We start from the raw sequence: 57,671 nt of genomic DNA on the forward strand, positions 1-57,671 counted from the left end.
ACTTAACTAAAAACATTAAGCAGACATGTGCAACAAATATATATAACTTCTATGTGGTTTTCAGAGTACAAACTCTGACAGATTCAGTGGCGATGGCTATGAGGATCCACCTGTTCCCATCTCGAACACAGTAGTTAAGCTCATAAACGCCGAAAGTACTTGGCTGGAGACGGCCTGGGAGGATAGGAAGCCGCTGATTAACGAAAAGAAAAAGGTCTACCTAAAGGTAGGCCTTTTTCTTTTTGCTAGTCTTCGACTAGCTAAGCCTACTAGAGCCGTCTCCGGCCAAGGTTGTACAAGTATTATCTATGGATAGTAATCTATAGGACGGCGTGGGAAACCTAGGGCAATAGGGCGTAAAGGAGCGCAGCGACGCATACGTCCATTGCATCAGGTTCGACGAAGCCCTACCATTAGATCCGTGCATTAAAAGACTATTTTAAATACGATCATGGGCGAGTGTGATAGGAAGCCGCGGCTAGTGGTAGGAGGCAAATCATATCCATCCAGTAACGCGGTGCGAAGCACCAATGTTACTGAACCGTACAACTGTTGAGCTTCTTCAAATACTTGTAATTAACCGATACCGCGGTGCGCAGCACCTATGGTATCGCATCGTAAACTAGTTGAGTAACTTTAAATTTATGTAAATTAACTATAGCTAATCAATTTCGCGGCACACGTCACCAATGGTATTATGGAACCGTAAATTAGTTGAGTAGCTCGAAACTTATGTAAATTACTATTCTAATATCCCACTCTTGACATATCGAAAAAAATAGATATAATAGTGTTAAGATATATGAGTAACTATTCATATATAATACAACTATTATGAATCCTGTTCGATTAAGAGGTGATAGAATGAATCCTGTAAGAACAATTGAAAGAATTATTAAAGCTCCTGATATTCATTGGGTAGGCACTGGATTTAGAGTACGTCAGTACTTCCCTGATGGCGATGAGTCACCTATGCTTGATCGTATGTCTCCATTTTTATTACTTGACTATAACGAGCCATATTATTTCGAGGCCAGTCCTTTTGATACAGGTGACACTCCACATCCCCATAAAGGCTTTGAAACGGTAACATTTTCTTTTTCCGGCTCCATTGAACATAAAGATGCAGCTGGTAATAGTGGTGTTATTCATTCTGGTGATGTGCAATGGATGACTGCAGCTAGTGGTGTTTTGCACAAAGAATTTCATGAAAAAGAATATGCAAAGCGGGGACGTTTGTTCCATGCTTTACAATTATGGATAAATCTACCTGAACGTCATAAAAACGATACACCTGCATATCAATATATACCTGCTACCACAATGGGGCGGTATCAATCTCTTGATGAAACAATCGATGCCATCGTTTACACCGGTGCTTTCAGACATATAACAGGTCCTGCTAAATCCCATACACCGATGAATATTTACAAATTAAAACTTCAACCTAATTCATGGATCTCTATTTCTGAGAATATGACTTGGAATACAGGCTTTCTTGTGATTAATGGTACAGGTAGTGCCAATGGTGAAAGCATAGAATCTGGAGACTTTGTACTTTTCAACAATGATGGAGAGCGCTTTGAGGTAGAGTCTGGTGATGAAGGTCTTGAAATCTTCGTTCTCGCTGGAGAACCACTCAATGAACCCGTGGTAAAACAAGGGCCATATGTTATGACAAATAAAACAGAGCTTCTCCTCGCTTATGGGGAATACATAAACGGTAAATTTGGCCGCGAAGAAGCTATTATGTAATATAACACCCTGATGTATAATGGCGTACATCAGGGTGTTTCTTGTAAGTAATGTATCCTGAGACACATTGTTTTATATTGATTATGGTATAATTATTGCGTACAATGTTTTGACAGGAGGTTTTATGTCTAAAAAAATTGCGGTCCTCGTGAATGAGGATACAATGCAGCGCTGTTCTTGTGGCGGTTGTTTGAAAGCATTTATGAATAAAGCGGATTCCTTTGAGCGTTATGCAGATGAGGATATTGAGTTGGTAGGTTTCACCCATAGTGGTGGCGATCTAGCCAAGAAAATTGAGTCTTTCAAGAAAAAAGGTGTTACTACGGTACATCTTTCTACATGTACGCGTGGTAAGAATGAAAATTATGAAAGCATAGCCCAACAATGTGCAGAGGCTGGCTTTGATGTGGTTGGTTACACGCATGGTTCTGAAGTATCAAAAGAAGGTAAAGTTGCAATAGAATTGAATGCTAAAAATTAATTGCTTCTACTTCGATTGAGAGAGAATGAGAGGATACAATATGAATAAGAAATTTAAATCTACTATGTTAGCCGCTGTTATGGGGCTTTCACTAACGACAGCTACTGTTGTACCTGCAACAGTGGAGGCTGCAGGGGCCGTAGAAACATTGGCAGGTGGCGCTTTAGCTTTTGCGTATGTATCGACTGCGGTTAATAAAATGGATAATTCTGCGGAAGGGCAGGCTGAAAGTTTAGCTCGTGCTAAGTCTCAAACGGGGTATTTAGAGGATAGTGCGGCGCAAGCACGTGTTGAACGTATCATGAAAACCTTGGTGGCAACGCCTAGCGTAAAGCGTTCTTATGTGGTGTATGCAAACCCTAGTGACGAGTTTAATGCTTTTGCTACAATTGGTCGTGTTATGTCTGTCAATCAAGGGGCCTTAGAGCTTTTGGATGACGATGAATTAGCATACGTTATGGCCCATGAAATTGCGCATGGTGAGCACAAGGACATCGTTAATGGCCTTAAGAAACAAGTAAGTCTATCTACGGCTGTAAGCCTTGCTGGTAGTGGTGATGTAGGTATTTTATCTAATATTGCTGGCAATTACATGGCGAACCAAGTATTTACGATGAGCCAAGAGAAAAAAGCGGATGAATTGGGTTTTCAAATTCTCAGTGAATCCCCGTATAACGTAGGTGGTGCGGCTGCTTCTATGGCAGTTCTTCGCAACAAATATGGCGATTTGTATCGTGAAGGTTTGAATCAAGTATTTACCCCTAATAATCATCCTAAGACGAGCAGTCGTGTGAAGGACAATATTGATCGCATGTATACCTATTCCGGTAATCACGTAAACGTCGATAATGGAGCTGTGTTTGTAAATGATGTGAATATCTATAGCCCTGCCAATAGCGGTCGTTATACAGGTGAAGAACGGGCTTATTTCATGGCTGGTAAATTGGCTCGCTTGTATCATAATGGTCAAATTCAGCCGGGCAGTGCTTCTTACACAGGTCCTACTGTAACCGTAGCAGGTCAATCTATCGTGACCACACCGAATGCGGATGTGGCGCTCATGGTGGCGACAAATTTAAATAACTCGTTTGTGAAAGCCGCAGGCCCAGCGAAAGGGAAACAGGCAGCAAAACCAAGTAAGAAAAAATCTAGTAAAAAATAATTCGTATTTTTACTAAAGAATAATTTGTACTTTTATTAAATAATAATTTGTACTTTTACTAAGAAAATCGTATAAGTCGTAAGTGATATACGGAGAGAGACTACTTATGTTTAAAAAATGGGTTCTGTTACCTTATGTAGTGCTTGGAATTTGTCTTGCTATCGGCCTACTTATTGGGATGGCCCCAGATTTACTAGGTGATGTCATACCTAGGCATGGCGTGATAGGCCGTATGTTAGCCTCTGCTAATCAGCGGAAAATAGAGGATAGCCAACATACTGTGATGGTGGTACCCGATTACGTGCGCCGTGTTGTCACATTGGGGGCAGGGACTGTTGACTTGGTTAGTGTGGCCGGCGAACCTTATATTGTGGCCACCGATGGATCTCCTTATAGCTCTGGTGCTGTTATAAACGGCCGTGTGCAGCCTACAGTGGAATCTATACAATCTTATGAACCGGATGTAGTAGTGGCACCGGACACGACGCCGCCAGGCTTAGTGGCATCGTTGCGTGCTGCAGGTATTCCCGTGTTTATTTACACCATGAAAGATAGCCTGAAGGATATAAGCCTTAATACGAAGCAAGTGGCTAAGCTATTTAATAGTACAAGTGCAGAATCTTCGATTAATAGTTCTGTTATGAATGTCAAAAAACAGGTGGAGCCTCATAAAAATGATGTGAAACCGGTGATTGTATTATATAATCCGACGCATGGTTTGTATCGTTCAGGTGTACTTCGGGATATGATTGAAATGATTCATGGCATCGATGGTGCAGGAAACTTGAAAATCATAGAGCGTGGTAAGGATCCTAATGTTCTATCTGATGTTTGGGACTATCGGGCGAGCAGCCCTACTTTCAACATGCAAGAAAACATGGGGACAAAAGTTGATTTAATTCGCATCAATCCAGATGTTATTTTTGTACCAACGCGATATATTGATAAATTGCCTGACTATAAAGAAGATCTTAATGCGGTTATTAAGGATCCTGAGTTACAAAATGTGACGGCCATTAAAAAGGGGCATGTATATCCTATTCATGAAATGCATATAATGAGTTATTCGTCATGGATGTACTTTGGGATGCAACAAATGTCGAAATGGCTATATGGCGATTGGTCGTATGATAATTTTGTAAAATACCAAAGCGTGCCGGCGAATTAACGATATAAGTCATATGCCGCCGTTGATAGTTTATAGTGCATACATCATAACGGTGAGTAGAGCATTACAAAGAGTACATCATATCATTTTGAAAGCATAGGAGGAGAGCTTGTGCAACTACGACGTTTAATGATTTTTTTAACCATTTGTATTGTGGGCCTAGTGATAGCAGCACTTGGTATGTACCATTCTTGGCAGGATTTTAAGAGTGGTGGTATTTGGGGACTATTGACCTCAAAAGGTCATTACTCCATGGTGGATGGTACGAGTGAGACCGTCATGCTAGACCATAAGGCGGAGCGTATCGTTGCAGTAGGACCTAATGCTGCGGATTTGGTGAGTGAACTAGCCGGTGATTCCGTCGTGGCTAGCACAGAGGCGCCGTACCAAGTTACCAATACTGTTAAGCAACGGGTGGCACCTAATGTAAATGCCATTGCTGCATTAAAACCAGATATTGTTATCATTGAAGATGCGAATGAATCGACAGAACTAGTTCGGCCTTTGCGGGATAAGGGCATCAAGGTAGCCTTGCTTAGAGCGCCTGAGACTGTGAAAGACGTAGAAGACCAAACTCGAAATGTAGGGCGATTACTAGGTAGAAAAGATAAGGCTGAAAGCCTCATCGGTACAATGATGAACTACATTCGCGATACAGAATCACTTCGCTTTGCGCGTCGTGATGAACCGAAGAAGACCGTTGCTGTGTATAACCAAAATGGTTTGTATGGCAAATCAAAGATCTTAGTTGCCGATATGCTTAACTATGTAGTGGTAGACAATGCAGCCATTAAATCGGGTGTAAGATTAACTGACTATGGCACAAAGGCGGACCTCATCAAGGCGGATCCTGATGTTATTATCGTGCCGATGGATACACGGGCACCCGACTATAATCGAGATGCAGTTTATGCAAGCTATTATAATGATCCAGCGCTAGCAAATCTCAAGGCCATAAAGAATAAAAAGATTGCCATCGTATCTAATGAATCAATGCTAGCTAAGACCTACCATGTAGGTCGAGGCATCTATAGCATGGCTCAAGTGGTGTACGAGCGTTAAATGGGTGCGAATGTAAAATTGATATGAGCGTTACATTGGTACGTGCGTTATATTATGTAATGAGGACGAGTGATTCATCCTCTGTAAGCCTTGTTATATTTATGGAGATGAGTATAATCATGCTTGGTTTCATAAAGCTATAAAAAATATTCATAACTCAAAATGAAGAGAATAAATATGTATTTAGGCGCACTCCGATAACAATATATAATAAGCTTTGATAATACTGATAAATACTGGAAAAGCAGTCTGTAGGAATAAGTTCTATAGACTGCTTTTTTACATATTCACAAGGTTAATGAATGTAATTTTTTTGGAGTATAATTATTGTTTTTCTTGAATAGAAATATGTCTATATAGAATGGAAAAAATCGTTATATATACAATAAAATACATTCAATATAAATACCCATACAGGGTATAGGTTTATTGTATTAGCTATGGCTTTATGGAATAATAAACTAATTGAAGATTAATCGTAATTTATCGATTAATGATTAACTTATTGGTGTGTAACACTTGTTAGCGTATAAGTTATTACTGTAAATCTTAAAATGCATGGAGGTTATTATGGAGTATGCAATTCATCTTTTTAACGCCGGTGGCGTAGTCATGTATCCGCTAGTTTTATTTATGTTGGCAGCATGTACGATTTTATTTGAGCGAATTCGTATGTATCGTCGCATTGACAGTGAAATTCAACAATTGTCGTCTAGCATTGAAGCAGGTCGTAATGCGAATGATTGGATTGCATTAGAACAAGCGATTAAGAATAATGATGATGCACTTAGTCAATTTGTAACACCAATTGTAGATTCCGTATATAATTTTGAAGGCTTGGAAAACCGTCTTCATGATGTAGTTGGTTTCATGGATGAAAGACTAAAACGCGGCTTACACTGGCTTAGCATGATGGTTACAATGGCTCCTTTACTTGGCCTATTGGGTACAGTAGTGGGTATGATTCGTTCTTTTGCTGCCGTTGGTGGCGATATCGGGGCGCCTACAGTTATTACTGGTGGTGTATCTGAAGCATTGATTGCCACTGCTACAGGGCTTTCAGTAGCCATCGTAGCATTAGCCATCCACAGCTGGTGCACAGATAAGGTTAACTATGATATTGCAAAATTGGAGCAACGCTTAGGTTCTATTTTGGATTTATATATTAGGAGTCAACGATGAAACGTAGTTCAGTAGGGATACAAAAAGAACCTACCATCATGATTATACCTATGATAGATATCGTTTTTTTCTTGCTCGTATTTTTCATGATGAGTACGTTGTATATGAATACTGAGGAACAAATTCCTCTTAACTTACCAAAGGCATCTGCATCGACAGCAAAAACGATTGAGCCTATTACTATTTCTTTAACAGCTACCCATAAGATGTATCTGAATGAACGTGAAATCTCACCAGATCAATTGGGTGCTGAAATTCAAGGCATCGTTACGAAAGAGCCACAACAAGCTTTTATCGTCCGTGCATCTGAAGATATTGCGTATAAGGATGTTATTAGCATTTTGGATAATCTAAAGATGAGTGGTGCTCGATTTGTCAGCGTAGCGACAGAACGGAAGTGATTATATGGTGAGTAAACGATATGGCATTCCTTTTATAGCTGCATTGGTGGTCAATTTAGCATACTGGGGTGTTGTAGGCGATTGGTTCGGCCATTTAAAACCACCAGAAACGCCAAAGAAAGATTTGGTCATCAATCTTGACATGGTGCAACCAGAACCTCCTGAGCAGGAGAAGAAACAGCAAGAGAAAATTGTCTCTGATGATAAAGAAAATGCTGCGGGCGGTAAGTCGGGTAGTGTATTGCCTGATTTATCTGGTAAACCGACACCTGGTTTAAAAGACCTTAACCCCTACTTAGGCGGCAATGAAACAGCTAGTGTAAACCTAAAAGGGAATACGGATAACCCGTTAGGCATACCTGGTAGCGGTGATGTTAAGGGTCCAGGCGGTGGCCCTATTGGTAATGGTGGTACTGGTGAAGAAGGCGAGGGCACAAAAAGTGGAAACCCTGGCACTAGTGAAATAGAAGGTTCAGGCTATTTTGATGCTTCTGGGTATATTGCTAGTTTAGAGGCTAATAAAGTGATGCCACAACAGGCTGTACGTCGAGGTATTACAGGTGCAGTTCATCTTATGGTTCATTTTGATGGCGAAGGTAATTTTGTAGATGCTGAAATTACACAAAGTAGTGGCTCTAGTATCCTTGATAATGCAGCATATTCACTTGCGGCTAGTTCCGGTGGTGCGGTAAATACAACAGGGGAACCTAAATCAGAACCTGTTATTATAACCTATAACCTAGAATAAGTAAGAGAGATAAGTGTATATAAGTCTAACAAGTATTAGCTTTCAAAAAGTGTGTGTGAATTAATCATGTGTTTATAATCTATGGAAATTAGAGGTATCCGTAGTTTATATAGTTATACGTGTGTATGGAGGGAATATGAAACGTAGACATCTTTTATCTACAGCGATTGCTGTCACATTAGCGTTAGGTACGTATCAAGCGAATGCGTATGATGAGAATTTTAAGGGGTATGAAGTTCATAATGTTATTGTTACAGCAGATTCTGCAAAGGACGAGTATGGTAATACCATTACAGAGCAATCCTATTATCGTACAGGCGGTGATGTGAAAGTCATCACTCGTGAAGAAATTGAAAAACGTCATTACCGTGATGTAACAGAAGCGATTAAACGCGTACCAGGCGTTACATTCCAAAACCCAGGCTACCGTGGTGGCGAGTATGGTTACCAATTCTACAATAATGGTGTGTCCATCAATGGCGATTCCCGCGTTGTAGTACTTGTCGATGGTCGTCGTGTAGACAATATTACATCTGGCCGTTTGGGTGATAGCTCTGAAAGAGGGTCTAAGTCTACAGGCGTTAATATTGATGAAGTAACGAATATGGATGCCATTGATAAAATTGAGGTTATCAAAGGCCCTGGTGCTTCTCAATATGGATCCGATGCGACAGGCGGTGTTATTAATATCATTACACGCCGTGGTAAAGGCAATTTCAATGGCTCTGTTGATTTAGCAACAGGTAGCTGGAATAAGCACAGCTACAACTTAACAGTTCAAGGGACAGCTGGTAAAAATGCTTCTACTGGTTATTTTGTGACAGCTACGCGCAATATGTCTCAAGACACAAAATATAAAGACGGTGATACTGGTGAAGTAGCTACGCTTACTGGTTCTAAGTGGAAAGAAGAAGGCTTTAATGCTCGAATTGACCATGATTTTAATAAGAAGCAAAATTTGCAGTTCTCCGTAAACTATAAAAAAGGTTATGATGGATATCCTATTTCTACACCAAGCCGTAAATATTGGAACCAAGAAGATTGGCGTCGCATTATCTTTAATGCTGCTGTAGGTCAAGTTGATGCAAATCATCAATTAATAGCAGGTGCCCCTAAGCTATATGGAGACTCTAAAAATCCTGGATATCATAATCTATATGCTCTAGATGGTAATTATGGCTCCTATAGTAAGTTTAAAAACTTAGAGACAGATTTGAAATATACCTTTGATCGCCAAGGTCAATTGGAAAGCTTTGTAAGATTGTATCGCTTAGATCATCGTTATGAAGGCCGCGATAAATACGCTTGGACGCGAGGTACACCAGCTGCTGCACGTGCAGCTTATGAAGCTGCATTCCCAACGGGGACAACGGTTGAGCAATTTAATGCTTGGGTAGATGCTAATTTAGCTCCATTCCCAGATAATAAAGATGCACTCCGTCAATGGATTGCTGATACTGGTGGTATGGCTGGTAGCCCAACAAGCTGGTACAAAGAAACTAAGAATGGCATAGAGGTTCAATGGACACGTCAATTAGATAAACACGATATCATTGCTAACATCGATTATAGCCGTTCTCAATTTAACACTAAGTCTTTGCGTAATGGGGTTCTAAAATCTTATGATGTTCGTCGTAATACATTGTATGCATATTTGCAAGATAAGATTTACATTGGTAATAATGTAGAATTAACCCCAGCATTGCGCTATGTAAATTATGGTAGCTATCAAGGTTCTGGCAGTGGTACTTCCCAAGGTAAAGGTAGTATTAGCTCCTTAACACCTAGCTTACATGGTCAAATTAAATTTAATAAAAACACAAGCATGTATGCAGGTTGGACTCATATCATGAGACCATTAAAACAAGGTGATTACACATCTGTGGATGGTGTATTTAATACTCCATTGCAAGATGAAAAAGGCGATGCTTTCACATTCGGCGTACAACATAATTTTGGTAAAAATAATAACACTACAGTAGCTGTTCACTACGATTACACGCGTATGAGCAATGCCATTGCCACATTGCCAATCTTAAACAATGCAACAGGTGATTTTGAAGAAACAGCAGTTAATGCGAAAGAAAATAAACAATCTTTCAATATTACTGTAGACCACAAATTAAACAAACATATTACGATGAGTGCGTCCTATTCTCACATGAAGGACAAATGGCTATCTAAAGGTGGTTGGGTGCTTGATCCAAACTGGGGCTATAACAATAGTGATGATATCAACGTGGCTATCAATAGTTTGCGTCCGCAAAACCATTATTCCTTAAATGTGTCCTACGATAATAAAAAACTCTATTCTGGTTTATTGTTTAACTGGTACACAGGCAACAGTGATTATGCGTTCACTCATAGACAATTCCTCATCGTTGACTGGAATCTAAATTACAATGTTACGAAGGATTTAACTGCGTATATCGTAGTTAATAACGTACTTAACCGCGCTTATGAAACTAGTTATAGTGCTTATAATGGTCGTGGTAGTGCGGCTATGCCAGCGCGTTCCTTTATGATTGGGGCGAAATATAAATTCTAATGATTAGATTTAGCGTATTAATACTATGTCTATTATTGTGCGTAGGCTGTGGACCTCAGCAGGTAACTGTTGAGCGGGGGCAGTCTACGCCTCCTCATATCGAATTGCAGTCGCCTGTGACGATACAGTCTTATGTACGTCGTGGTGAACCTTTTGAAAGCACCTATACTGCGGTACCTGAGCGTGTTGTGGCTATGTGGCAAAATTCCATAGAAACTATCATTGCCCTTGGCGAAGGGGATCGTATTGTAGCCGGTATGGGGATTCCAAATCGCAAGTATGTGCGTCCAGAATATCGCGAAGCGTATGATAAAATTCCGTACAAGGATATGCAATATTTTAACTTGGAATCTGTATTGATGATGAAACCAGATTTGCTCGTAGGCTGGCGCTCAACCTTTACGAATAAAGGGTTGCGTCCTCCTTCATTTTGGCAGCCTCGCCAAGCTAATGTGTATATCGCCGAGTCCTCGTTAGGGGCACAGTCGGCACTAACTATGGATATGGAATACAAGTATATACGTGATTTGGGTCGTATCTTTCATCGTGATATAGAAGCAGAGCGTATTATCAGTGAAATGCAACAATCCGTCAATTTTACAGTGACACAAACAGCGCATGAAAAGTCGCCAAAAGCATTGTTTATCGAGGTGCAAGGCAAGCATTTTAGACTGTATGGGCATAAGACCTTGGCCGGTAATATAGGGGATTCTTTGCATGCAAATGTAATCGATACGGAAACGCCAACGATTAGTATGGAGGATGTGATTGAACAAAATCCAGACGTTATATTCTTAATCGTCTCTGACGGAGAGTATAGTCAAGCGGATGTAATCATGAACTATGTGTTAACGCAGCCAGGTTTACAAGGTGTTAATGCATTGCGCAATAATAGAGTTCATTTCTTGCCATTGCTTGCAGTGTATAGTCCGGGTATTCGCTTATCTGATGGAATCGATATTGTATCGCATGGGTTGTACCCTAACCTCTATCCAGAAGGGGTACCAGATTTAATTCATTAATAAAGGAGCAGTATGCTAAAACGTATTGGATATACTGCTGGCGGATTTGTCCTCATAGGGGTGCTAGCAGTAGCCATTCTATGGGGACTTTCTGTTGGTACAGTACAGTTTTCACTTTCTCAAATTTTTAATATTGTAATGGATCAATTTTCAAGTCCATTAGCTATTGATGATCCTCTGAATGGCCCAGAACAGACCATTATATGGCTACTTAGAATGCCTCGCTTGTTGATGGCTGCCATTATCGGAGCAGGCCTAGCCGTATCTGGGGTTATCATGCAAGCTATTGTCAAGAACCCCCTAGCGGATCCTTATATTTTGGGGATTTCCTCAGGTGCATCCCTCGGTGCTACGGTAGCCATTTTATTTGGTATAGGCGTGATGTTTGGGGAAAACTTCGTGGGCGTTATGGCCTTTATCGGGGCCATGGCGATTTCCTTCGGCGTCTTATTTATCTCCAACTTAGGAGGCCGTCCAAATTCGGTTAAATTGATTTTAGGTGGTCTTGCATTAAGTGCCGTTTGTAGTTCCTTTTCTAGTTTTGTAGTGTACTTAGCAGACGACAAGGAAGGCATCCAAACCATTACGTATTGGTTGATGGGTAGCTTTGCCGGTGCTAAATGGGATATGTTGCCTTTTATTGCCGTTGTTGTCCTCGTAAGTATTGTCTTTTTCTGGTCTCAAAGCAGAATTCTCAACATGATGCTTCTCGGTGATGAGGTGGCCATTACATTAGGTCGTGATTTACATACTTATCGCCAAGTGTATTTGATTATCAGCTCTCTCATCATTGGCTTTGTAGTATACGCGGCAGGGATGATAGGCTTTGTAGGTCTTTTGATTCCTCACCTCGTGCGCATGACCATCGGGACGAATCATTGGACGTTGATTCCGTTCAGTGCCTTAGGAGGCAGTATTTTCCTCGTTATCGCTGATGGCCTTTGTCGCTGCATCATTCCTCATGCAGAGTTACCAATCGGTATTCTCATTTCTCTCATCGGTGCACCAACCTTTGTGTATATGTTAGTGCGTAAGAATTATGGATTTGGAGGGGAATAATGAATATTCAAACAAATAATATCCAAGTCGCCTTTGGCTCAAAAGCTATTCTTCACGACATTTCACTAGATATACGAGACAAGGAGTTTGTGGGGATTATAGGCCCTAATGGCAGTGGTAAAAGTACATTTTTAAAGTGTTTATACCGCGTGTTACAACCTAATGGTGGCAAGATTTTCTTTGACGGCACAGAACTGAGTGATTTGAGTCATCGTGATACGGCCTTAAAAATGGCCGTTGTGGCACAACATAGTACGGTCAATTTTGATTTCTCTGTTCTTGAGATGGTCCTCATGGGCCGTTCCCCTTATAAGGGCTTGCTCGACCGAGATCAAATTGACGACTATGAAATCGCCCGCCATGCGTTGGCCCAAGTAGGTCTTAGTGATTTTGAAAGCCGAAATTTTAATACATTGTCGGGTGGTGAGCAACAGCGTGTCATCTTGGCAAGAGCACTGGCGCAACGCACAGAGTGCCTTGTTCTCGATGAACCCACAAATCATCTAGATATTAAGTATCAGCTTGAATTGATGACGATTGTCAAACGATTAGATGCGACAGTTGTGTCTGCCATTCATGATTTAAATTTAGCAGCTATTTATTGTGACCGCATTATTGCATTAAAAGATGGTCATATTGTATGTAGTGGCACACCTCAAGACGTTTTGTCGTCAGACACTATACGCCATATTTACGGTGTATCTGCCATGGTTCAGACCTTACCGGATGGACGATTGAACATTATATATAATATGGAATAACATACATATAGGGGGTATGGGTTATTGCATGCCTCCTATATGTATGTAACAATTAAAAGGACTTGCAGTTATATAGTTAGTTGTTAGATAGAGGTATAGGATGATGAAAAAAGTTAATAAACGTGTGTATATAGCTACATTGATGACATTGCTTAGTATAGCCGTTAATGGTTATGCAGCGAATGTAACAACGAATAACAATGAAGAAGATATTACCATCAATGTAACCGCCAATCGCACAGCCCTTCTAGATTTGGACACACCTGTAGCGATGAATGTAATTACACCTGAGGAGTTAAAAAATACTGGTGCTACCACTGCTTTTGATGCGGTGGCGACCGTACCAGGGGTAACAATAAATTCTTATGGTGCTGGCGGTGCCGATTTTGGTGGCATGGATAGCCGTACGAATATTCGAGGCCTTGACCGTGGTGCCCTTGTTCTTGTAAATGGCGTGCCTATGAACCTCAATGGCAAAGGTGGACTCGGCTCTATTCCTACGAGTGCCATAAAACGTATCGAAGTAGTGAAAGGAGCTGCTTCTACATTGTATGGTGCAGAGGCATTAGGTGGCGTTATTAACGTTATTACTAAGACTCCATCTACAGAGGATGGCTCTGCTACAGTTGCTGTAGGTAATCGTGGGTCTAAACGTTTTGATATGTCATACGGTACAGATAAATTCATCGTTGGTATCGATAGAAAATACTGGGGCACACAGGATCCATCCACACCGATTCGCTACGACTATGCAGGTACTAAACACTACGATTACTATAGTACTCGCAACAAGGGCAATTCATTGGGGTTCTTTATGAGTGGTAAGCTTTCAGATAAGGTAACATTGAATTTTAATCGTGCTGAAAGTAAATCGTCCTTTGGTCTAATCAGTACGGAAACAAATCCGGTCAATCAAGCAAGACATTCTACGACGTATCATTATAAGGATGATCGCAATAATGCTTCCTTAATTTATAAGGACAAGGGTACTACAGGAACCTTGTTTTATAATGACCGTACGATGCGTGGTACGAGCCGGGTGCACAATACGTCCCAAGCTAAGGCAACTGAAACAAGCTATCGCTCACGTCAATATGGATTTGATGTACAGCATGAATGGGATTTTAGAGATGGTAAGGACTATTTAATCGCAGGTGTTACAGGTAAACAAGAAATCTATCATGCAACGGCTGTTCCTGTGTACGTTCATCCTAAACGCAATAGTTATGCTGTGTATGGTAGTTATTCTTATGAAATTAACCCTAAATGGACATCTATTGTAGGTTTGCGTTACACCATAATCGATGACCCAATTAGGGATCAACATGTGTTGACGCCACAATTCCAATTGTTGCACTCTATCAATAAACAATCCTCCATGTATGTGAACATAGGGAAAGCTTTTACAATGCCTAGTTTGAGCGATACATTCCGTAGCGTTAGCCGTCGTTATACAGCGGTAAGCAGCAAAAATCTCAAACCAGAAGAGGGTTGGAACTATGAAATTGGGTACAAGCGGATTAACAAAAAGGATGATTGGAAGGTTGATGTGTTCTATATGGATTTCAAAAACTTCTTCCAATGGCAACCGGATACAAATGGTCGACCTTTGGTGCGAGTAAATGGCGGGAAATTCCGCAACGTGGGCATCGAAGCCGAATATGGTAGACGTTTATCCGACCGCCTCAAATGGAACGTGAGCGGATCTTACTCTAATCCAAGACAAAAGGAAATGAATGAAAATTACTGGAAACAAGCGGTCCCTAAATTGCAATTCACTACAGGCATTCGCTATGAAAGCCCAACGTGGGAAGCTGGCACATCCTTTAGCTTTGTTACAAAACGGTTGCGCAATCGAGATGGTGGCTTAAACCCTAATATTGCCCTTTGGAACGCTTATGTGGGCTATCATTTCAATAAGGATGCAACACTTCGTCTAGATGCACGCAATTTGTTAGACCGTCACAACGTTATCACCAATGGGGATTATGAATACTGGGGTGACCCATTCACATATGAATTGAGTTATACACAAAAGTTCTAATATTTATTTGTAGAGGTTTATATAAAATCCAGTACTGATAGGGGGTATGGGTTTTGTGCGGTTTCTTTAAATGTGTAATAATACAAATATGTACTTTTTATGAATAATTCGTGTGTGTTATGAGGGGTTTGTTATGAATAAACAAATGAAACGACGTACGTCTCTACTTATTTGTATGGCTTTGATGGGTTTAACTGTGAATGCTTATGCAGCAGATGTAACTGCTACATCATCTGACACAGAAACACATGTTATCAATGTTACTGCAAATCGTATGGCGCTTATGGATTTAGATACGCCAGCAGCGATGGATGTCATCACTGAGCAAGATATCATGAATAGTGGTGCTAAAAATGCTTTTGATGCGGTTAATATGGTGCCAGGTATTACGTCCTTCTCCTATGGTGCATCGGGGCTCGAATACGGTGCTATGGATAGCCGTGTGAATATCCGTGGCCTCGAACGGGGGTCTTTGATTCTCGTAAATGGCGTTCCCATGAACCTTAATGGTAAGGGTGGTCTTAGCTCTATTCCGACGGACTCTATTGCTCGTATTGAAGTATTGAAGGGGGCTGCATCTGCTCTCTATGGTTCTGATGCAATGAGTGGCGTTGTAAATGTTATCACTAAGACACCTAATAAAGAAGGCGGTTCTGCTACCGTTGCAGTTGGTAATAGAGGCAGTCACTCCTATCGCGTAAATTATGGTACGCCTCGTTTCTTGATTGGTGTAGAACGGGGCTTCTTTGGTGAACAAGATCCTTCCACACCAGTTCGTACAGACTCAGTCGTTCGCCCTCGTGGCTATGAGTATTATACGGCTCGTGAAAAAGGTAATTCCTTGGGCCTATTTATGAGTGGTAAGGTGAACGACAAGGTGACATTCAACTTTAGCCGCTTTGAAGGTAAATCTGCTTATGCACAGGTGAGTACTGAAAGTAACGTAACAAACCGCAATCGTCACTCTACTACATATGCCTATGATGATACGAAAAATAATGCATCCTTGATTTTCAAGGATGATAATACAACAGCAACTCTTTTCTACAATGATAGAGATTTGAAGGGTAAAAACCGGAAACATAATCTTTCATCCTACACATCTAATGATAGTAACTATATTGCTCGCCAATATGGTTTTGATGTGCAACACGAATGGGATTTCCGAGGTGGAAAGGACTATTTAATTGCAGGTGTGCTCGGTAAGAGAGAAACGTACCGCACTACATCAGGTCCCGTCTATGCAAGTCCTCATCGTCATAGCCTTGCTCTATACGGTAGCTATTCCTATCAAATCAATCCAAAATGGACTACTGTTCTAGGCCTACGTTATACGGATATCAAGGATCCTGTGAAGAATCAACAAGTGTTGACGCCACAATTCCAGTTAAATCATACAATCAATAAGGAATCATCCCTGTATATGAACGTAGGTAAGGCTTTCACCATGCCTAACCTCAGCGATACATTTAAAACTGTAAATCGACAATATCAATCGGTTAGCGGTCGTAATTTAAAGCCTGAAGAAGGTTGGAATTATGAATTGGGCTATAAGCATATTACAAAGAAGGATAGTTGGAAGGTTGCCGCATTCTATATGGATTTCAAAAATTTCTTCTCTTGGAAACCAGATAGCAATGGTAAAATGACGATTCGCGTTAATGGTGGCCGTTTTAGAAATGTTGGCGTTGAGGCGCAATATGGCCGTAAATTAACAGATCGCTTGAAAGTAACTGTGGGTGCAGCGTATATGAATCCTAAACAACGGGAAATCGATAAGACCTACTGGGAACAAGCAAATCCTAAGTTGCAATTTACAGGGGGCATTCATTACAACAGCCCAACATGGACTGCTGGTTCAAGCCTTAATTTTGTAACGAAACGCTTGAAAAACCGCGATGGCGGCATCAATCCTAACCTCGTGGCTTGGAATGCCTATGTAGGCTATCAATTCAATGAACATTCATCCTTGCGAATCGATGCACGGAACTTGCTCAATCGTCACAATGTTATCTCCAATGGTGATTGGGAATACTGGGATGAGCCATTTAACTACAAGGTTAGCTACACATATAAATTCTAGAGTAATAGATTGGCTTTAAATTAGGATAATTATTTAGACTAATCATTTACAGTCGGTTATAACTATACAAGGAGTATCATCATGAATAAGAACATCAGGTTTCTCATATGTTTGATGATACTCTTTTGTGTATGTATAACAGGTTGTGGACCACTTGTGTCCTATAATGAGAGTTCCCATACGCCTCATACGCGGTATGTTGACAGTTACGATGGGGTTCGTGTAGCAGTACCTGAAAATCCAAAGCGCATTTTAGCATTGTCCTCTGCATTTGATACGATTTTATTAGGTCTTGTAGAACCAGACCGCTTGGTTGGTATCAATAAATTGTCCACCTATGAGGATTACTCTTTAGAAGCGAAACGGGCCAAGCAGGTTAAGCCTGTTATGAGTTCCTATCCTCTAGAGAAGATAATTGCTTTGAAACCAGATCTTGTTATAGCCCCAGATTATACATCTGCTGATGTTATTTCTGGCTTGCGCCATATGGGCATTGCAACAGTTGTTGTATCATCGGACTCTACAGTAGAAGGGGTTATTAAAAATATAAAGGATGTTGCGTATATCGTAGGAGAAGAGGAAAAGGGGCAGTTTTACGATCAAAAGATACATCGTGAGTTAGATGAAATGAAACGTCTAGGCGCATCCATACCTCTAGAGCAGCGCAAGACAGTTCTTTTTGTATCCTCTATGGATGGTTACACGGGAACGGGCAGTCTCTTTGATGATATGTGTAAATACATGAGTATTTATAATGCACCTAATAAGATTGGCTTACCGCCACGGATACCCTTTGGGGAGGAACGGGTGTTAGTTATGAATCCAGATTTTATCTTTATTCCGTCCTATAAGGGGATGGATAAGGGGTTAGCAGATAGATATTTAGCAAATCCAGCCTTTCAAAATCTGCCAGCTATAAAAGAACATCGCGTTAAGCCTTTACCGGCAGCATACTTATATACTATGAATCAGCATATCGGCGAAGCGATGCTTGCTATTATGCATACTGTGTATCCTCAGTTAGAAAGGAGTTCTCATGAGTAAACAGAAAAAACGAATCATGGCGATAACTCTGATTGGGGTATTACTATGTGTTGTAAGCCTCTTGGCACTACATGTAGGAACGATTATGATTCCTATTGGCGGGGGCATTCAAAGCATTTTAAATGGTATGGGTATACCAGTGAACTTTACAGAGCCTATTACGGCTGAACAAGAGGCGGTACTATGGTTTATCCGCATGCCACGCCTTATCATTGGCCTTCTCGTAGGTGGTGCCTTGGCACTCGCTGGTGCGGTTATGCAAGGCGTTTTCTCGAACCCCTTAGCAGACCCTGGTATCATGGGCGTATCTGCAGGGGCATCCCTAGGTGCCGTTATCGCTATTGCACTGGGTGTAACATCTCTCGGCATGTTTTACATGCCCGCCTTTGCCTTTGTAGGGGCCTTTGTATCTGTTGGGATTACTATTCTTTTGACCTTGCGCAATAACAAGTTAGACACGACAACCTTATTGCTAGCAGGTGTAGCCGTTAGTATGCTCCTCGGTGCTTTTACATCGGGCATTTTGACGATGATTAACGAATACCGGTTGCGTGAATTCCTATTCTGGATGGTCGGTGGCCTTGATTTCCGTCGTTGGGATCATGTGGCACTAGCTGTAGGGCCTATCGTGACGGGCAGCGTTATTCTGATGCTGCTCGGGCGGCATCTGAACGTACTCGTTCTTGGTGATACCGAGGCTCGTGCCTTAGGTTTGCCTGTTATGGTGTACCGTATGTTATTCCTATTCCTTGCGTCCGTAGTTACCGCTACTGCCGTATGTGTTAGCGGTTCCATTGGTTTCGTAGGACTCGTGGTACCTCATATTGTGCGTTTATTAGTGGGGCCGGATCATCGAATTCTACTGCCGATGGCCGGTGTTGGGGGTGCATTATTCCTCGTATTCTGTGATACCTTAGGTCGCATCATAGCACAACCAGTTGAGATTCGCGTAGGTATCATGACGGCTCTCTTAGGGGCACCATACTTTTTATATTTGCTTCACCGCTTGCGCAGTAAAGGAGGGGCCTAATGAAATTAGATGTTCAATCACTATCCGTTACATTAGGGGAAAACCACATTCTAAAGGATGCGTCCTTCTCTATTGATAGCGGTGAATTTGTCGGCATTATCGGCCCTAATGGTTCTGGTAAAACGACGTTGTTAAAAACCTTGCGTGGACTCTATCCTATTTCTGGAGGCCAGGTTTTGTGGGATGGTAAAAGCATCGCCTCTTTGAGCGACAAGGAAATTGCTCATCATGTGGCATACATGCAACAATCCGTTAATGTATCCTTTGATTATGAAGCCATCGATATCGTGATGACAGCCCGTTATCCGTATCTGAAATGGTGGCAACAAGAGGGACCAGAGGATAAAGCAATCGTAGAAAAGGCCATGAAAGAAGTGGGCGTGTACCATCTGCGTAATCGGTCTGTACAATTCCTCAGTGGCGGCGAGCGTCAACGGGTGTTTCTGGCAAAGGCCTTGGCACAACAAACAGAGGTACTCTTACTAGATGAACCGACGGCGGCGCTTGATTTGGTGTACGCTGATGATATCTTTCACGAAGGTCGTAGATTATGTGACGAAGGCAAAACGATTCTAATCGTCGTCCATGATTTAGAATTGGCTGCCAAATATTGTACTAAGCTCGTCTTGGTTAGTGATGGTCATATAGTCGATGTAGGAACGCCTCGTGAAGTGCTGACTGCAGAGAATCTACGAAACGCATTCCATCTATCGGCAGCGGTCTACGATGATCCATACTTTAAACAACAACGTATCTTTGTATTTCCAAAAGGGACTACGGATATCAAAGCGTATAAACAGACTAATGCTAGTACTGACATGTCTATCGATCCAGACCTGCAATAAGTATCTTGGGTTAGATAGTTAGTTATTTTTATATATTACTAATTTTATTTTTGGCTACATCCTTGTATTGCGATTCCGAATGAGGTCAGACTTATGTTATATCCATTTACTGCTATTGTTGGTCAAGATGAAATGAAGTTGGCCCTGTTACTCAATGCCATAAATCCATCTATCGGTGGTGTGTTAATCGAGGGGGAAAAGGGCACTGCTAAATCTACGGCGGTTCGTGCTTTGGCGAACCTATTACCCCCTATGGAGACAGGGGCTACGGCCATGACCGTTGTGGAACTTCCTATTAATGCTACAGAGGACCGTGTTGTAGGGTCTATCAATTTAGAAAAAGCACTACAGGACGGTGTGAAAGCTTTTGAGCCAGGCATTTTGCACGCAGCACATCAAAACATTCTCTATGTAGATGAGGTTAATCTATTAGATGACCATATTGTAGATATTTTACTTGACGTAGCAGCTATGGGTGTCAATACGGTAGAGCGTGAAGGGGTGAGCCACTCTCATCCATCCCGCTTTATCCTCGTAGGAACAATGAATCCCGAAGAGGGCGACCTTAGACCTCAGCTGCTAGATCGTTTCGGTTTATCCGTCATGGTCTATGGTGAGCATGATCCAGCACAACGGATGGAGGTTATCAAGCGCCGTCTTGCCTTTGGCGACGACCCGGTAAGTTTCGTAGCGTCTTATGCGGAATCGGAACAAGCATTACACGAACGCTTATTACAAGCTCGTGAATTATTGCCAAGCATCATTCCCACCGATGAGATATTGTTGAAAATTGCAAGCATTAGTATTGGTGTTGGCGTTGATGGTCATCGTCCAGATATTACGATGATGCACACCGCTCGTGCACACGCAGCCTTTCACGGTCGCCATCAAATCACAGAGAGCGACCTCAAGATAGCAGCACGATTAGCATTGAAGCACCGTTTACGTCGTTTACCATTTGAGGAGCAAGGTCATGATGAAGACCGCATTGATACAGTGGTAACGGCTGTGCTTGAGGGCTAGCTATGGAAACATCTGTACGAGAGGCCCTCAAAATAGGCCTTGTAAACAATCAGATTCATACTCTCGTTATTTCTGGTGGTACTGGTGTGGGTAAAAGTTATGTCCTTCGCCAGTGCCTCGAGGCGTGGCATATTCCCTATCGTTTGATACCCATTTATGTAGAAAATTCACAATTACAAGAGACTATCGATTTTGAAGCGTCCCTAGAGCAGGGCCAGATGATTATGTCCGCAGGTCTTTTAGATGACACTAGTACTCGATGTTGGGTTGTCGATGATGGGCACGTTCTGGTACCTGAGGTTCGTCATGCCTTATTAGTAGAGGCGAAGCGACGTCAAATACTGCTCATCATGACTATCAATCATGAAGATAGAACACTAGATGATGCGGAGTGGGAACTCGTCGATGTGCATGTATCTATGGCTGCATCTACACTAGAGTCTCGAGTTGCTATTTTGCAACAAAATCGAGAAGAAATCCTATGTGGTGAAGCATCTATAGCAGGGGATAATCAATCAGACTTGGACGATGCCTTATGTGAGGAGAAAACTAGCTCAATAGATGTTATTTCAGCTGAGGATATGTTATCTCTCATAGCTACTAAACGAGTTCAGAATATTGCTGTTTCGGATGCTATGCTTTCACTAGCCATATCCTATGCACTACAAGCACGCACTGTAGGGCATGGTGCAGAATACGTATTGCTGCAAGTTATGAAATCTCTTGCAGTTCTTGATGGCAGCTCGTACTGCAAGCCAATCCATGCAGACCGAGCCGCTTTATATGTTTTGCCCCATCGTATGAAGCGAGATGAAGCATCAGAATCTCAATCATCACAAGGGGATAATGGAAGTAGTACAAACGACCAAAATCAGTTGCAGAAGAATACTGAAATAGTAGAGGACTCTGATGTAGATAACTCGAGTAATTCGGGTGGAGAAGATTCTAATGGTGATGAATCCAATCCCAATGAATCAGATAATTCCAATAATGATATAAGTGGTAACGAAGATGGAGCGTCTAATCAAGACGTATCCGGCAACGCTAATCAAGAAGAAACGAGCGACACTAATGACGCTAACCCTAAGGAACCTGATAGTTCTGATTCAAGAAGCACTGATGCTGATGTATCTAACGGGCTATCTTCTGTATCTTTGCCTGATACTGTTGCCCGTATAGCTAACCAGATGTTTCATTGGAAATTACAGTCTTATAAGACTGTAGACCGTCAGTATCGCAAGGGCTCAGGTCGTCGTCTCATGACCAAAACAAAGGATACGAGAGGGCGCATGATTCGAGCCTATCAAGATGAACATGCTCTTGAGGACTTGGCCTTAGTCGATACATTGCGAGCGGCAGCACCCTACCAACGGTTGCGATCTGCTGTTAAGGTGGAACAAGAAATACAATCTACGCAGTCTCTGCCATTAGAACAGCAAGAATCTAAGGGATTATCTATAGTGATAAAACCACAGGACTATCGCCGTAAAGCTCGAGAAAAACGTATTGGTGCATACCAGCTCTTTGTGGTGGATGCGAGCGGTTCTATGGCGGCACGTCATCGCATGGAGGCCACGAAATCCGCTATTTTGAGCCTCTTGCGTGATTCCTATATTCACCGTGACTCAGTAGGGCTCATTGCTTTTCGCAAGGAATCGGCAGAGGTGTTATTGCCGTTCACCCGTAGCGTAGAGCGCGCAGAGCGACTATTAGCCTCTATGCCTACAGGTGGTAAAACGCCATTAGTTTATGGTTTACGCATGGCCTATACCATGTGCGATAGATTGTTGCGTGCCCATCGGGCAGAACGCATTCAGATTATATGTATCACCGATGGACGTGCTACGTCGGGGGACTTAGAGGATCCCGTAGCAGAGGCCAAACAATGGGCTCGTATTCTTGGGACCTTGCCTGTAGACTGTATCGTTATTGATACGGAAACGGGCTTTATCAAGCTAGGCCTTACTAAGGAATTATGTAAATTAATGAATGGCAGTTATTACGCCATGGATACTATTACGGCGGATGATATTTTACGAGTATCGCGGAGGTAGATCATGAGTCGTCTCATGTATATTTCTAATTTAGGAAAACAAATCCAATATATAGAACAGGCTGTTGCCACCTATCCTGAATTAATACAGGGTGAGGTGGACATCTGTAATATGAAAAAACAGCCCCTTTGGGATGAGGATTTTGAAAGCCGCCTACGTGCTGCAGATGTCGTTCTCGTAACGAATATGGGGGTTGGCTTAGATTCGCCATTTTTAGAGCGTCTAGAGCGTTGGCTGTATGCACATCATCCTAAGTATTGGATTGATGTGGTAGAGCCTAAGAAAACAGATATTCTCTATCGCAATATAGACGAAAATCAACGGAGATTTCTTGAAAGCTATCGCCGCACCAGTGGCGTCATGAACTATGTGCGCCTTATTAACGGTGCTTTCAGTACAAAACCAATCTCCGAATGGGAGGAACCTGACCACATTCCGTGGCAAGCCATCATGGGCCGCGATGGAAATATCTACGAAACCTATGATGAGTTTATGGATGCCGAAGGACATCGGGATTGGCCGTCTATCGCGGTGTATTTCTATCGCGACGAATGGATTATGGGGGATATTGAGTATCAACAGGCCTTATTCGAAGAAATTTATAAACATCAGTACAATCCGATTATCTTTTATGGGCAGTATGGCTCGAATCCTCGTGTAGGCATTCCTAATATGAAACTGTCCATGAATCATCTCTTTGGTAAGGATGTATTCCCCTTTGATGTGCTCATAAATACTTGTAAATTCTCCTATCAGTCCTTAGGGGCGCAAACTTTGGAGGAATTAAAGTTACAGGATGTGCCTATCATTCAGGGCTATACCATATACATGGATGAGAAAACCTGGGCTGCAAATCCGCAAGGCGTGACGCCTTTGGACGTGAATTTATCTATATCACAACCTGAGCTCGATGGCGTCATTCAAGGTGGCGTCGTGGCGTGTCAAACCTTTGATGAGCGTGGTCACTATGTGTATCTACCTGTAAAAGAACGCATTGCTGCTATTGTAGAGCGGGCCATTAAATGGTCTAAATTACGACATATTCCAGTATCGGAGCGAAAGGTAGCTATTATCCTGCATAACTATCCGCCTAAAAATTCCAATATTGGGTCCGCTGCAGGACTTGATACGCCTGAATCGGTACGACGACTATTACAGGTCATGCAAGACGAAGGCTATACCGTAGATACTGTGCCAGAAACGAGTGCAGAGTTGATGGATATAGTCACATCTCATATGACGAATGACAGGTCTATGCTCACTGATGAGCTCTTAGCTTCTGCAGAAGGGCGTTTGAGTAGTGATGATTACAAAGCGTATTTTGAAACGCTGCCAGCAGACACGCAAAAGTCTATGATCGAGTCTTGGGGTGCGGCGCCTGGAGATGTATTCGTCTACGATGATGAGGTTATTATCCCGGGTTTCTCCAATGGCAATCTATGGATTACAGTGCAGCCACCTCGTGGTTTTGGGGAAAATGTATCTGCTATTTATCATGCCCCCTGTTTGCCACCGCCACATCAATACTTGGCGTTCTACCATTGGGTTCGGAACGTCTTCGAAGCGGATGCAGTCATTCATGTAGGTACTCATGGTTCCTTAGAATGGCTCCCAGGTAAGGGAGCAGGTCTCAGTGCTAGTTGCTATCCTGAAATTGGTATATCCTCGTTACCTAATATTTACCCGTACTGGACGACTATTATTGGTGAAGGTATCCAGGCTAAGCGGCGTAGCTCCGCTTGTTTAGTAGGGCATCTGTCGCCACCGATGACGACGGCTGGTCTATATGATGAGTTTGAAGAACTAGAAGCCTTACTCGATGAGCATAGTCATTTTGAGCAAGAGCATCCTGAGAGTGTATCGGATATAGAGAACGTGATTCGAGAGAAAGCCATGGCGTGTCATCTCATCGATGAAGAACAAGGCGCTGCAATGGAGATGGACGATCTTATTACAGCTGTCCATGAAAAGTTAAGCGACCTAAAGCATATGCAGATGAGAAATGGCTTGCACATTTTAGGGCAGGGACCTGAAGGTGTGGAGCTAGAGGAATTTATTACCGCCATTGTACGGACGCCACAAGGGGATATTGCATCGGGTCTTGAAATCTTAGCCGAAGAATTAGGTTATGATTGGTCCTATATAGAGCAACATGCAGGTGACGTAAATGACGAGGGGATTCGTTACAGTCACATCATTGATCAAATTTGGAGCGAACTGCGTGCGTTTGTAAGGTATGTGGTGAATACACCAGATTATACAGTGCCAGAACGGCTAGCGCCTTTGGCCGCAGTCATTGTGCGCGAGTATATACCTAAATTAGGGCAAACAAAGAATGAGATTACATCCATTTCGCAGGGCTTACAGGGAAAATATGTTGAACCCGGCCCTGGTGGGGCTCCTTCCAGCGGTCAAGTTGATGTATTGCCTACGGGGCGTAACTTCTATGGCCTCGATGAACGGGCACTACCCACAAAGATTGCTTATCAGCTAGGGATAGACTTGGCAGACCAAGTCATTGCTGACTATATCTTAAACGAGCAACGGTATCCTGAAACGGTAGGCATCATTCTCTGGGCTAGTAGCAACTCTAGAAGTCACGGCCAGTGTTTAGGTGAGTTTCTCTACATGTTGGGCGTTCGCCCTAAATGGCAGTCCAATGGTCGCATTTCAGGCCTAGAGGTGATTCCTTTAGAAGAATTACAACGACCTCGTATTGACGTAATGGGTCGCATCAGTGGCCTCATTCGAGATATGATGCCTACTGCCATTAGTTGGCTTGATAAGGCCGTGGAAATGGTGTCAGAACTAGATGAGTCCCCAGATGATAACTATGTGAAAAAGCATATTCACGATGATGTAGATTGGCTCGTGGAGCAAGGTGAGGATCCTTTGTTGGCTACTAAAAAGGCGCGACTCCGTATCTTCGGTGACCCGCCACAGGCCTATGGCACCGGTGTAGGCGCCATGATAGAAGGCAAAAACTGGCAGTCCGTAGAAGATATTGCTCAAGTGTATAGCAAGTGGAGTAGCTTTCACATACACAAGGATATTCCTCAGGATATGAGGCTATTTCAGCGTCGATTAACGACCATGGATGTGACCATTAAAAATGAAGATAATCGAGAAACGCATATTTTGAGTGCTGACGATTATTATAGCTATCATGGTGGTCTCATTGCGGCGGTGCGAACTGCAAAGGGCAGTGCGCCTCGCGCCTATGTGGGGGATAGTACCGACCGTAGTCGCGTTGTGATGCGGTCATTGTCGGATGAGCTGCGCCGCGTTGTGCAAGGGGAAACGCAGAACCCTAAATTTATCGAAGCCATGATGAATCATGGTTACAAAGGTGCATCGGATATGTCCAATGTGGTATCCCATAGCTTTGGCTGGGATGCGACGAGCGATATCGTACCCGACTGGGTCTATGAAGGTTATGCTAACAAGTATGCCTTAGATACAACGGTGCAAGACTGGATGCGTGATGTAAATCCGTGGGCCTTGCAGCGCATTGCGGAAATTTTGTTAGAAGCCGCTCAACGTGGCTACTGGGATGCATCTCCAACGATGCTAGAGGATTTGCAGTCCTTATATATTTCCATAGAAGGTGTTATAGAAGGTCGTTAGTATGAAACAAAGAATACCTATTATATGTACCATAGTAATGATGGTACTTCTGCTGTTCGGCTGTGGTCCTAAACAGATGGGAACTACGGGCGCCACACATCAGGTGACGGATGGTACAGGCACTGTTGTTACGGTGCCGACTGAACCTAAGCGCATCGTTCCTGTCGCTGCTAGCACAGAGGATATAGTCCTATCCTTGGTTGATCCAAGCCGCGTAGCCGCTGTTGGTACGGTACCTAATAATGTACCCGACGCGTCGGCTAAGGTAGAGAAACATGTGAAAGCATCTGCTGAGTCCATGCTCTCTGTACAGCCAGATTTAGTATTAGTACCTAATTGGATGTCTCCCGATGCGATTGGGGAAATGCGCAATATGCAGATTCCTGTTTATGTATATAAAACGCCTACTACGGTAAAAGAAGCAAAAGCTACTATTCATGAGATTGCCGGGCTATTACATGCATCTGATGAATCCATGATAGCCAGCATGGATGCAGATTTGAAAACTGTAGAAGAATTGACCAATAAGCATAGTGGAGAACGTCCTTTGGTGGCGTTTTATTCCCAATTTGGTTTAACAGGCGGCAAGGGTTCAACCTTCGATGATATGTGTAACTACTTGAAGGTAAACAATGCGGCCGCTCAAATAGGGTTAGGCCCTTTTGATAATGGGACGAGAGAGGATTTAATAAAATCTAACCCTGATATTATTTTTATTCCTTCTGTGGCCTATACATCAGATGGCACTACGCCAGCAACGGCAGAACAGCTTTACTCTGATCCTGCTTTGCAGGGCGTTAAGGCCATCGCCAATCGTCGTGTGTATCTTGTAGATTCCTCGCAGGTCATGAGTTATTCTCAATTTATGACCCGTGCAATGGTATCTATGGCACAAAATATTTATAGTATGTAATTTATAGTTTGATGTGTGTGGAGGTTTTTATGAAAGTATCAAAGAAACAACGTTTATCTCTATATGTGGGATTAGCTCTTGTATTTGGTAGCACAATTAGTGCACCTAGCGTATTAGCTGCTGATGCACAAGATTCTCATACCATTGTCGTTACTGCAACGCGCAGTGAACAACAACTTTCACAAGTACCAGCTAGTGTATCCGTATTGACTGGTGACGATGTGCGTGAACGTCATGCCACAAACATGAACGAAGCAATGCGTGTCGTTCCTGGTGTTGACGTTAATACGTATGGCGGCGGCGTAGGGTATACGAACTCTAATGCATTCCGCATTAATGGTTCTGAACAGGTATTGTATTTAGTAGACGGCATCAATATGGGGGCCGCTGGTGTGAATCCGCCAATGACGATTTTGAAAGATATGTCTAGCATTGACCGCATCGAAGTACAACGCGGTGCCGGGTCTACATTGTACGGTTCTGGTGCTATCGGTGGTGTTGTGAACGTAATCACTGCAAAACCTGAGGAAGGTGTTCAAACTAAACTTCGCATGATGGGCGGCAGCAATGATTTAGAACAATACGCTCTCTTGAACGAAGGTAGCAAAAAGGATTGGTACTGGCGTGTAGGTTACCAAAAGGATATCATCGGTTCCTATAAAGATGGTCATGGCAAACGCATTCCGCAACATGGCAATAGCCATACTGGTTCCTTCATGGTAGGCAACAAAATCAATGACAAAAATGATGTGAAGGTATTCTATGATACCTATCGCGGCGATGTGATGTATTCTGACCATATGGGGCGCCTTAATCACATTCGTTACGGTACAGAAGCAAGTGATTCCTTCCGTGCTGTTTGGAATAATAACATCAATAAACGTTGGAGCCATCAATTGTACGTATTAGATAATCATTATAAAACTAAATATGATGGTTATTTAACAGATATTAAGACTCGTGCGTTTGGTGACCAAGTGACGTATAAAGCAAAAGATCATACCGTAGTTGGCGGTATTGATTGGCGCCAAGATAAGGTGCTTAATATGGGTGGTGTAAAACTTACGAACACATCTTACTTCGTACAAGATGAGTGGAAGGTTGCTCCAAAATGGACTGTCATACCAGGTGTTCGCGTTGACCATCATTCTGCATTTGGTACACATACATCTCCATCCATTAGCGTTGGCTACGATGTGAATGCTAAAACGAATGTATATGCAGCGTACAAAGAATACTTCTTGGCTCCTACACCATATCAACTCTTTGATGGCACAAATGGTAACCGCAATTTGAAACCTGAAACTGGTCATGAATGGAGCGTAGGTGTTCATCATAAATTCGGTAAAACTTGGAACAGCAATCTCAGCTTCTTTAGTCGCAGCACAAAAGATAAAATTGGTTGGGTAATGACAAACCCTGCAGCGTTCTCAGGTGAATACCATAATTTTGATACAGAAAAGGCGCATGGTATCAATGCAGATGTACGCAAACAATTAACGAAACATGTATCTGCCCGACTCGGTTATACGTATACTCATATTGATGCTACACCAACTCGCAAAGCAAATCGTGATGGCTATATTCCTAAACATGCGGTTAATGCAGGTCTCGATTACAACGATGTTAAATGGGATGCTCATTTAGATATTCGCGGTGTCATCGACCGTCCAGGTCCTGCGGCTAACATCTTCCCTCGTACAACATATTGGATTACTGATATTAGTGCTAACTATCGCGTGCGTGAAAATGTGACTGTATTTGGTCGCATCAATAACCTATTTGATACATACTATGCAGAACAATCTAGCGTTCGTTGGGGCCACGCTGGTGATTGGTGGCCAGGTCAAGGTCGCAACTTCCGCTTTGGTGTAGAGGTTACAATCTAAGAATTGTATAAAAAATAAGAAAATTGATAAGACTATTAGTTAATATGATAAAACTATAGATTTTCTATAGTAAAACCTCTATAATAGGATGTATCTATATATATCCATGTATATGTATCATTTTTAGTAAGAGGAGTTGGATTCTGTATGGAACTACCGGTTTTATCCCCGTATATGATGGCTCGCAAGCCGTCCGGGATCCGCATGGGGCAAATTAAATTTTTGGAACGAAAGGACCCACCTGTTTTGGTAAATGGTTCAATTGGCAATGTTATGCGTCCTATGCATCCCGCCATGCAGCGCCGACTATTTACATTAGGAAGTACTAATAGTCCTTTCAGTACAGGCATCGTGCCATATGTGCCTACGACGGGAACCGATGAATGTCGCGAAGCATTTTTGCATATTTTGCGCAGTCAAGGCTTTGATACAACGGGCCTTAATGTACTCGTTACAGATGGTGCGTCCATGGCGATGGAAATCATCATGCTCGGTGTTTGTGGCGGTGCAGGGGAAGAGGAACGTCCTCTCTTGATGTTCAACCCTTCCTACACGAACTACGATGCTGTAGGTCAACGTATTGGCCGTAAAACAGTGGCTGTAGAACGTAGCCTTAATGAAAATGGCGAGTTCGAATTGCCATCCATTGAAACCGTGGAAAAACGCATTATGGAAACAAAACCAGGTGCACTCTTGATTATCCCTTACGATAATCCGACGGGTCAGTTATTCAGCAAGGAAACCTTGATTGAATATGCAACATTGTGTGTAAAACACAATTTATGGATTATTTCCGACGAAGCATATCGTGAATTGGCATATCAAAAAGGTAAGGAAACATCTAGTATTTGGACCTTGACCAACAAGGATGTGCCTGGCATCGAAGGTCGTCGTATTAGCCTTGAAACGGCTTCGAAGGTGTGGAATGCTTGTGGTCTGCGCATTGGTGCTATCATTACGGATAATGCATTGTGCTATGAAAAATCCGTTGCTGAATATACAGCCAATCTTAGTGCTAATACGCTTGGTCAATATATCTTTGGTGCTTTGGCTCATGAAAGTCATGCTGATCTTCATAACTGGTATGAACAACAACGTGATTACTACCGCCAAATGATCTTTGAACTTCACAAAGGCTTTAAAGATGAAGAACCTGAGTTCATTATTTCCAATCCAGAAGCGTCCATCTATTTCGTTATCGATGTGCGCAATGTGGCAAAACCTGGCTTTGATGGCGTAGAATTTGCTGCCTGGTGTGCAGAACATGGCCGCGTAACCTTGGACGATGGCAATGACTATACATTGCTCATGGCTCCGCTTAACGGTTTCTATAGCGGCTTAAATGGCGACAATAACCCTGGTAAAACACAACTTCGCGTATCTTTCTGCGAAAACCCAGAATTATTAAAACTAGCGCCAAAATTGCTATCTAAACTATTTAGAGCATACGAAGCGCAACGATAAAATAAAGGAGCTATATTGCTGAGGTTAGCCTCTAGCACTATAGCTCCTTTTTGATCCCTATAAAGCAATGATAGGGAGTTGTGTTTAGGTATTATCTTTTTCATAGTCTAGTCCCTTAGTAGATATTCCTATGCTTTGTTGTTGATTTAGCATAGAACTATCCTCTGTTGATGGATAGGATGTATCGTCTAAGGTTACTGTTTCCAATAATTTGTCGATATTATCGGCTTGGATGGATACTTCTTTGTTGTACCAGTCGCCAAACTCGCGGATAACTTTTTCATTGCGTCTGTAGTAGGTGTATTGGTCAATTTTGCGCGATTCCACAAGGTCTGCACGTTCTAGCATAGTCATAAATGTGGATACAGACGATTGCGATACACCACAGCGCTTTTGAATACTTTTAACGCTGACGCTGTTTGAAAAGTCGATAAGAGTATTAGTGTGTACTTGAACACCGAATTCTTGCTCGGGGTGCTTCAACCACAATATAATATCTAACCGATGGGGATTTGATAATGCCTTTAGAATTCTTTGCGGATCCATATGGCCTCCTTTTTTAGGTACATACTAAATATTGAGTGCCTTACTTTGACCGTGGTCTTGCATTATGCGGTCGTATTATACGTGTCTTGCTCCGTATATATATACTTTCTTAATATTATCATACGCCAATTTTTGTGTGAAAGCTAGAAAAATTTATAATTTTTTTTGAGGGCGGCTGTAGGGGGATTCTAAAAGCCTCCACCGGCCAGGTCTGTTCCTTCGGAACAGGGCCAAAGTCGTTTATAGAATCCCCCTACAGCCTTTCTAAAAACTTTATGTGGGAAAGGGGAAGGGCTACGCAGGCCCTTTTTAATTTTCTTATAAAATTTTCATGTACATGTGGTATGTTAAAAAGGTATTTTCAATCTGTATCGTGAATATATAATATATAAACTTATGTAAGTTAGGCTTTCATAAAAAGGAGCTGAGTATATGGCAATAGATCGAAATGAAACATTTGATGTCATCGTCGTTGGTGCAGGGCCGGCAGGTGCTGCAGCGGCGTTGCGGTTGGCGGAGCAGCGTGTAAAGGTGTTGCTCATCGAGCGTGGTATGGCGCCAGGTGCAAAGAATATGATGGGTGGTCGTATTTATACGCATTCGTTAGAGAAATTGGTGCCTGATTTTAGGGACCGTGCGCCTCTTGAAAGAAAGGTGACGAAGGAACGTATTTCCATCGGTGCTGGCAATGAGATGACAACCATTGAATATAGTTGCCAAGATGTGAAAGAAAATGAAGAGTCCTATGTTGTGTTGCGCGCTAAATTTGATAAATGGCTCGCTGAAGAGGCTGAGAAAAAAGGGGCTTTGCTCGTTTCCAATGTACAGGTAACGGAGCTTATCACGGAAGGTGAAGGCAAGAATCGACGCGTTGTCGGTGTTCGTTGTCACGATGATGAGGTGTATGCTAAGCTTGTTATCATCGCAGAAGGTGCTAATACAGTGCTCTTAGAAGAGGCTGGTTTAACTGGCCCGACCGATCCTAAGACGATGGCAGTCGGTGTAAAAGAGGTGTATAAACTTAAAAAAGAGGACCTCGAAAATCGCCTTATGTTATCTGGTGACGAAGGAATGGCTTGGCTCACCTTGGGGGACATGACAGATGGTCTCCTTGGTGGTGGCTTTATTTATACCAATAAAGCTAGTCTATCTGTAGGTATGGTTGTAGGTCTTGAAGACATCGGTTCTGCGGGCAAATCCGTAGACGAAATGCTAGAGGCTTTCACTAGTCATCCTAGAATTGCACCGCTCTTGAAAAATGGTCAATTAAAGGAGCACAGTGCACATCTCGTGCCTGAAGGTGGCTATAAAGCGATGCCGAAATTGGGCGGTAATGGTTACATCATCGTGGGCGATGCGGCGCGTATGTGTATGAATCTCGGTTATACAATTCGTGGCATGGACCTTGCCATTGAGTCCGGTATATGCGCGGCGGATGCAGTTAATGTGGCGTTGCGCGATGAAAATATGGACCGTGTACCAAAATTATATGAAAAACAAATCAAGGCGTCTTGGTTGCGTCATGATTTAAAATTGTATAAACATGTACCGAAATTCTTGGGCACAAATCCTCGTATTTTCAATGAATACCCAACATTTGTTAACAATTTGATGCGCGACGTATTCACTGTAAACGGTGATGGTGCAGTTCCAATGATGAAAAAAATTATGCGCCGTGTCGGAGATATTGGCCTATTTACCTTGATTCGTGATGCTTGGAAAGGGGTGCGTTCCCTATGAAATTAGAAGAGCGTTTGGGCGCCAATAAATACTATGTAGACGAAACGTGTCCTCACATCATTATTGATGGTGAAAGCGTAAGCCGAGAAGAGGCGATGAAACTCGTTAATGGTTGTCCCGCAGGACTATATACATTACAAGAAGATGGCAAGCTAGCCTTTGATTTTGCGGGCTGCCTCGAATGTGGCACATGTCGCGTATTATGTGGACACAGTGTTGTTAAGACTTGGAAATATCCTCGTAACGCCAAGGGCGTAGAGTTTAGACAGGGGTGAGTGCATGGAATTATTAGTCTGTATAAAACAAGTTCCGGATACATCGGAAATCAAGCTAGATCCGGAAACAAATAATCTCATCCGCACAGGCCTGCCTAGCATTGTAAACCCTGACGATATGCATGCGTTAGAGGCGGCTCTTGCGGTGAAAGACCAATATGAAGGTAGTCGTGTAACCGTTCTATCCATGGGCCCTCCACAGGCTGAGGCAGCTCTTCGTGAGTGTTTATCCCTCGGTGCCGATGATGCAGTACTCGTGACAGACCGCGCGTTCGGTGGTGCCGATACATTGGCTACTAGCTATACCATTGCGTCTGCTATCCGTCATATTCAACGGACTATGAACCGTCAATTCCAAATTATCTTCTGCGGTAAGCAGGCTATCGATGGCGATACGGCACAAGTAGGCCCTCAAATTGCAGAGGAACTCGGTATGGCACAAGCTACCTATGCCTGTGAACTATCCGTTGATCAAGCTGCACAAAAAGCAGTTGTGAAACGGCAACATGAAAATGGCTATGAAATCGTAGAGGTTCCGTTGCCATTGCTTGTAACAGCTACAGCTGAACTCAATGAACCACGTCAACCAGGTCTTTGGAGCTCTATTTATGCAAAACGTTATACCATCTCTCATATTACATTGCGTGATATGCCTCATATTGATGAAAGCCGCATTGGCCTTACAGGCTCTCCTACGCGTGTGCGTAAGGTGTACCAACCACCACTTCGTGGCAAGGTAGAAATGCTTTCATCTATCGATGAAGGCGCAAAAAAGGTGCTTGAATTGGCATACCACATCAAGCCTGAAAAATTCGCCCATCTCTTGGTGCCTAATGATGTACCTGTTGTAGATTCTACAGAGGATGAAGGGGTTGATGTAAAAGACCCTGTGCAACGTGCTGCATCTGTTGAAAGCGTAGTGCCTAGCGAAGCAAAGGTAGAAGAGATAAAACCAAATACATTTGCCGCAGAGGCTGCTAAAAGTGCTGATGTTTCCAAAGGAGGTGACCGATAATGGCCGTTACTAATTTTGATGAATATAGAGATGTCTATGTAGTAGCGGATACCATCGATGACGTTGTGCATCCCGTTACGTACGAATTGATCGGTCAGGCTCGCCGCATTGCTAAGGAATTGGGCCAGCTCGTTCAAGTTATGCTCCTTGGTGAGAATGTGCAAACCGAAGCAGAGGAACTGGTAGCACATGGCGCCGATATTGTTCACGTTTTTGAAAGTCCCCTCTTGAAATACTATACAACGGATGGCTACACTAAGGTGTTAACCGACTTCTTTGAAGACCATAAACCTAATATCCTATTGATTGGTGCAACCAATAATGGTCGAGACTTAGCACCGCGCATGTCTGGTCGCATGCAAAATGGCGTTGTAGCAGATTGCACTATCCTAACGGTAGATACAGAAGAAGGCCTAGTTGAATGGACTCGTCCTGCTTTGGGCGGCAATATCTTAGCGGAAATTATTTCGCCAAACCATCGTCCACAAATGGGCTCTGTTCGTCCTAATGTATTTAAGAAACCTGAGCGCATTGCGGACAGTTGGGGCCGTATCCAACTTGAACAATTTGACCTCAAGCCCGAAGACATTCGCACCAAACGGCTAGACTTTATTCCATTCAGCAAGTCTGGTTATAATATCCAAGAAGCGGATATCATCGTAGCTGGCGGTCGTGGTATGGGTTCAAAGGAAAACTTTGATAAACTCTACGAACTCGCCGATGCTATCGGCGGCGTTGTAGGCGCTACACGTCCACTCGTTGAAAAAGGCTGGATTGAATTGCCATATCAAGTAGGTCAAACCGGTAAAACCGTAAGCCCTAAACTATACTTGGCATTTGGTATCTCTGGCGCAATCCAACACGTAAGCGGTATCTCTGGTGCCGATACAATCGTGGCCATTAACAACGATCCGAAGGCGGAAATATTCCAACACGCGAACTATGGGATTGTTGGGGATTGCATGGAAGTTCTCAACGATATGTTGGCGCATCTGAAATAAAACTATATAAATGATTACAAAGGATTACCGTCCCGAAAGGCTCCATAGTGACCTAAGTCGCTTCCGGAACGGTAATCCTTTTTCATCTCTATACGATTTCCTTTCAGATGCGTCAATATGTCATTTGGGGAAGGGCGGAATGGGAGGTGTAGCGCCCAAGGCGGCTTCGGATAGGTATCTCTATTTATTTTCTAGCTGTAGTAGGGCTCAATTATTACCTGCATCAACTTATGTATACACTGTTTTTATAGATTATAGGGGGTAGGGTAGCGTTTTTTTATTTTCATAATGGTATAATGAACTTGATAGAATAAAACGGATTGATGATGAGGAGGCTTTTATGGCTCGTAATGTTTTTGTCACTGGTGCAACGTCTGGTATTGGTCTTTGTATTGCTGAGGCTTATGCAAAGCATGGCGATAATGTATTGATTTCTGGTCGTCGTGTTGAGTTATTGGGCGAGGTACAGGCTCGTTTATCTAAGGAGCATGGCGTGCGTGTTGCGACTTTAGTTCTTGATGTGCGTAGTCGCGAGGATGTTGAAAGCAAGGTTCCTGCTGCTATCGAAGCTTTTGGTGGCATTGATGTACTTGTAAATAATGCAGGTCTGGCACAGGGACTCGATCCATTCCAAGATAGTACCGTAGAAGATGCAGTCACAATGATTAATACGAATGTATTAGGACTTCTTTATGTAACAAAGGCAGTACTTCCTTTCATGATTGATAAAAATGAAGGTCATATCGTAAATATGGGCTCTACAGCTGGGATTTATGCATACCCAGGTGGTGCCGTTTACTGTGCAACAAAGGCGGCTGTTAAGATGCTAGCTGATGGTATTCGCATGGATACTATTGCTACAGATATTAAGGTTACTACCATTCAACCAGGCATCGTAGAAACTCCATTCAGCGAAGTACGATTCCACGGTGATGCGGAACGAGCTAAATCTGTGTACACTGGTATTGAGGCTGTTCAACCAGAGGATGTGGCCGATGTTGTACTATATGTAACAAACCAACCTAAACGCTTGCAAATCTCTGATGTAACCATCATGGCGAACCAACAAGCGGCAGGCTTTATGGTACATAAGAAATAACAGGCTAAATACCTAGCTTATTAAATGATATAGGTAGCATTTATTACTTGAAATCCTATATCATTTAGGATATACTTATTAAGCGTATTTTGATAAATATAATTTTACAAAATGTATTTTGTGGAGTATATTATTATGACCTCAATACTAAAGAAATCTTTGTTGATGGCGTTAGCTTGCGTCTGTATAGGTACTTATGGAGTTGTTGAGGCTCAAGGTACTACGGATGCACAAACTAAAGTTTCTGGACCCTTAGAAATGTTTGTTGAAGCAGCTGTTCCTGGCGTTGTTATGCCAAGTCCTGTACATGTGTTTACCACTGTAGACGCAGCGTCTGAATATATAGGGTTTAGACCTCAGATGCCAAAGCTATTGCCTGTAGGATTTAATATTCAATCTGTCATTACTATTGAGAAAGATATTTTACAAGTTGTGTACGTGTATGAACCCGGTATAGATTCGTACGTAAATAAAGCCGGTGGTGCTCTTATTTTTTATCGTACATCTACTAAATTAAAAGGTGATATCAGCGATGACCATAAGATTCATAAGGTTATAGAAACTGAAAGTGTAGATGGTACAAAGGTTACTTTCAAAGGTGGTAAGAAAATGGTCTATCTTGCATCGTGGATGAAAGATGGACAAAATCACTCTTTAGAATTTCAGCGTCCCGTTACACGAGATATGGCGAAGGCTATTATCCATAATATTGTTGAGGAAAAATCACATACAAAATAAATGTGTTTTTAATAATTTTTATGTTACGCGAAGGGAGATTATACCCATGGTAAAAAAATTTGTATTAATGGCAATTGCATGTGCTTGTGTAGGTTCTTACACTGTTGCTGGTGCGCAAGGCACTTTTGATGTAAAACCAGATCCAGCTAAACCTAGGGTAGCAGAACAGGCAGCGCCTATAGTTAGTATGCCAAGCCCATTTCATGAGTTTGCTACTGTGGCTGAGGCTGCAAAATACATGAACATTACACCTCAAATGCCTAAAGTATTGCCTGTAGGCTATAATATTGAGTCTGTAAGTACAATCAATAAAGATGTTTTGCAAGTTGTGTATGTTTACCAAGCTGGTGAAGATGCAACGCGAAACCAAGCGGCAGGTAAGCGTATCATTTATCGCGTAGGTACTACAAAAGGTGATATCAGTGGTAATCATAAGGATTATCGCGTTACAGCTACAGAAAAGGTAAACGGTACAAAGGTTACTTTCAAAGGTGGCGAAAAAATGGTATACCTCGCTGGTTGGACAAAAGATGGTCAAAACCATGCGATGTACTTTGAACGCCCTGTAAATCGCGACATGGCAAAAGCGATTATTGCTAACACTGTAGCACCTACAGCACATACAAAATAATATAACAGTCCAGCCTAGTGGGATAGGCATGCGAGCTGTGGTGAAGCACTCGCATGGACACTGTAAGGGTTATATAAGAAGCGGCTCCTCATATGAGGGGCCGTTTTTGTTGGTATGCAAAACTTTCATAATGATAACGATTCTAAATACCCGTATGGGTATATCTATCTAAGTATTACATTGATAGAATATAAATATAGCTATTTTGTGATAAAGAAGGCAGGTGATGTATTGTATCGATTAATACTACAGCGTTTGGCGAGTATTGTAGGTATTTTATTGGTAGTTACTATCGGTACATTTGTATTGATAAAATTATCTCCTATCGACCCCGTGTCGATGAAGTTTAATCTCGTAGGGGCTACACCAGATCCAGTTGTAGTTGCACAGATACGAGAGCAGTTAGGGCTCAATGACCCTTGGTGGCAACAATACCTACGTTGGTTAGGTCAAATTGTACAAGGGGACTTTGGTGAGTCTATTCTGTATGCTTTACCAGTAGCGACCATTCTTGGTGGCGCCTTGCCTAATACCTTGGGGCTAGTATCCTTAGCTCTTGTTATGGGGATAGTGGTGACCATACCGCTCGGTATGTTATCTGCAAAGTATCAAGACTCATGGATTGATCATGGAGTTCGTCTCGTTACATTCCTAGCATTAGCAATCCCTGGGTTCTGGGTCGGTTTATTATTACTGTACTTATTCGGTGTTAAATTACAGCTAGTGTCGGTAACGAATACCAATGGCTTTTCTGCCTATGTATTGCCCGCGGTAACCCTTGCTTTATGGATATGTGGCCTCTATATTCGTCGATTGCGCAATGCTATTTTAGAAGTGTCGCGACAGCCCTTTGTACAGGGGGCGCGAGCATTAGGATTGCCAGAATGGATGGTCTACACCCGTTACATATTCCCTCATGTGGGACTTATGTTGTTGCCTATGATGGGGGTAACTATGGGCGCTATGCTAGGTGGCTCTGCCGTTATTGAAACGGTATTCTCCATAAAAGGTATTGGTTACATGATGGTACAAGGCATTATGGCTCGCGATTATATATTGATGCAAGGTTATATCATCTGGATTACCTTGGTGTTCATCGTAATTAATATCATCATTGATGTATTGAGTGTTTGGCTGAATCCGAAGCGAAGAGCCGCCATAAAAGGAGGCTCTTATGAATAGACAAAAGCCCTATACTTTATACGTTATGTTGGTATTAGCAGCTCTGTGGATCGCATTTTTCTTATGCGCTCCCTATATAGCACCCTTTGATCCTGAAACGACGAGTATCGCGGACCGCTTACAAGACATTAGTAGTACCCATCTATTAGGTACGGACCAACTCGGTCGTGATGTGTGGTCTCGTATTCTGTACGGTGGTAAAGCCTCTTTAGGGATTGCTTTCACCATCATTGGCATTAGTGGGGCCATCGGTATCGCTATTGGTGGATTAGCAGGATTTTCTACGCCTCGTATTGACCGCTGGCTATCTCGTTTGATTGATTTGGTACTAGGGTTCCCGAACATGGTGATTGCCATTGCTTTCATCGGTATTATGGGACCTAGCATAACGAATGTAATCATTTCCTTGTGCATTACGAAATGGGCGGAATATGCCCGTATCACTAGAGGCCTCGTACAGATTGAACGCCACGCGGAGTATATTACCTTTGCTCGTATGTCAGGTGCTTCAAATCTACGAATTCTGTGGCGCTATATTCTGCCGAATGTATTGCCACCGTTGGTGATCGTTATTATTCAACATTTAGGGGACGCCATCATTTTGGTAGCCAGTTTTTCGCTCATCGGCATCGGTGTACAACCACCGGATCCGGAGTGGGGCGCGATCCTGTTGAGTTCCCGAGATTTTCTACAAACGGCGCCGTGGCTGCTAATTTACCCGGGGCTCGCTATTTTTATTACTGTTGTTTTATTTAACTATATTGGTGATGCGTTGCGCGATGCCCTCGATGTATCTCGTTAACCGTGCTGTGTATAGATTTTTTATGGTGAAAGCCTCGACGAGGCAATGTATTTTAAAGGAGATATTATGAAACGTTGGTTATTAGCATGTTTGTCCATGCTATGCATGGTAGCTCTCTTAGTTGGTTGTGGCAATGATACTGCTAAAGACGACAAACAAGGGAAGCATATGAATGTTGGTTTGTATTGGTTTGGTGAAACATTAGACCCAACTCACGAATGGGATGCGTGGACATTGACGCGTATCGGCGCTGGTGAAACATTGGCAACGGTAACACCAGATATGAAATTTACTCCACAATTAGCAGACTCCTGGGAAAATGTGGACCCTACAACATGGAAATTCCACATCCGTGAAAATGTTAAATTCCACAATGGCACTCCAATGACGCCACAAAAGGTAAAAGAGTCCATCGAGTACACAATGAAACAAAGTGCTCGTTCTGCAAAAGCTGTTAAGATTGAATCTATCGCAGTAGATGGTCAAAACTTGATTATTAAAACAACAGAACCTAATGGTTCCTTGTTATCTAGCTTGACTGAACCAGCTTTCGTTATCATGGACACTGCAGATCTTAAAGACGTAGCATCTAAACCAGTTCTTACAGGTCCTTACAAAATCACTTCTTTCAAGAAAGGTGAAACAATTGAACTTGCAGCCTTCGCAGATTACTGGGGCGGCAAACCAGGTCTTGATTCTGTAACTGTAAAAGATATCGAAGACAACAATAAACGCGCGATGGCGTTGCAATCTAAAGACGTAGACGTAATTCAAAAAGTGGACTCTGCTAACCGTAGCTTGTTCAAAGACGGTTTCAATATTCAAGACGTTGCTGGCGTTCGTGTGTTTATGTTGAAAGCAAACAATACAGAAGCATCTCCATTACATGATAAAGCTGTGCGTTCCGCTATTGCTCATATCATTAACTATGATTCCATGGCTAAAATCATTGGTAATGGCTCTACACCAGGGGCGGCACCATTCCCTCCATCTGCCAACTTAGGCTATGATGCGATTGCTAATAAACCGATGACAGATGTAGCAAAAGCTGACCAAATCTTGACTCAAGCTGGTTACGCTAAGAATGCAAACGGCATGTATGCAAAAGATGGCAAAGAATTAGCGATTACTATTGCTATTTGGGGTAAAGACACAAGCTTATACGAAGAAATTCAACAAGAATTGAAACAAGCGGGAATCAATGTAACACTAAAAAAACTACAAAGTCCTGATGAAGTAGATACACTTGGTACAGATGGTTTCGATTTAGTAGAGCGCAATGTAGTGACTATGTCTACAAACGATCCTTACTGGTTCCTCAGCTTATTCTACAAATCCGGTGCAAAAGCAAACGTTGGTGGCTACTCTAACCCTCAAGTAGATGCGTTAATCGACCAATTGTCAGTAACATTTGATCAAAACGAACGCTCTAATATTGCAAAACAAGCACAACAAATCTTAGTTGATGACGTAGCAGATATCTATTTGTTGTATCCAAGTGCAACAGTTGTATCCACTACAAAAGTTAAAAATGTACCAGTACATCCAATCGATTACTACTTATTAACAAAGGATTCTACTATTGAATAAATCTGATTGTATCGTATTTGATAAGGTTACAATTTCATATGGTGCGGAAGAGGCGGTGCGTAATGTATCCTTCTCCGTACCTAATGGCGAGGTCTTTGCCATTGTTGGTGAAAGTGGCTCTGGTAAATCTACCTTGGTTCGTGCCGCCTTCGGCATGTTAAAACAAGCTAGCATTAGCGGTCAAATTTTGTTAAACGGCACCGATGTTTCCACTTTAAGTGATGGCGATTGGCGACAACTACGGGGCACAAAGATTTCCATGATTTTTCAAAATCCCAGCGCCTATCTAAACCCAAATCGAACTGTGGAAAATCACTTCAAAGATTTATTCCGTGCCCATGGTGAAAGCTACGATGTAAGCCTCGTTATAGATATGCTTAATCTCGTTCACTTAACTGACGGAGAGCGTATCTTGCAGTCCTATCCATTCCAATTGAGCGGTGGCATGCAGCAGCGATTGGCAATAGCTTTGAGCCTCATCTTGAAGCCGAGCATCGTATTTGCCGATGAACCGACTAGTGCTCTGGATATGCTCGTGCAAGCCTCTGTGCTAGACCTTTTAAAAGAGGTAACACAGGCTCTTGGAGCAACAGTTATTATCGTAACCCATAATATCAAGGCGGCCGCACGCATTGCTAATAGCATTGGCGTTATGAATAAGGGACAACTCGTTGAAGTAGGCTCTACCGAAGAGGTTATGGCATGCCCAAAAGATGAGTATACTCGTATTTTGTTAGATTCCGTAATGAAAGTGGTGTAGTATGATTCAACTTGAGAATATCTGTAAACAATATATAAACCACAATCATACGGTCCACGCCGTTGATAACGTATCCTTTTCCGTGGCTCCCAATGAACGTGTAGGTATTGCTGGTGGTAGTGGTTCCGGTAAAAGTACGCTGCTTAGGCTGATTGCCTTATTGGAAAAGCCTACCTCTGGTAATCTGTGGCTCTTTGGTAAAGACGTAACATCCATTCAAAACTATACAGACATATACCGATCCATGCAGATGATGTTCCAAAATCCCTTGGCGGTGATTCCACCGAGGATGAACTTAGAAGCATTTCTCTTAGAGCCGTATATCAACTATGGGCTCATGGATATAGCCGCTGCAAAGGAAGATATCCGCCAATGGATTCAACATGTTGACCTACCTGAAACGATCGTTAACAAATACCCTCATGAGGTCAGCGGCGGTCAACTACAACGTGTTGTATTAGCACGAATTATGCTGATGAACCCAAAGCTAGTACTCTTTGATGAACCTACATCAGCCCTTGATGCGGTGAACCAAAAACTAGTGCTAGACCTCTTACAAAAACTACATAGGGAACAACCCTTCGGCTATGTGTTCGTCAGCCATGACATCGGACTCTTACAAGCCGTAACAGACCGAATCATCGTTATGAAAGATGGGCAAATCGTAGAAACCATCGAATCAAAACGACTTAAAGAAGCGGTACACCCATATACAAAAGCACTTGTGGAAGCAAGTTTATAAAGAAAAGCCCCTGTTTGGATATGCTATTTTTACTGGAGAACCAGTAAAGGTAGTACATATCAATCAGACAGGGGCTTTTTTGTATGGAAAAGTGGTTATCTACAATGTGTAGATAACCACTCAATAGGTAATATTCTGTTTATAGTATTATACAATTTCTGCTTTCAAATCGATAATATTTTTAGCTGCTACGCAACCAGGGCAGTCGCAGAATTCTGCGCCTTCTGCTTTGATGTCTTTAGCGTGTTGTAATAGGTTGGCGGCGCCTTCTTCGCCAAGGATTTGTGTAGCAAGTTCAGAGCCTGCAAAGCCGATTGTTTCATCGATAAGTGCAATGTTTTGTTCTGCTACGGATACGAGTTGTTTGGTAAGTTCTTCTTGTTTAGGTGTACCTTCTGCATTAATCCAAGATTGAGCGAATTCCTTTACTGTTTCATTGCTTGTAGGTGCATCTAATAAAGCTTGTACGAGTTGTGTTAATTGTGTATGTGTCATGATTATTTCCTCCATATAATTACTAACTATAGTTTTGGAATAGTGCATTTAGTATCATATGAGCACCCATTCCTTTTGTTGAGTTCATTATAACACCTACAATAATTTTGAATAGTAGAATGATTTGCGATAGATACTATCAAATAAGATAGATTTATGATGATAACTGGTTTAAATTTTTTGGGGAATAGAAAAGAGGAATGCTTTCACATTCCTCTTAAGCTTAGTTAGAATAAATCTGAGTGGCTACCCGTACGAGTTAAAGATAATACTATCTACTGCTAAGCACTAATCTCAACATAACTGATTACTCCGATCCTAAATCCTCAATCATTTCTTTTACATTAGCATATGATTTTGCTTTTATTTTTCCTGCTAATATATCTTTCGTTTCTTGAATAGCAGCTTCTGTTTCTGGATTATAACGAGGTTGTTTAGGTTGAAATGGAAATCCGCCTTCCATTAGTGATGTGTGGAGAAAAATATTAATCGCATCAGTTACGGATATGCCAAAGCTAGCATATAGTGCTTCTAATTGTGCTTTTACAGCTGGCTCGATACGCAAACTGATAGAGGCCGTTTTAGCCATAGTATCACCTCCTGTTACTTATATTGTAATGCAAATGCTATATAATTGCAATCTTATAAGTGCGAATTGCAAGCATAATACATATCTTTTTCTGGACGAAAAATATTTCTGAATATAAGAATATTAGCTTTTTAGGTGATATAATTAACTTACTATATATAGTTTGTTTGCAGGGGATTGTATCATGAAAAAGGTTGTATGTGTGTTAGCTACGTTAGCTTTTATAGGTTCCATCAATGTTGTGTCCGCAGATGATTTGATGAGATTCCGTCTTAATGGTAATTCTATTTATGATCAGCCTTATGGTGATCGAAATGAGTTCCCATGTCCCGATGGACTTGGTAGTTGTACTATAACTGATAGCGACTATAAAGGTATTCGTAAAGGTCAATCACTAGAGGTGTTTGATACTGTATTTGAGGCTAAGCAACATTTGAACTTTAAACCGCAGTTGTCAAGTGGTTTAGAGGGATTACGTTCCGTACATGTATCCATTGTGGATCACGATGTATTACAAGTTGTGTATGCCTATCATGAGCTTTTAAAAGGAACATATTTTGACCGTGTAGACGATATGCCAAAGTATATTAAGTATCGTGTATCGACTCTATCTGGTAATATCGCAGGTGATTATAAGGATTATTTACCTCAGAAAACCGATGTTATCAATGGTATGACGGTAACCTATCGAATGGTGGATGACGCCGTTTACTTAGCATCTTGGGAATATAAGGGGCAGAACCATGTGTTTTTATTTAATGAGCCTATTTCTGTTGAGCGGGCAAGAGAAATGATTAACAGTGTAGGTACTAATTAAGTTTATTACTGTACTATCTTTTTAAGCCTGATTAGCTTATAATATACATATAAAGAGAGCCCATTAACGTGATTAGGGCGTTAGGCTCATCTAAAACTGAACAAAATTATGATGACGCCTAGCGTGTTAGAGGACTGCACTCCTCTATATGTTAGGCGTTTATTGTTGTACTACTTAACTAGTGCAATGATAGTGACTACTGATAACAGAACTATGATAATTACATAGGTAACTTCATGTTTTGTCATAGTCTCATATGAACGAAAAATAGCAGGGTGGTAGCCCTGCTATTTTTATTGAAAAACTATTTTAAGTGTAGTATATTCTAGATAGGCAATTGATAGTTGTGCAATTAACTACAAAATTCCCCGGAGCGGCAACTCCGAGGGATTTTTTACATTATATATGTAAATAAAGTTATTCATAGTGACAATATTTTACTTTTTATGGTAAAATATCGATAGAGCAAAGTGTTGATTAAATGCACTAAAGAAGCCCTTGCAAAGGATGCCGGTCCTAGCAAGGGCTTTTTTGTCAGATCGTGGTGACAAACCAAGGTTAGTTACCAATAATCGATAGTAGCCAATCTAACCATTTGCAAATATAATAACTTATTACATTTGCCATGATAGCTACAAGAATCGTTGAGAGCGTGTTGATTTAAATGCACCTCCTTTCCGTTACCTGATTTGGAAAGGAATTGGTAACACCTATAGTATAGCAAAATACTCTTTACACAAATAGCGATATACAGTCCTCTTTGTTGTGATTTATATTAAAAATAATGGAGCTTATATGAACGCAGATAATTATAAGATTTCAATGTTGCCATATATAGAAAATGCTAGCAATGAGATAATGGAAAAGTACAATATAAAAGCGCAATATGAAACGGAACCGCCTCATGGAGATGCTATATATTCTATTTCTATAAAGGGGAAAGTATTGCCGTTTTGGATTTATGGTAGGGATGTTACTTTCATAGGTAATAGCATGGTTATGGTCGAGTCTGTAAGATGCAAAACTTGGGATCCCATAGAAACCATCATTATTGATTTAGAGAATGAAGTGTACGCGGGTTTAAAGGAATGGTATACAGATATTTCATTTATTAATGGTCTAATAGAGCTATCTAATCAAGTGGTAAAAATGGATAAACGAATTTTATATAATTTTGAGAATTTAGAGTGGATAAGCTTTTAAGATTGATTGCGTAGAGGGTACATTGACTATACTATAGTGAAGCGTTATTCTATATATGACAAGGGATGTCAATATGTGACATAGTCTCATATGAACGAAAAATAGCAGGGCGGCCACCCTGCTATTTTTATTGTGCTAGTTAGTAAGAAGAACGCTAGATGCATAATATTCATTTTATTTTAATTGACATAACTCTATAGAATACAGTACAATACCCTTATATCTTAAATACAAGCTATGAATGGGTATAAAGGTTTACAGATCCTACTTTCAGAGAGTTGCCGGTTGGTGCGAGGCAATAGAGGTTGTACGCTGACACTCTCCCGTGAGCTTTGGTGGCGAATGCAGCAGTAGTCATCGACGGTGGTTCCGTTATACCCGCAACGAGTCCCAATTAGGGTGGTACCGTGTTATGAATATAACGCCCCTTTGAGCAACGACAGTTGTTCTGAGGGGCTTTTTTTTATGAAAGTTTAGTCAACCATACTACGTGACCGAATTAAAGTGGTGCTCTGACGCTCCAGCTAGCTTAACGGTCCTCGGCCTAGGGCCTCGACCTACTAAAGTCGCTTGCGAGCACGCACTTTAGTTCTAGGTTTATACTTTACTTTAAGTTAGGAGTTTACTAAACTTTTACAATAGATAGATATAATACAGCGTTATGTTTTATTAGTATAGAAAAGGTGAAGATTATGGATCAAAATCGCGTATATTTCTTCGATACAACCCTTCGTGATGGGGAACAAACACCAGGTGTGTCTTTACAAACTCCTGAAAAAATTGAAATTGCGAAAGGCCTAGTACGCCTCGGCATCGATGTAATCGAGGCTGGTTTCCCAGCAGCATCCCCTGGAGATTTTGAAGCAGTACAAACGATTGCACGCGAAGTGAAAGGCGCAACAATTTGTGCGTTGGCACGTGCTAATGAAAAGGACGTACAAAAAGCGATTGATGCATTGAAAGATGCGGAACGTAGCCGTTTGCATGTATTCATTGCTATTTCTGAACTTCATATGGAATATAAATTAAAAATGACTCGCCAAGAGGTATTGGATAAGGTTAAATCCGTATTGGCATATGCAAAAGGTAAGGTTGATGAAATCGAGTTCTCTGGTGAAGATGCGGCACGCTCTGATTTAGATTTCGCATGCCAAGTATTTGGTGTTGCCATTGCTGGTGGTGCAACAATTATTAATGTACCAGATACAGTAGGTTACATGAACCCTAATGAGTTCGGTGATAAAATCCGCTACATTAAAGAACATACACCAGGTATTGAAAATGCAATTATCTCTGTTCACTGCCATGACGACTTAGGTCTTGCCAATGCGAATACGTTAGCTGCTATTAAAGCAGGTGCACGCCAAGTAGAAGGCACAATTAATGGACTAGGCGAACGGGCTGGTAACGTAGCGATTGAAGAAGTTGTAATGGCTCTTAAAACACGCCATGATTACTTCGGCGGCCTTCAAGTGAACATCGATACAAAACAATTTACGAAAGTATCTAAACTTGTGAGTCGTTTAACAGGTGTTGTAGTTCCTCCAAATAAACCAATCGTTGGCTCTAATGCCTTTGCTCATGAGTCTGGTATTCACCAACATGGTATGATGAGCAACCCTGAAACGTATGAAATCATGACTCCTGAGTCCGTAGGGGCTGAAAAAACAGACCTCGTATTGGGTAAACACTCTGGCCGTCATGCCTTTGCTGATCATTTGGCAAAACTTGGTTTCCAATCTTTCACAGAAGAGAAAATCAATGACCTCTTCGCTAAATTCAAAGAATTGGCAGACCGTAAAAAACAAGTATACGACGATGACATCGTCGCTCTTGTAGTAGATAACTTACATCACAAAAAAGCATTCGAGCTTGTGGCTCAATATTACAAATTGGGTGAAAAAGGTTATGCTTATGCTGACGTTCGCCTCATGACACCAGAAGGTGAAAAAGCCGATGCTGCCGTAGGTGATGGTCCAGTAGACGCATCTCTTAAAGCGGTTGAACGTGTGGTTGGCTTGCCAATTAGCTTAAAAGATTACCAAATCCGCGCCATCACAGCAGGTAAAGATGCCCTTGGGGAAGCAACCCTTAAGGTAGAATATAACGGTCGCTTGTACCATGGTCGTGGTATTAGCACCGATATCGTTAAATCAAGTGTGAACGCATATATTAATGCAGTTAACTCAGTATTCCTAGCTATGGAGCTAGAACAACAGGAGGAAGAATAATATGGGTATGACCATTACTGAAAAGAATATGGCTCGCCACGCGGGTCTTGATGTGGTAAAACCAGGCCAAATCATCGAATGTCATTTGGACGCTGTTTTGATGAACGACATCACATTCCCACCGGCGCGTAAAGAGTTCTTAAAGATCGGCAAACCTGTATTTGACCGTCATAAAATCTACTTGGTGCCTGACCATTTCACACCAAACAAAGATATTCAATCCGCTACACAAGCGAAAGTCATGCGCGATTTCGTACGTGAACATGGCATTACAAACTACTTTGAAGTCGGTAGAATGGGTATCGAGCACGTTATTTTGCCAGAAAAAGGCCTTATCGGTCCTGGGGAAATGATGATCGGTGCTGACTCCCACACTTGTACATATGGTGCGGTAAATGCATTCTCCACAGGCGTAGGCTCCACTGATGCGGGCGTTGCTATGGCAGAAGGTAAAACTTGGTTCAAAGTGCCTGAGACAATCAAGGTTGAGCTTATCGGTAAACCTAACAAATGGGTAACTGGTAAAGACGTAATTCTTGATTTAATCGGCCAAATCGGCGTAGACGGCGCTCGTTACATGGCTCTTGAATTCGCTGGCGACGGCGTACAACACATGACTATGGCTGACCGTCTTACCATCTGTAACATGGCTATCGAAGCGGGCGGTAAATGTGGTGTATTCCCATATGATGAAATTACTGAAGAATACATCAAAGGCCGCGTAAATCGTCCTGTAGAACCAATCGCTCCAGATGCTGATGCAGTATATGCTCAAACAATTACCATTGACTTGTCCAAATTGCAACCAGTAGTAGCATTCCCTCATTTGCCATCCAACACACATTACATCAACGAAATCGACAAAGATATTAAAATCGACCAAGTTATCATCGGTTCCTGTACAAATGGCCGTTACGAAGACTTGGTGGCAGCTGCTGAAATCTTCAAAGGTCGCAAGGTGGCTCCGTTTGTTCGTTGTATCGTAATTCCTGGTTCCCAAGATGTATATGACCAAGCGTTGAAAGATGGTTTACTAGATATCTTCATTCAATCTGACTGTGCTGTGTCCACGCCAACATGTGGTCCTTGCCTAGGTGGTTACATGGGTATCATGGCTGAAGGGGAACGCACAGTTTCCACAACAAACCGTAACTTCCGTGGTCGTATGGGTCACGTTGATTCTGAAGTATATTTGGCAAGCCCTTACGTGGCGGCAGCAAGTGCTGTATTAGGCCGCATTGCAGGCCCTGAGGAGGTTTAATATGGATTTTGAAAGCAAAAAAATCTGGCGCTACGGCGACGATGTAGATACAGACGTAATCATTCCGGCTCGTTACTTGGCGATTGCTGACTGGAACGAATTGGCTGAACATGCGATGGAAGATATTGATACTACATTCGCGCCAAATGTGAAAGCTGGCGAAATCATGGTAGCTGGCAAAAACTTTGGTTGTGGTTCCTCCCGTGAACATGCACCAGGCGTTATCAAAGCGAAAGGCGTGCCTGTTATCGTAGCACACTCCTTTGCACGTATCTTCTTCCGCAATGCTATCAACATCGGTTTGCCAGTAGTGGAAATCGGCGAACAAGTTGATCGTATCGACGCTGGTGATGCAATCGGCGTAGACTTGTCTAAAGGTATCGTGTACAACTTGACTAAAAACGAACAATACCAAGGGACTGAGTTGCCACAATTCATTCAAGACATTGCGGCAGCTGGTGGTCTTGTGAACTTTGCGAAACATCGCAAGTAATACTACGTTGCCGAGCCTCGGTGATGCGCTGCCGCTCCACTAGCTTAACGGTCTTCGGAGGCGAGCCAAACACCCGTCTCAACCTCCACCGGCCGGGTCTGACTCCGGCCTGCGGCCTTCGCAGGGCCAAAGTCGGTTTCGACGGGCATTCGGCTCTTAGCAATTTGTCGGTGAGGTTTGAGTCAAATTGTAATCTTCTGTTCTGATGGTGGGTGTGTTTTTCGGTCTTGCGGAGTTCCGCAATGTATTGATGATGTAGAGTCAAGGTGAAGTCCTCAAGCGACTTTAGTAGGTCGAGCCCTTTGGGCGAAGGCCGTTAAGCTAGCTGGAGTTTTAGGGCTTTACATTGCCTCGGATGAATGTAGTATATGAGGAAATAAGAATGAGCGAAAAAAATATCGTATTGATTCCTGGTGATGGTATCGGTACTGAGATTATTGCTGCAGCGAAGGCTGTGTGCGATGTGGCTTTTGAGAAAGCCGGTGTAAAGGTTAATTGGATCGATAAAAAAGCGGGCGGTGCGTCTATTGATGCATACGGTGTGCCTTTGACTGAGGATACGATTGAGGCTTGTAAAGCTGCTGATGCTGTTTTGCTTGGTGCTGTAGGCGGTCCTAAATGGGATAATGTAGATCCTGCTATCCGTCCTGAAAAAGCAATCCTTGGTCTTCGTAAGGAGCTTGGTTTGTTCTGTAATTTGCGTCCTGTAAAAATCTATCCATCTTTGCAAGAGTATTCACCACTTAAAAAGGAACTCGTACAAGATGTAGATTTCGTTATCGTTCGTGAATTGACTGGCGGTATTTACTTCGGTGAACGCGAAGAGGCACAAGGAGAAGGCGCTAACGAGTTTGCTTGGGATAAAGAAACATACAGCCGTTACGAAGTAGAGCGCATCATGGACATTGCTATGGAAACAGCTCGCAAACGTAACAAAAAGGTTGTATCCGTAGATAAAGCAAATGTATTGGCGTCTTCTCGTTTGTGGCGTAAAATCGCTCAAGAGAAAGCGGCAGCTAATCCAGATATCGCAACAGATTACTTCTACGTAGATAATACAGCGATGCAACTCGTTGTAAATCCTGCACAGTTTGACGTTATCGTTACAACAAACTTGTTCGGCGATATCTTGTCTGACGAAGGCGCTGTTATCTCTGGTTCCATCGGGCTTTTACCATCAGCATCTATGGGTACTGGCACAGCATTGTACGAGCCAATCCACGGTTCCGCACCAGACATTATGGGCCAAAACTTGGCGAACCCATTGGGTACAATCTTGTCCGCAGCTATGATGTGCCGTCACTCTCTTGATTTACCTCAAGTGGCTGATGCTATTGAAAAAGCTGTTGAACAAGTGCTCGTTGATGGTTACCGCACAGGCGATATCTACCGCGAAGGCTTAAAACGCGTAGGTACCACAGAAATGGCGCAAGCTGTTATTGAACGTCTATAATCGTAGGGAACAAGGTTTTGAAAGCTCATCAAGTGAGCGAAATTATTTCAAAATCTTATCATATGCTTTATAATATAGAAATATTGTATATATATGCCATTATATAAGAGAGGGCTAGTCCCTCTCTTTTTTGCGGGAGGAGTTATGTTATCTTATTTTTTACTTGCCTTATCTATAGGGCTTGAGCTGTTTGCTACGACCATGTTGAAAGCCTCTGATGGCTTTACGCGGCCGTTACAGACCATTGCTTGTGTGCTTGGCTATGTAGGATCTTTCTATACATTGACGCATGTACTGAAATATATTCCACTCAGTGTTACCTATGCTACCTGGTCTGGCGTAGGCCTCGTGGTGACAGCACTCATTTCTGTCTTTATCTTTAGTGAGGGCTATAATATGTACACTATTTTGGGGATAGGTCTTATTGTAGTTGGTGTTGTCATCCTTAACTTGTGGGGGAACGTAGGTCACTAATCTATAAGACTGTTAATGTGGCCATTAATTAGATTGGTCTTATATCATAATTACCATAATCATATTGTTAGATGAGAGAAGAGCTAATAAGGAGGGCTTTATGAATTCTTCCATGTATCGAAACTTAACCATTACTGCTTTGTTGATGGCATTAGCCATCATGATTCCTATTATGATGCCGTTGAAAGTTGTCATACCGCCGGCATCGTATACACTAGCGAGTCACGTGCCTATATTCCTGGCCATGTTCTTGTCTCGTAAGATGGCGGCTTGTGTTGTAATAGGTTCTACACTAGGTTTCTTTGTGGCAGGGTTCCCTCTTGTTATCGTTATGCGCGCTGCCTCTCATATCATCTTTGCTTTGATGGGGGCATACTACATTAAACACCATCCAACTGTGTTAACGGGGGCTCTATCCTTCGCTGCTTTCAACCTTGTCTGTGCTATCGTTCACGCCATTGGAGAAGTACTAGCCTGCCTCTTGTTCTACACTACAACTACGATGCCAAATATCGATCTCATCTACGTTGTATTTGTTCTCGTAGGTGGCGGTACTATAATCCATAGCATTGTTGATGGTTATATTTCTTTATATATCTATAAAGCGATTCCTGGCTTGAAACCGAATACACATGTAGAATGATGCAGACTGTAAGGACGCAATACTTGAATAATACTAAAGTTGCATAATGCTAAATCCGTATCTGCAGATACAGACGGTTTCTTGTGATTTCGATATAATAGAAATATAGTTAATGACCGATTGATGTTATGTCATTTGATATAACATTTGGGCCATAGATTTGGTTGTAATGGTGAAAGTTACTTATATTCTTTGTTTTATATAAAACGATATAGGAATGAGGTAAGTTCCTCAACTTTCACAGAATTGGAGGTTATTATGAGAAAGCACATTAAGAATAACGTATCTTGGGTTGGTAAAATTGACTGGGAATTACAAGAGTTCCACGGTTCTGATTATAGTATTAACAATGGGTCTAGCCAAAATGCGTATTTGATTGAAGAGGAAAAGACAGTCCTCATTGATACTGTGTGGAAGCCTCATTCCTCCGAGTTTATCGATAATTTGGAGTCTGAAATTGATTTGAACAAGATTGATTTCATCGTATGTAACCATGGCGAAGTAGATCATAGCGGTTCCTTGCCGGCGTTAATGGAAAAAATCCCTAATACGCCGATATACTGTACGGAAAATGCCGTTAAATCCTTGGTTGGTCAGTATCACCATCCAGAATGGAATTTTAAAATAGTTAAAACAGGTGATTCCGTAGATATTGGTAATGGTAAATCTTTGGTATTCGTAGAAATGCGTATGCTGCACTGGCCTGATTCTATGGCGACTTATATGGCTGGTGACAATATTTTGTTCTCCAACGACGCCTTTGGTCAACATTTTGCAGTAGAAGAGCTATGGGCCGATAAGGCAGATCAATGTCGTTTATGGGCAGAGGCGATGAAATATTACGCTAATATTTTGAATCCATTCTCTCCATTGGTAAAAGCTAAGGTTGAAGAAATTCAAAAGCTCAACTTGCCAATTGATATTATCGCTACTAGCCATGGTGCAATTTGGCGTGAAAATCCAATGCAAATCGTAGAAAAATACTACGAATGGTCTCAAGCCTATCAAGAAGATCAAATCACAGTTGTATACGATACAATGTGGGATGGTACAAAGAAATTGGCTCATAAGATTGCTGAAGAGATTGCAAAACAATCTCCAGATACACGGGTTAAAATCTTTAACATCAGTAAAACTAATAAAAATGACATCATGACAGAGGTCTTCAAATCTAAAGCTATCGCTGTAGGCTCTCCAACCGTAGGCAATAGCGTGTTATCTGCTGTAGCGGGGTGGCTCGACTTCTTACGTGAGTTGAAGTTTAAAAATAAAAAAGCTGCTGTATTTGGAACCTATGGCTGGTCTGGTGAATCCACGAAAGTACTACGCGAAGACTTAACTAAATATGGCTTTACTGTAGTAGAACCAGAAATTAAATGTAACTGGAATCCAGAAGCCTCTGATTTAGATAAAGCTGAAGAACTTGTAAAAGCTTTACTAGCATAATATATTAAGCATAAGGTAGGGCATTAAAAAAGGTGTACCAACACAAATCAACGTGTGTTGGTACACCTTTTTTTATTTAGTTGCTGTTAAAGCACTATCATCAAATGTGATATTGCCTAATATTACATGGTCTCTTAAATTATTAAGGCCACGTTTACCATATTGATGGTATTTTACTTTTAACTCTTGATTCATGGCGAATTGTAGTTGTTTTAGCACATTGTTTGTAATATCTTGAGAGGTCTCTTTTTTAAATCGAATACCATTAAATAATAATGTACTATCTTTTTCAATAAAATGTACATTGCCTAAACCTTTACCCACAATTAGTTGATCTTTATCCTTGTTGAGTTGCGCTGTTGCACTAGTTAAATCAGCTTTTTGTTTAGTTAGTACAAAGTTGATATCAAAGGTAACGTTTTTGGATTTATTTTCGTTACGAATGAAAGATGGAAGGTAACCAGCAGGTGTAGGATAATCTTTAGATGGTTTATATGTATAGGCATCTTCCGTGATGAGATAAGAGTCACCATTTTCTTGGACGGATAATCGGTACATGGTCTTATCACCATCGTAACCAATCCAAGTGCCTTCAAAGTTATTTTTACCACAGCCGGATGTAATTACTAACGCGACAAGTGCAATCATAAGTAGGCTGAGCTTTAATATATTTTTCATTACAGAACCTCCTTATTGCACATTATCTAAGATAGAATCATCAAAGGTAAAATCGAATTGAATTGTTGGTTGATTCATTCGATTTTTCATATACTCTTTATTTTTCTCAATACTTGCAGATTTTAACGTCTCTTGCATTTCAGGTAAATATTTTTGAATTGAATTATCGTCTGATTTTTTACGGAATACAATGTTTTCTATAAGTAGAGTGTTATCCTTTTCATTATATAAGATGGACATGGTTGTATTGTCTTTACTAAGATTAATACGATTATTCGTTACATTACCAATTATACTGTATATTGCACCGTTATTCTTTTGTAGTAAGTAATCCTCGTGAACAGTAGCAGTTTCACCTGTTTTGCTAAGTATTTGTGCATCTATAAGGCCACTGCTAGATCCATCCATAAGCGCTTTATATTTATAGGTAGTCATAGAAACAATTGCTTGTTTATCTAAACTTTCAATAGTTAATTCGGCTACACCATTATTTTTATCATAGGCAATCCAAGTACCTTCAAACTTGCTAGCATCATTACCAGTACTACCACATGCTGTGATTAGCATCATCGTGAAAGCCAGCAGTAACCCAATCAGAATGTTTCGTTTCATACTAGACTCATTATGCTGCGTCGCCATAATATTTACGACGTAAGTAGAACATGTAACCAACACCGCCTACAATAGCAATACCGATGACGATTGCACCGTAGAACAACCAGCTGTGACCTGGTTTGAACGTAAAGTGAATATTGCTATCCTCTGGGAATGTTACTGTATTATCTTTGATAGAACCATTTTGTACGCTTTCAGGTACAATTGTACCTTCTACAGTAATCTTAGTTTGACCTGCAGAGCGACCTAAATCGACGATATAGGAGCCATCATCTGTTTTTTGTAATGCCGGTTCTTTAGATTTGCCTTTCAATTGTGTTGTAACGGCATCACGCATTTGTTCGAGCTCAGTAGCATTATCAAATTTTGTTTCAATTTTCCATACTGGCTTAGATCCAACATCTGCATCTGCAACAGTTTCCATTTTTCCCTCGGCATTAGGTGCTTTTAATGTATATTTTTGTACATTGTTTTTAGTTAATGCATCGGTAATAACTTTCTTCTCTAATGGACCTGATTGGGAGTTAACAGTTGCATCCCAAGTGCCGCTACCATCACTGTTAATCATGATATCTGAATTGATAGTGGCACAACCAGATAACACTAACATACATAAACTAAGAATCATAAGTCCTAATCGTCTCATAATACTCCTCACTTTCAAATTACAAAATTTAAACTATCTATAAAATGCTAGTTGTGATATATTGTACATTAATTAGATAAACGTAGGCAATACATGTAGTTGAAAGGAATGATGAAATGTTAATGAAGTTTAAACAGTTTGGCGTTGTAAAATGTACACTGAGTATTGTAATAGTGATTGGAATACTTGTGTGCGCTGGATATGGACTCTATCATAAGATGACTTATAAATCTACGCCAGAATATTCATTGAAATTGATATACGATGCTATCCAAAATGGTGATGAAGAAACTTTTAAAAAGATGGTTGATATTGAGGCTATAGGTCATAGACGTTATGATAAGACAATCGCCTTTTATGAGAAACTGGTCGCTGAAGGAAAAGAAAAAAAGATACTATTTCCCTATGACGGTAAAATGCTTAATCTGGGAGAACATAGATTTGCTATGGCAAAACGAATTTTTTCTAATGATATACATACAATTTTTACTAGTGGGGATACGGAGAGTATAAAACATGGTTCTGCTTCTAATACTAGATTTATAGATCATATTGTCATGTTACGTGAGACTAATCGCTTTAAACTCGTTTCTGTAGAATCTCATATGATGAGCCCAGAACAAGTTAGTATGGTAGTAATTGGACAAGATATGACTGATAATAATCTGAAAAGTCTATCTCTGGAAATGAAAAGAATATCAGATGATGAATGGAAGATAGTCTGGTACGACTTTGACTCTTTTGGATTCCCTGATATGGAACGTGATTATAATTAGTATTTAACTTTGAAATAAAACACCCCGTATACCGTGATAAATGGTATACGGGGTGTTTTGTTATGTAGTAGCTTCTAGTTAGTATATGTATCAAACACAAAATCTATAATTGTTCGAATGGTTTCATTAGCCCCTATAATCTTGATTTGTTTATATGATTTGAGACCTAGAATTTTAATTGGATCTGCCAATAAAGCGGTTAAGAAGCTGTGTGTAGCTGTTATAGCGTGAGAGAAATCGAGGATTACGGTTTCTCCTTTTTTTATGGCTGGAATGATTTTTCGTTCTCTAAGATTAATAGCTTCTAATTTGACTTCACACCGTTCTCCGCAATAGTTATACATATCAATGTACAATTCTGGAGC

The 57,671-nt window shown here is 41.6% G+C and carries 51 protein-coding genes, 1 rRNA gene, 1 pseudogene and 1 other annotated feature (1 of these 54 running past the window's edge); of the genes and pseudogenes, 46 read left to right on the plus strand and 7 right to left on the minus strand.

The features are described from left to right. Positions 1 to 82: 82 nt before the first annotated feature. The 24 genes and pseudogenes from rrf to VEI_RS00235 all read left to right on the plus strand — a co-directional run bounded on the left by rrf (position 83) and on the right by VEI_RS00235 (position 31,365). Positions 83 to 199: ribosomal RNA gene (gene rrf, locus VEI_RS00120) — 5S ribosomal RNA — on the plus strand. Between the two features lie 665 nt (positions 200 to 864). Beyond that, a complete protein-coding gene (locus tag VEI_RS00125) occupies positions 865 to 1,755 on the plus strand; it encodes a pirin family protein (protein ID WP_059361003.1) in 891 nt (296 codons plus the stop codon). A 124-nt stretch (positions 1,756 to 1,879) separates the two neighbouring features. Beyond that, on the plus strand, positions 1,880 to 2,236 hold the full coding sequence (locus tag VEI_RS00130) for a CGGC domain-containing protein (RefSeq protein ID WP_059361005.1): 357 nt from the start codon (positions 1,880 to 1,882) through the stop codon (positions 2,234 to 2,236). Between the two features lie 40 nt (positions 2,237 to 2,276). Further along, entirely contained in the window at positions 2,277 to 3,398 is a 1,122-nt protein-coding gene (locus VEI_RS00135) for a M48 family metallopeptidase (protein WP_059361010.1), read from the plus strand. Positions 3,399 to 3,504: 106 nt separating this feature from the next. After that, positions 3,505 to 4,566, plus strand: coding sequence for an ABC transporter substrate-binding protein (locus tag VEI_RS00140; RefSeq protein ID WP_059361013.1), 1,062 nt, complete (start codon positions 3,505 to 3,507; stop codon positions 4,564 to 4,566). A gap of 111 nt (positions 4,567 to 4,677) precedes the next feature. Then, complete coding sequence (locus tag VEI_RS00145; protein ID WP_059361015.1) at positions 4,678 to 5,628, plus strand: ABC transporter substrate-binding protein; 951 nt, start codon at positions 4,678 to 4,680, stop codon at positions 5,626 to 5,628. 570 nt (positions 5,629 to 6,198) lie between these two features. Beyond that, positions 6,199 to 6,810: a MotA/TolQ/ExbB proton channel family protein gene (locus VEI_RS00150; RefSeq protein WP_059361016.1), complete on the plus strand. Its 612-nt coding sequence runs from the start codon at positions 6,199 to 6,201 to the stop codon at positions 6,808 to 6,810. Beyond that, positions 6,807 to 7,211: an ExbD/TolR family protein gene (locus VEI_RS00155; RefSeq protein ID WP_059361018.1), complete on the plus strand. Its 405-nt coding sequence runs from the start codon at positions 6,807 to 6,809 to the stop codon at positions 7,209 to 7,211. Before VEI_RS00150 ends, VEI_RS00155 begins: the two co-directional genes overlap by 4 nt. Positions 7,212 to 7,215: 4 nt before the next feature. Next, complete coding sequence (locus VEI_RS00160) at positions 7,216 to 7,959, plus strand: energy transducer TonB (RefSeq protein ID WP_059361021.1); 744 nt, start codon at positions 7,216 to 7,218, stop codon at positions 7,957 to 7,959. A gap of 136 nt (positions 7,960 to 8,095) precedes the next feature. Further along, entirely contained in the window at positions 8,096 to 10,507 is a 2,412-nt protein-coding gene (locus VEI_RS00165; RefSeq protein WP_059361023.1) for a TonB-dependent receptor plug domain-containing protein, read from the plus strand. Beyond that, positions 10,507 to 11,529 (plus strand): ABC transporter substrate-binding protein, encoded by a 1,023-nt coding sequence (locus tag VEI_RS00170; RefSeq protein ID WP_059361025.1) that lies wholly within the window; start codon positions 10,507 to 10,509, stop codon positions 11,527 to 11,529. Before VEI_RS00165 ends, VEI_RS00170 begins: the two co-directional genes overlap by 1 nt. 12 nt (positions 11,530 to 11,541) lie before the next feature. After that, on the plus strand, positions 11,542 to 12,588 hold the full coding sequence (locus tag VEI_RS00175; RefSeq protein WP_059361027.1) for a FecCD family ABC transporter permease: 1,047 nt from the start codon (positions 11,542 to 11,544) through the stop codon (positions 12,586 to 12,588). Next, positions 12,588 to 13,349 carry an ABC transporter ATP-binding protein gene (locus VEI_RS00180; protein WP_059361030.1) on the plus strand — a complete coding sequence of 254 codons (762 nt, stop codon included), beginning with the start codon at positions 12,588 to 12,590 and terminating at the stop codon, positions 13,347 to 13,349. Before VEI_RS00175 ends, VEI_RS00180 begins: the two co-directional genes overlap by 1 nt. Before the next feature lie 100 nt (positions 13,350 to 13,449). After that, on the plus strand, positions 13,450 to 15,393 hold the full coding sequence (locus VEI_RS00185) for a TonB-dependent receptor (protein ID WP_059361032.1): 1,944 nt from the start codon (positions 13,450 to 13,452) through the stop codon (positions 15,391 to 15,393). A gap of 133 nt (positions 15,394 to 15,526) precedes the next feature. Continuing rightward, a complete protein-coding gene (locus VEI_RS00190) occupies positions 15,527 to 17,476 on the plus strand; it encodes a TonB-dependent receptor plug domain-containing protein (protein WP_059361035.1) in 1,950 nt (649 codons plus the stop codon). Positions 17,477 to 17,557: 81 nt separating this feature from the next. After that, a complete protein-coding gene (locus tag VEI_RS00195) occupies positions 17,558 to 18,520 on the plus strand; it encodes an ABC transporter substrate-binding protein (protein ID WP_059361037.1) in 963 nt (320 codons plus the stop codon). After that, on the plus strand, positions 18,513 to 19,550 hold the full coding sequence (locus tag VEI_RS00200; protein ID WP_059361040.1) for a FecCD family ABC transporter permease: 1,038 nt from the start codon (positions 18,513 to 18,515) through the stop codon (positions 19,548 to 19,550). Before VEI_RS00195 ends, VEI_RS00200 begins: the two co-directional genes overlap by 8 nt. Positions 19,551 to 19,609: 59 nt before the next feature. Continuing rightward, positions 19,610 to 20,395 (plus strand): annotated as a pseudogene (locus tag VEI_RS00205) (ABC transporter ATP-binding protein); the annotation flags it as partial. A 93-nt stretch (positions 20,396 to 20,488) separates the two neighbouring features. Further along, entirely contained in the window at positions 20,489 to 21,418 is a 930-nt protein-coding gene (locus VEI_RS00210; RefSeq protein WP_059361045.1) for an ATP-binding protein, read from the plus strand. A gap of 2 nt (positions 21,419 to 21,420) precedes the next feature. Further along, positions 21,421 to 23,472, plus strand: a complete 2,052-nt coding sequence (locus tag VEI_RS00215) for a VWA domain-containing protein (protein ID WP_059361047.1) — start codon at positions 21,421 to 21,423, stop codon at positions 23,470 to 23,472. A gap of 3 nt (positions 23,473 to 23,475) precedes the next feature. After that, positions 23,476 to 27,099, plus strand: a complete 3,624-nt coding sequence (gene cobN / locus VEI_RS00220) for a cobaltochelatase subunit CobN (protein ID WP_059361049.1) — start codon at positions 23,476 to 23,478, stop codon at positions 27,097 to 27,099. Between the two features lies 1 nt (position 27,100). After that, positions 27,101 to 28,012 carry an ABC transporter substrate-binding protein gene (locus VEI_RS00225; protein ID WP_059361052.1) on the plus strand — a complete coding sequence of 304 codons (912 nt, stop codon included), beginning with the start codon at positions 27,101 to 27,103 and terminating at the stop codon, positions 28,010 to 28,012. A gap of 29 nt (positions 28,013 to 28,041) precedes the next feature. Then, a complete protein-coding gene (locus tag VEI_RS00230) occupies positions 28,042 to 29,901 on the plus strand; it encodes a TonB-dependent receptor plug domain-containing protein (RefSeq protein ID WP_059361053.1) in 1,860 nt (619 codons plus the stop codon). Positions 29,902 to 30,048: 147 nt separating this feature from the next. After that, a complete protein-coding gene (locus tag VEI_RS00235) occupies positions 30,049 to 31,365 on the plus strand; it encodes a pyridoxal phosphate-dependent aminotransferase (RefSeq protein ID WP_059361056.1) in 1,317 nt (438 codons plus the stop codon). Positions 31,366 to 31,449: 84 nt separating this feature from the next. Here VEI_RS00235 and VEI_RS00240 read toward each other — a convergent pair whose 3' ends face one another. Then, positions 31,450 to 31,911: an ArsR/SmtB family transcription factor gene (locus tag VEI_RS00240; protein ID WP_059361058.1), complete on the minus strand. Its 462-nt coding sequence runs from the start codon at positions 31,909 to 31,911 to the stop codon at positions 31,450 to 31,452. A gap of 432 nt (positions 31,912 to 32,343) precedes the next feature. Here VEI_RS00240 and VEI_RS00245 point away from each other — a divergent pair, with 432 nt between their 5' ends. The 12 genes from VEI_RS00245 to VEI_RS00300 all read left to right on the plus strand — a co-directional run bounded on the left by VEI_RS00245 (position 32,344) and on the right by VEI_RS00300 (position 43,486). Beyond that, the gene (locus VEI_RS00245) at positions 32,344 to 33,651 is read left to right on the plus strand and encodes an FAD-dependent oxidoreductase (RefSeq protein ID WP_059361060.1); all 1,308 of its coding nucleotides are present in this window, start codon (positions 32,344 to 32,346) and stop codon (positions 33,649 to 33,651) included. After that, positions 33,648 to 33,926, plus strand: coding sequence for a ferredoxin family protein (locus VEI_RS00250; RefSeq protein ID WP_005376445.1), 279 nt, complete (start codon positions 33,648 to 33,650; stop codon positions 33,924 to 33,926). Before VEI_RS00245 ends, VEI_RS00250 begins: the two co-directional genes overlap by 4 nt. A gap of 4 nt (positions 33,927 to 33,930) precedes the next feature. Continuing rightward, complete coding sequence (locus VEI_RS00255) at positions 33,931 to 34,941, plus strand: electron transfer flavoprotein subunit beta/FixA family protein (protein ID WP_059361062.1); 1,011 nt, start codon at positions 33,931 to 33,933, stop codon at positions 34,939 to 34,941. Further along, entirely contained in the window at positions 34,941 to 35,942 is a 1,002-nt protein-coding gene (locus VEI_RS00260; RefSeq protein WP_059361065.1) for an electron transfer flavoprotein subunit alpha/FixB family protein, read from the plus strand. Before VEI_RS00255 ends, VEI_RS00260 begins: the two co-directional genes overlap by 1 nt. 340 nt (positions 35,943 to 36,282) lie before the next feature. Further along, positions 36,283 to 37,041: an SDR family NAD(P)-dependent oxidoreductase gene (locus VEI_RS00265; RefSeq protein ID WP_059361067.1), complete on the plus strand. Its 759-nt coding sequence runs from the start codon at positions 36,283 to 36,285 to the stop codon at positions 37,039 to 37,041. Positions 37,042 to 37,176: 135 nt separating this feature from the next. After that, positions 37,177 to 37,779 carry a hypothetical protein gene (locus VEI_RS00270; protein WP_059361069.1) on the plus strand — a complete coding sequence of 201 codons (603 nt, stop codon included), beginning with the start codon at positions 37,177 to 37,179 and terminating at the stop codon, positions 37,777 to 37,779. 46 nt (positions 37,780 to 37,825) lie between these two features. Then, positions 37,826 to 38,410: a hypothetical protein gene (locus tag VEI_RS00275; RefSeq protein WP_059361071.1), complete on the plus strand. Its 585-nt coding sequence runs from the start codon at positions 37,826 to 37,828 to the stop codon at positions 38,408 to 38,410. A 231-nt stretch (positions 38,411 to 38,641) separates the two neighbouring features. Beyond that, a complete protein-coding gene (locus tag VEI_RS00280) occupies positions 38,642 to 39,592 on the plus strand; it encodes an ABC transporter permease (protein WP_059361430.1) in 951 nt (316 codons plus the stop codon). Continuing rightward, positions 39,585 to 40,394 (plus strand): ABC transporter permease, encoded by an 810-nt coding sequence (locus VEI_RS00285; protein WP_059361076.1) that lies wholly within the window; start codon positions 39,585 to 39,587, stop codon positions 40,392 to 40,394. The genes VEI_RS00280 and VEI_RS00285 overlap by 8 nt, the downstream gene beginning before the upstream one ends. A 66-nt stretch (positions 40,395 to 40,460) precedes the next feature. After that, positions 40,461 to 41,984 carry an ABC transporter substrate-binding protein gene (locus VEI_RS00290; RefSeq protein ID WP_059361078.1) on the plus strand — a complete coding sequence of 508 codons (1,524 nt, stop codon included), beginning with the start codon at positions 40,461 to 40,463 and terminating at the stop codon, positions 41,982 to 41,984. Then, positions 41,977 to 42,744: an ABC transporter ATP-binding protein gene (locus VEI_RS00295; protein WP_059361082.1), complete on the plus strand. Its 768-nt coding sequence runs from the start codon at positions 41,977 to 41,979 to the stop codon at positions 42,742 to 42,744. Before VEI_RS00290 ends, VEI_RS00295 begins: the two co-directional genes overlap by 8 nt. Position 42,745: 1 nt before the next feature. Next, positions 42,746 to 43,486: an ABC transporter ATP-binding protein gene (locus VEI_RS00300; protein WP_059361084.1), complete on the plus strand. Its 741-nt coding sequence runs from the start codon at positions 42,746 to 42,748 to the stop codon at positions 43,484 to 43,486. A gap of 147 nt (positions 43,487 to 43,633) precedes the next feature. Here the strand turns inward: VEI_RS00300 and VEI_RS00305 are convergent, their stop codons facing one another. Continuing rightward, on the minus strand, positions 43,634 to 43,981 hold the full coding sequence (locus VEI_RS00305; protein WP_059361086.1) for a hypothetical protein: 348 nt from the start codon (positions 43,979 to 43,981) through the stop codon (positions 43,634 to 43,636). A 307-nt stretch (positions 43,982 to 44,288) separates the two neighbouring features. Next, positions 44,289 to 44,570, minus strand: a complete 282-nt coding sequence (locus VEI_RS00310) for a type II toxin-antitoxin system RelB/DinJ family antitoxin (protein WP_059361088.1) — start codon at positions 44,568 to 44,570, stop codon at positions 44,289 to 44,291. Positions 44,571 to 44,754: 184 nt separating this feature from the next. Between VEI_RS00310 and VEI_RS00315 the strand changes: the two genes are divergently transcribed. The 9 genes from VEI_RS00315 (at position 44,755) to VEI_RS00355 (ending at position 54,591) form a co-directional block, all read left to right on the plus strand. Then, entirely contained in the window at positions 44,755 to 45,387 is a 633-nt protein-coding gene (locus VEI_RS00315; protein WP_059361091.1) for a hypothetical protein, read from the plus strand. A 795-nt stretch (positions 45,388 to 46,182) separates the two neighbouring features. Next, a complete protein-coding gene (locus VEI_RS00320) occupies positions 46,183 to 46,590 on the plus strand; it encodes a hypothetical protein (RefSeq protein ID WP_059361093.1) in 408 nt (135 codons plus the stop codon). A 228-nt stretch (positions 46,591 to 46,818) separates the two neighbouring features. Continuing rightward, positions 46,819 to 47,022: a binding site (T-box leader), on the plus strand. Between the two features lie 260 nt (positions 47,023 to 47,282). After that, entirely contained in the window at positions 47,283 to 48,821 is a 1,539-nt protein-coding gene (locus tag VEI_RS00325) for a 2-isopropylmalate synthase (protein ID WP_059361095.1), read from the plus strand. A 1-nt stretch (position 48,822) separates the two neighbouring features. Then, positions 48,823 to 50,082, plus strand: coding sequence for a 3-isopropylmalate dehydratase large subunit (gene leuC / locus VEI_RS00330; RefSeq protein ID WP_059361097.1), 1,260 nt, complete (start codon positions 48,823 to 48,825; stop codon positions 50,080 to 50,082). A gap of 1 nt (position 50,083) precedes the next feature. After that, a complete protein-coding gene (locus VEI_RS00335) occupies positions 50,084 to 50,575 on the plus strand; it encodes a 3-isopropylmalate dehydratase small subunit (protein ID WP_059361098.1) in 492 nt (163 codons plus the stop codon). A gap of 382 nt (positions 50,576 to 50,957) precedes the next feature. Beyond that, on the plus strand, positions 50,958 to 52,028 hold the full coding sequence (leuB, locus tag VEI_RS00340) for a 3-isopropylmalate dehydrogenase (RefSeq protein WP_059361100.1): 1,071 nt from the start codon (positions 50,958 to 50,960) through the stop codon (positions 52,026 to 52,028). Positions 52,029 to 52,172: 144 nt separating this feature from the next. Further along, entirely contained in the window at positions 52,173 to 52,502 is a 330-nt protein-coding gene (locus VEI_RS00345; protein ID WP_059361102.1) for a DMT family transporter, read from the plus strand. Positions 52,503 to 52,602: 100 nt separating this feature from the next. Beyond that, positions 52,603 to 53,145 (plus strand): hypothetical protein, encoded by a 543-nt coding sequence (locus tag VEI_RS00350; protein ID WP_059361103.1) that lies wholly within the window; start codon positions 52,603 to 52,605, stop codon positions 53,143 to 53,145. Between the two features lie 258 nt (positions 53,146 to 53,403). After that, positions 53,404 to 54,591, plus strand: a complete 1,188-nt coding sequence (locus tag VEI_RS00355; protein ID WP_059361105.1) for an oxygen-binding di-iron domain-containing protein — start codon at positions 53,404 to 53,406, stop codon at positions 54,589 to 54,591. Between the two features lie 72 nt (positions 54,592 to 54,663). Here the strand turns inward: VEI_RS00355 and VEI_RS00360 are convergent, their stop codons facing one another. From VEI_RS00360 to VEI_RS00370, 3 genes are read right to left on the minus strand one after another with little or no spacing between them, the layout of a single operon-like run. Further along, positions 54,664 to 55,269 carry a hypothetical protein gene (locus tag VEI_RS00360; protein ID WP_059361108.1) on the minus strand — a complete coding sequence of 202 codons (606 nt, stop codon included), beginning with the start codon at positions 55,267 to 55,269 and terminating at the stop codon, positions 54,664 to 54,666. 12 nt (positions 55,270 to 55,281) lie between these two features. Then, positions 55,282 to 55,881 carry a hypothetical protein gene (locus VEI_RS00365; RefSeq protein WP_059361110.1) on the minus strand — a complete coding sequence of 200 codons (600 nt, stop codon included), beginning with the start codon at positions 55,879 to 55,881 and terminating at the stop codon, positions 55,282 to 55,284. A gap of 10 nt (positions 55,882 to 55,891) precedes the next feature. Continuing rightward, the gene (locus VEI_RS00370) at positions 55,892 to 56,530 is read right to left on the minus strand and encodes a hypothetical protein (protein ID WP_059361112.1); all 639 of its coding nucleotides are present in this window, start codon (positions 56,528 to 56,530) and stop codon (positions 55,892 to 55,894) included. A gap of 122 nt (positions 56,531 to 56,652) precedes the next feature. Between VEI_RS00370 and VEI_RS00375 the strand changes: the two genes are divergently transcribed. Next, complete coding sequence (locus VEI_RS00375; RefSeq protein ID WP_223209301.1) at positions 56,653 to 57,306, plus strand: hypothetical protein; 654 nt, start codon at positions 56,653 to 56,655, stop codon at positions 57,304 to 57,306. Between the two features lie 74 nt (positions 57,307 to 57,380). On the opposite strand, the gene VEI_RS00380 is transcribed toward VEI_RS00375, so the two are convergent. After that, positions 57,381 to 57,671, minus strand: the end of a protein-coding gene (locus VEI_RS00380) for an STAS-like domain-containing protein (protein WP_059361117.1). The gene runs 987 nt beyond the window's last position; the window shows 291 of its 1,278 coding nt (coding positions 988-1,278); its start codon lies off the right edge, out of view; its stop codon occupies positions 57,381 to 57,383.

The organism is Veillonella tobetsuensis (assembly GCF_001078375.1).
GTDB classification, from domain to species: Bacteria; Bacillota; Negativicutes; order Veillonellales; family Veillonellaceae; genus Veillonella; species Veillonella tobetsuensis.

Excerpts from the sequence above, each read along its gene's own strand:
- VEI_RS00265 (WP_059361067.1), top strand. The coding sequence starts at position 36,283 with ATGGCTCGTAATGTTTTTGTCACTGGTGCAACGTCTGGTATTGGTCTT.
- VEI_RS00165 (WP_059361023.1), top strand. The coding sequence starts at position 8,096 with ATGAAACGTAGACATCTTTTATCTACAGCGATTGCTGTCACATTAGCG.
- VEI_RS00230 (WP_059361053.1), top strand. The coding sequence starts at position 28,042 with ATGAAAGTATCAAAGAAACAACGTTTATCTCTATATGTGGGATTAGCT.
- VEI_RS00310 (WP_059361088.1), bottom strand. The coding sequence starts at position 44,570 with ATGGCTAAAACGGCCTCTATCAGTTTGCGTATCGAGCCAGCTGTAAAA.
- VEI_RS00235 (WP_059361056.1), top strand. The coding sequence starts at position 30,049 with ATGGAACTACCGGTTTTATCCCCGTATATGATGGCTCGCAAGCCGTCC.
- VEI_RS00195 (WP_059361037.1), top strand. The coding sequence starts at position 17,558 with ATGAATAAGAACATCAGGTTTCTCATATGTTTGATGATACTCTTTTGT.
- VEI_RS00370 (WP_059361112.1), bottom strand. The coding sequence starts at position 56,530 with ATGAGACGATTAGGACTTATGATTCTTAGTTTATGTATGTTAGTGTTA.
- cobN (WP_059361049.1), top strand. The coding sequence starts at position 23,476 with ATGAGTCGTCTCATGTATATTTCTAATTTAGGAAAACAAATCCAATAT.
- VEI_RS00255 (WP_059361062.1), top strand. The coding sequence starts at position 33,931 with ATGGAATTATTAGTCTGTATAAAACAAGTTCCGGATACATCGGAAATC.
- VEI_RS00250 (WP_005376445.1), top strand. The coding sequence starts at position 33,648 with ATGAAATTAGAAGAGCGTTTGGGCGCCAATAAATACTATGTAGACGAA.
- VEI_RS00130 (WP_059361005.1), top strand. The coding sequence starts at position 1,880 with ATGTCTAAAAAAATTGCGGTCCTCGTGAATGAGGATACAATGCAGCGC.
- VEI_RS00345 (WP_059361102.1), top strand. The coding sequence starts at position 52,173 with ATGTTATCTTATTTTTTACTTGCCTTATCTATAGGGCTTGAGCTGTTT.
- VEI_RS00155 (WP_059361018.1), top strand. The coding sequence starts at position 6,807 with ATGAAACGTAGTTCAGTAGGGATACAAAAAGAACCTACCATCATGATT.
- leuC (WP_059361097.1), top strand. The coding sequence starts at position 48,823 with ATGGGTATGACCATTACTGAAAAGAATATGGCTCGCCACGCGGGTCTT.
- VEI_RS00325 (WP_059361095.1), top strand. The coding sequence starts at position 47,283 with ATGGATCAAAATCGCGTATATTTCTTCGATACAACCCTTCGTGATGGG.
- VEI_RS00305 (WP_059361086.1), bottom strand. The coding sequence starts at position 43,981 with ATGACACATACACAATTAACACAACTCGTACAAGCTTTATTAGATGCA.
- VEI_RS00125 (WP_059361003.1), top strand. The coding sequence starts at position 865 with ATGAATCCTGTAAGAACAATTGAAAGAATTATTAAAGCTCCTGATATT.
- VEI_RS00360 (WP_059361108.1), bottom strand. The coding sequence starts at position 55,269 with ATGAAAAATATATTAAAGCTCAGCCTACTTATGATTGCACTTGTCGCG.
- VEI_RS00185 (WP_059361032.1), top strand. The coding sequence starts at position 13,450 with ATGATGAAAAAAGTTAATAAACGTGTGTATATAGCTACATTGATGACA.
- VEI_RS00335 (WP_059361098.1), top strand. The coding sequence starts at position 50,084 with ATGGATTTTGAAAGCAAAAAAATCTGGCGCTACGGCGACGATGTAGAT.
- VEI_RS00170 (WP_059361025.1), top strand. The coding sequence starts at position 10,507 with ATGATTAGATTTAGCGTATTAATACTATGTCTATTATTGTGCGTAGGC.
- VEI_RS00210 (WP_059361045.1), top strand. The coding sequence starts at position 20,489 with ATGTTATATCCATTTACTGCTATTGTTGGTCAAGATGAAATGAAGTTG.
- VEI_RS00200 (WP_059361040.1), top strand. The coding sequence starts at position 18,513 with ATGAGTAAACAGAAAAAACGAATCATGGCGATAACTCTGATTGGGGTA.
- VEI_RS00240 (WP_059361058.1), bottom strand. The coding sequence starts at position 31,911 with ATGGATCCGCAAAGAATTCTAAAGGCATTATCAAATCCCCATCGGTTA.
- leuB (WP_059361100.1), top strand. The coding sequence starts at position 50,958 with ATGAGCGAAAAAAATATCGTATTGATTCCTGGTGATGGTATCGGTACT.
- VEI_RS00375 (WP_223209301.1), top strand. The coding sequence starts at position 56,653 with ATGAAGTTTAAACAGTTTGGCGTTGTAAAATGTACACTGAGTATTGTA.
- VEI_RS00225 (WP_059361052.1), top strand. The coding sequence starts at position 27,101 with ATGAAACAAAGAATACCTATTATATGTACCATAGTAATGATGGTACTT.
- VEI_RS00160 (WP_059361021.1), top strand. The coding sequence starts at position 7,216 with ATGGTGAGTAAACGATATGGCATTCCTTTTATAGCTGCATTGGTGGTC.
- VEI_RS00215 (WP_059361047.1), top strand. The coding sequence starts at position 21,421 with ATGGAAACATCTGTACGAGAGGCCCTCAAAATAGGCCTTGTAAACAAT.
- VEI_RS00315 (WP_059361091.1), top strand. The coding sequence starts at position 44,755 with ATGAAAAAGGTTGTATGTGTGTTAGCTACGTTAGCTTTTATAGGTTCC.
- VEI_RS00285 (WP_059361076.1), top strand. The coding sequence starts at position 39,585 with ATGAATAGACAAAAGCCCTATACTTTATACGTTATGTTGGTATTAGCA.
- VEI_RS00190 (WP_059361035.1), top strand. The coding sequence starts at position 15,527 with ATGAATAAACAAATGAAACGACGTACGTCTCTACTTATTTGTATGGCT.
- VEI_RS00290 (WP_059361078.1), top strand. The coding sequence starts at position 40,461 with ATGAAACGTTGGTTATTAGCATGTTTGTCCATGCTATGCATGGTAGCT.
- VEI_RS00300 (WP_059361084.1), top strand. The coding sequence starts at position 42,746 with ATGATTCAACTTGAGAATATCTGTAAACAATATATAAACCACAATCAT.
- VEI_RS00135 (WP_059361010.1), top strand. The coding sequence starts at position 2,277 with ATGAATAAGAAATTTAAATCTACTATGTTAGCCGCTGTTATGGGGCTT.
- VEI_RS00245 (WP_059361060.1), top strand. The coding sequence starts at position 32,344 with ATGGCAATAGATCGAAATGAAACATTTGATGTCATCGTCGTTGGTGCA.
- VEI_RS00260 (WP_059361065.1), top strand. The coding sequence starts at position 34,941 with ATGGCCGTTACTAATTTTGATGAATATAGAGATGTCTATGTAGTAGCG.
- VEI_RS00320 (WP_059361093.1), top strand. The coding sequence starts at position 46,183 with ATGAACGCAGATAATTATAAGATTTCAATGTTGCCATATATAGAAAAT.
- VEI_RS00150 (WP_059361016.1), top strand. The coding sequence starts at position 6,199 with ATGGAGTATGCAATTCATCTTTTTAACGCCGGTGGCGTAGTCATGTAT.
- VEI_RS00140 (WP_059361013.1), top strand. The coding sequence starts at position 3,505 with ATGTTTAAAAAATGGGTTCTGTTACCTTATGTAGTGCTTGGAATTTGT.
- VEI_RS00180 (WP_059361030.1), top strand. The coding sequence starts at position 12,588 with ATGAATATTCAAACAAATAATATCCAAGTCGCCTTTGGCTCAAAAGCT.
- VEI_RS00270 (WP_059361069.1), top strand. The coding sequence starts at position 37,177 with ATGACCTCAATACTAAAGAAATCTTTGTTGATGGCGTTAGCTTGCGTC.
- VEI_RS00350 (WP_059361103.1), top strand. The coding sequence starts at position 52,603 with ATGAATTCTTCCATGTATCGAAACTTAACCATTACTGCTTTGTTGATG.
- VEI_RS00365 (WP_059361110.1), bottom strand. The coding sequence starts at position 55,881 with ATGAAACGAAACATTCTGATTGGGTTACTGCTGGCTTTCACGATGATG.
- VEI_RS00355 (WP_059361105.1), top strand. The coding sequence starts at position 53,404 with ATGAGAAAGCACATTAAGAATAACGTATCTTGGGTTGGTAAAATTGAC.
- VEI_RS00175 (WP_059361027.1), top strand. The coding sequence starts at position 11,542 with ATGCTAAAACGTATTGGATATACTGCTGGCGGATTTGTCCTCATAGGG.
- VEI_RS00275 (WP_059361071.1), top strand. The coding sequence starts at position 37,826 with ATGGTAAAAAAATTTGTATTAATGGCAATTGCATGTGCTTGTGTAGGT.